Below are 57,394 nucleotides of genomic sequence, written 5' to 3'. Positions count from 1 at the left end.
AGACGATCGGACCGGCCGCGACCATGCCGACGCCACCGCCGGCGGCGATCACGGCGGACAGGTTGCTGATGCTGCCGGGCACCCGGGCCGGGGCGAACTCGTCCCGGATGATGCCGAAGGACAGCGGGACCAGGGCGCCGCCCACGCCCTGCACCACGCGGGCGACGATCAGGACGCCGATGTTCGGCGCGAGCGCGGCGAGCAGGCAGCCCGCCAGGACGGTGACGAGGACCGCGACGAGGGTGCGCTTCTTGCCGATCAGGTCGCCGACGCGGCCGAGGATCGGTGTGAAGACCGACGCGGACAGCAGATACGCGGTCATCACCCAGGTCGCCGTGGACTGCGAGGTGTGCAGGGCGTGCTGGAGGGTCGGCAGGGCCGGCGCTATCAGCGACTGAAGCATGGAGAACACGCCCGCACCGGTCGCGAGGACCGCGAACGTGAGGCGGGTGGACTTGCGGGGCATGGCGAAGCCTCTCGGCAAGAGGATCGGGAAAAGGATCAGGAAATGGATCGGCAAGACGCAGGATCGGGAAGACGATCGGGAAGACGCGAAGAGGGCCTCGGACTGTTAAAGTGGAGGCACCCCTCCACAATAGCGGAGGCCTACCTCCGGTTCAACCGAGTCCGCCCAGGAGGCAGCAGTGCCGGCCCAGCAGTTCCCCGTCAGCGAGGTCGTCGCGGCCCAGCGCCCCAGCCGTAAGGACGCCGCCCGCAACTACGACGCGCTGCTCGCCGCCGCGCGCGAGGCGTTCGCCGAGCACGGCTCGGAGGCCTCGCTGGAGGACGTCGCCCGGCGCGCGGGCGTCGGCATCGGCACGCTGTACCGGAACTTCCCGACCCGCCGGGCGCTCTTCGAGAGCGTCTACGCGGACGACGTCAACGCGTTGTGCCGGTCAGCCGTGGACTTCGCCGGGCTGCAGCCGTGGCAGGCGCTCACCGCCTGGCTCGAGCGGTTCACCGGCTACATGGTCACCAAGCGGGCGGTGCGCGAGGCGCTGGAGGGCGAGTCTGAGATCTTCCAGGCCTGCCGCGACTCGATGTACGCGGCGGGCGGCCCGCTGTTCGAGCGGGCGCAGCAGGCGGGGGTGGCCCGCACGGACATGGACTTCGGCGATCTGCTGCGGCTGGTCGCCGGCGTCACGGGGACGACCTTCGTGGACGACGCCCAGCGCGACCGCGTCCTGGCCATCGCCCTGGACGGGGTACGCGCCGGGCGCTGAGCCGCCCGCGGCCACCGACTACCGCTCCCTGCTCCCGGTCAGTCCGCGAGCGGGTGCTGCGGGTCCAGCAGTTCCGCGATCCGCTCGACGATCGGCTGCGCGGTGTTGGTGCCGGGCGCGTTCGGGCCGACGGTCGTCGACACCGCGATGGACAGCCGCTTGTGCGGCTCGTACGCCATCACGGCCGCGTAGCCGAAGAAGGACGGGTTCTGCACCACCCAGCCGTTCTTGACGACGACGCCGACGCCGAAGTGGAAGTCCTCGGTCATCGGCAGGCAGACGGTGGCGGGGCAGATGTCCGTCGGGTGTCCGAGGCCGACCGTGCCCGGGTTCAACTGGGTGCGGAAGGCGGCCCGCGAGAGCAGTTCGCCCGAGCCGATGGCCTGGCCGGAGCGGGCGAGGTCGCAGACGTCCTGGGTCAGGACGGCGCCGGGGGCGGTGGTCCAGGACGGGTTGAAGAAGGTGGACTCCTCGTACGTGCCGCGTTCGCTGTCGTAGGCGTGCAGGACGGGTGGCGGGATGAGCGCGGTGTCGTTGTTGCGCGTGTTGCGCAGATCGAGCGGGTCCATGATCCGCTCGCGCAGGAGGCGGTCGAGCGGGGTGCCGCTGATCTTCTCCAGGGCGCGGCCGAGGAGGACGAAGTTGGCGTGCGAGTAGCTCCAGTTGGTGCCGGGCTCGTACCAGAGGGGGTGACTCAGGGAGAACCCGACGACCTCCTCCGGCGTCCAGTGCTGCCACGGGTCGGCGTAGAGCTTCTTCAGGAAGGCCGGGTCGGTGACGTAGTCGTGCAGGCCCGAGGTGGAGTCGCCGAGCATGCGCAGGGTGATCTTGTCGCCGTGCGGCAGGTCGGGCAGCCAGCGGGAGACGGGGGCGTCGAGGTCCGCCTTCCCCTCGTCGACCAGTTGCAGCAGGACGGTGCCCATGAAGGCGATGCCGACGGACCCGGTGCGGAAGTGCATGGCGGGGGTCGCGGGGACGTCCGTCAGGGACTCGCCGACCGCGCCGGTGACGATCTCCCGCCCGTCGACGGTCACCTTGACGAGGGCCGCCTTGAGGTCCAGCTCCTTCTTGGCCTGGCGGACGATGTCCAGGACCTGGCGGGCCTGGCCCTTGGGCTGCCGGGTGGCGGTGCACGCCTGGTCATGGCGGTCGGGGAGGGCGCTCGCGACCGCCGTCTGGAGGGTGGAGGCGAGGAGCGCGGCGGCACACAGCAGCGCCGCACGGCTACGGGAGCGGGTACGGGTACGGGCACGAGTAGGGGTATGCGTCATATGCGCACTATGGGCTGATCTTCACACCGGCCCCGCCGCCAACACTCCGGACACCGCCGCCCGGGACCCGTACGGAGGAAGCAGGAGGAGCAGCAGAAGCACCCGGACGCGAGCCGGGACGGCCGTCAGCGGCTCGTCGGGCGCCCGTGGGCGCGCACGGGTGCCGTGGAGTCCCGTACCCGCAACTCGACTGCCAGGACGGTCGGTTCGGGTGGGGGTGGCTGGTTCTCGATGGTCGCGGTGAGGACGGCCACGGCGTGGGCGGTGACGGCGGCGAAGTCCTGCCGGAGGGTGGTGAGCGGCGGGGTGAGGTAGGCCGCGACGGGGATGTCGTCGAAGCCGACCACGCTGACGTCGTGCGGGACGGTCCGGCCGGCCTCGGCGAAGGCCCGGAGCAGGCCGATCGCCGTGTCGTCGTTGGCGGCGAACACGGCGGTGACGTCCGGGAGTCGGGCGAGTTCCCGGCCCGCCGCGAAGCCGGAGGCGGGGGTCCAGTCGCCCTCGGCGGGCAGCGCAGGCTCGGGCGCGTCGGCGGCGGCCAGCGCCTCGCGCCAGCCCTGTACGCGGTCGCGGGCGCCGAACCAGTTCTGCGGGCCGGGGACGTGCCACACCGTGCGGTGGCCGAGGGCGAGCAGGTGCTCGGTGGCCAGCCGGGCGCCGGCGACCCCGTCGGTCCGGACGACGGCGCTGCGGCCGCCCGCCGTGTCGACCGGGCCGCACAGGCCGACGACCGGCAGGTCGGTGTGCAGGCGGGTCGGCGTGCCGACGTCGACCGGCTCGACGAGGACGACGCCGTCGACGCCCTGCTCCAGGAGCGATTCGGCGGCGACGGCGCTCCCCCGCCCCTCCCGGGTGGTCGCCAGCGCGAACGCGTACCCGGCCCGTCGCACGGCCTGCTCCAGGCCGAGGAGCAGGGACGTCGGGCCGTGCAGCGCGGAGCCGGGGGAGACGACGCCGATCCTGCGGTAGCGGCCCAACAGGAGGGCGCGGGCAGCGGTGTTGGGGCGGTAGTCCAGTTCGCGGACGGCCCGCAGGACGCGGTCGCGGACCTCGGGGCTGACATGCGGCTCGCCGTTGACGACCCGCGACACCGTCTTCTGCGAGACACCGGCCGCGCGGGCGACCTCCGTCATCCCGGGCCCGTGCCGTGGCTTGCTCGACGGCGCATGGGCACGCTCCCGTCAAGGCTCCCGCCAGGACTCCCGTCGGGGCTCCCACTGGTGCTCCGCTTGGGGCGCCGGCCACGCAGCCAAGCCGGTCTACGACCTCCCGAGGACCGGCCTGACTACGTAGTCATTCCAGTCTTCGCGGCGGACCGGCCCACGTCAAGACCTGCCTCGCCCGCCTCACCTGTCTCATAGGGCGGCTGCACACACTCTTCCCGGTCACTCCAAGGCCGACACGCAGAATTTTCCCGCCGCTCCGCGCCACGCCGGGAATGTGCGTTCCGATGCGGACATGCGGTCCAAAGGAACCTATTTCTTACGGCCGTTCATGTTTCCACACTGTGAGTAAGGAGTGAACGCGGCGGCGCCCGAAAGGAATTCCACCGTTTTCCTACGCCCTGGTCATGCGCCCTCGACTGACCGAAAAGCTACGGCTGGATACCGGCCGCCCGATCGATCGTTGACCAGTGAGTAACAAGCGCACTAACTTTCAACGCGTTTCGAGCACGCGCTTTAGAACGGCGTTCCGGTGGACCTGAACCTGGTCCCGTCCGGAATCCGGTGAGCCGCCATTGCTGTCCCGAATCCCCCACCGTGCAGTCTCACCCTTGATTCGGAGAATCATGAAGTCCGCTGTGCGTTCCGAGGACATGATCATCGGCATCACTCCGTTCGGCGAACCCGACGCGGGTCTCGCTCTCGCCGTCGGCCGGGCCGGTGGTCTCGGCGTACTCGATCTGGGGTCCGGCGACCGAAGATCCCGCGAGGCCCTCGCCCGCCTGCGCCGCGCGTCCCCGGGCGGCTTCGGCGTCCGGGTCGGCGCACACTGCCGGCTCACCCCCGCCGACCTGGGATCCGACGGCCCGCACACGGTCGTCCTGACTGCCGAGGCAGTCACCGCGGCGGCCGCCGCCTCGTCGTGGCCGGTCGCCGACCTCGCCGCGCGCCACCGCGTGCTGGTGGAGGTCACCGACCTGGCGGGCGCGCGGGACGCGGTGCGCGCCGGGGCGCACGGTCTGATCGCTCGCGGTGCCGAGTGCGGTGGCCGGATCGGCGAGCTGAACACCTTCGTCCTGCTCCAACAGCTCCTGGCCGCACCCGAGTTGGACCTGCCGATGTGGGCGTGCGGCGGTATCGGTCCGCGTACGGCCGCCGCCGCGGTGGCCGGCGGGGCGGCCGGTGTCGTCCTGGACAGCCAGCTCGCGCTGCTCGCCGAGTCGGCGCTGCCCGAGCCTGCCGCGGCGGCGCTGCGCACTCTCGACGGCTCGGAGACCGTCGTCCTGGCCGGTCACCGGGTCCTGCTGCGGCGCGGCGCGGACGCCCCGCGGCTCGCGGCGGACGCCGGGCCGGAGGCGGTGGCGGCCCTGCTCGGCGCGCAGGACCCGCGCACCCAACTGCTCCCGGTGGGCCAGGACGGTTTCCTCGCCGCCCGGTTCGCCGAGCGCTGGGGCGACGTCCGGCGCACGGTGCGCGGGCTGCGCGACGCGGTCCTGGACGCCGTACGCGACGAGACTGCCGTACGGGCGCTGCGCGGCGGGTCGCCGATGAGCCGGGCGCTCGGGACTCAACTGCCCGTCGCGCAGGGGCCGATGACGCGGGTGAGCGACGGGGCCGCGTTCGCGGCGACGGTGGCGACGGACGGGGCGCTGCCGTTCCTCGCGCTGGCGCTGGCGGACGGCGCGCGGACCCGGGCGATGCTGGCCGAGACCAGGGACGCGGTGGCCGGCCGACCGTGGGGCGTGGGCGTGCTCGGCTTCGCGCCGGAGGACGTGCGCACCGCCCAGTTGGCGGCCGTACGGGAACTGCGGCCGACGCACGCGATCATCGCGGGCGGACGGCCGTCCCAGGCACAGGCGTTGGAGCAGGACGGCATCCGGACCTTCCTGCACGTGCCGTCGCCGGGGCTGCTGCGGCAGTTCCTGGAAGCCGGGGCACGCCGGTTCGTGTTCGAGGGCTCGGAGTGCGGCGGGCACGTCGGACCGCGCGGCAGCTTCCCGCTCTGGGAAGCCCAACTGGCCGTTCTCAACGACTACTTGGGCGGCGGTGACGCGTCGGACGTCGAGGTGTTCTTCGCGGGCGGGGTGCATGACGAGCGGTCGGCGGCGATGGTCGCCGCGCTCGCCTCGCCGCTGACCGCGCGCGGGGCGGCCGTCGGCCTGCTGATGGGCACCGCCTACCTGTTCACCGAGGAGGCGGTGGCGCACGGGGCGATCCGGCCGCTCTTCCAGCGGCAGGTGATGGCCGCCGAGCGCACCACGCTCCTGGAGTCGGCCCCGGGGCACGCCACGCGCTGTGTGCCGAGCCCGTTCGCCGCCGGCTATCGCGAGCAGGAGGCCCGGCTGCGCGCCGAGGGCGTCGGCGACCGGCGGATCTGGGAGGAGCTGGAGCGGCTCAACGTCGGCCGGCTGCGCATCGCCAGCAAGGGCGCGACCCGGGACGCCGACGGCTCCCTCACCCCGGTCGACGAGCAACGCCAGCTCGCCGAGGGGATGTTCATGGCCGGGGAGGTGGCCGTACTGCGCTCGGCGACCACCACGGTCGCGGCGCTGCACGCGTCGGTGACCACCGGTGCCGCCGAGCATCTCGCCCTGCGTGCCGCCGAGTTGGGCCTGTCGTGGGAGATGCGGGAGCCGGTGGCGGCGGCCCCGACACCGCTCGACATCGCTGTCGTAGGGATGGCCTGCATGTTCCCGCAGGCACCCGACCTGCCCACCTTCTGGGCGAACGTCGTCGGGGGCGTGGACGCGGTCGGCGAGGTCCCGGCCGACCGCTGGGACCCGGCCGTCCACCACGAGCGGTCGACGCCGTCCAAGTGGGGCGGCTTCCTGCCCCGCATCCCCTTCGACCCACTGCGCTACGGCATCCCGCCCGCCTCCCTCGGCAGCGTCGAGCCGGTGCAGTTACTGTCCCTGGAGGCCGCCCGGCGGGCCCTGGAGGACGCCGGATACGGCGACGGGGGACGGGAGTTCGACCGCTCGCGCACCTCCGTGGTGTTCGGCGCGGAGGCGGGCAGCGACCTGTCGAACGCGGCGACGCTGCGGGCGGTGCTGCCCTCGTACTACGGCGAGGTCCCGGCGGCGCTGGACGAGCAACTCCCGCAGCTCACCGAGGACTCCTTCCCCGGCATGCTCGCCAACGTCATCTCCGGGCGGATCGCCAACCGGCTCGACCTCGGCGGCGCGAACTACACCGTCGACGCCGCCTGCGCGTCCTCGCTGGCCGCCGTCGACGTCGCCTGCAAGGAGCTGGTCGGGGGCACCTCCGACGTGGTGCTGTGCGGCGGCGCGGACCTGCACAACGGCATCAACGACTTCGTCCTGTTCTCGTCCGTGCACGCGCTGTCCCCGACCGGCCGCTCCCGGGCCTTCGACGGTTCGGCGGACGGCATCGCGCTCGGCGAGGGCGTGGCCTGCGTCGTCCTCAAGCGGCTCGCCGACGCCGAACGCGACGGCGACCGGATCTACGGCGTCATCAAGGGCCTCGGCTCCTCCAGCGACGGCCGCTCCCTCGGCCTCACCGCCCCCAGGCCCGAGGGCCAGCGCTCGGCCCTGGAGCGGGCCTACCGCAACGCGGGCGTCTCCCCGGCCGACGTCGGGCTCGTCGAGGCGCACGGCACCGGGACGGTCGTCGGCGACCGCACCGAACTCCGCATCCTCAGCGAGGTGTTCGGCGAGGCCGGAGCCAAGCCGGGCGGCTGTGTGATCGGTTCGGTGAAGTCGCAGATCGGGCACACCAAGTGCGCCGCCGGACTCGCCGGGCTGATCAAGACCCTGCTGGCCCTGCACACCGGCATCCGGCCGCCCACCCTGCACGTCGACGCACCCAACCCGGCCTGGGACGCGGACAACAGCCCCTTCGCCTTCCACGCACAGGCCCGGCCCTGGGCGACGCCCCCGGCGGAACGGGTCGCCGGGGTCAGCGCGTTCGGCTTCGGCGGCACCAACTTCCATGTGGTGCTGGCCGCTTACGCCGACGGCGTGCCGCCGGTGCGCGGACTGGACGCCTGGCCGGCCGAACTGTTCGTCTTCCGTGGCCGCGACGAGGCCACGGCCCACCGCGCCATGACGGAACTCCTCAAGGCCGCGGAGGCGGAGGGCCGGCCGTGGCGGCTGCGCGACCTGGCGCTCAGCGCGGCGCGCCGCTCGGACGCGCTCGGTGATCCGGCACGGGTCGCGGTCGTCGCCACCGACGTGGACGACCTGATCGCGAAGCTGCGCGGCGCACTCACCGACGCCTCCGAACACCAACCGGCACCGGGGGTCCACCGGGCCGGACCGGACGCGCCCGGCGACGCCAAGGTCGCCTTCCTCTTCCCCGGCCAGGGAAGCCAGCGCACCGGCATGCTCGCCGACCTGTTCGTCGCCTTCCCCGAACTGCGCGCCTACCTGGAACTGGGCCGCGCCCACGCCGACACCCTGTACCCGCCGGCCGCCTTCGACGACGCCGTACGCCACCGGCAGCGGGCCGCGCTCACCGACACCCGCGTTGCACAGCCGGCCCTGGGCATCGCGGGCCTCGCCGCGCACGCCGTGCTCACCGCGGCCGGGGTACGGCCCGACATGGCCGCCGGACACAGCTACGGCGAACTGGTCGCCCTGTGCGCGGCCGGCGCCCTGACCCCGGAAACCCTGCTGGAGCTGAGCGCGGAGCGGGCGGCGGCGATCCTCGAAGCCGCCGGGTCCCGCACGGCCGGTGACGGTGATCCCGGGACCATGGCCGCCGTCTCGGCCGGTGCCGAGGAGGTGGCGCAGGCGCTGAAGACGACGGCCGCGCCGGACTCCGTCGTCGTCGCCAACCGCAACTCGCCCACGCAGACGGTGATTTCGGGGCCGTCCGACGCCGTCGCCGAGGCCGCACGGCTGCTTCGCGCGGCCGGTCTCGGGGCCAAGCGCATCCCGGTCGCGTGCGCCTTCCACAGCCCGCTGGTCGCCGGGGCCGGCGACCGGTTCGCCGGGGCGCTCGCGGCCCGCCCGGTGCACGCGCCCGAGTTCCCCGTGTGGTCCAACCGCACGGCCGCCCCGTACCCGCTCGACGCGGACGCGGTACGGACCGAACTCGCCGCCCAGATCGGCGCGCCGGTCGCGTTCGTCGAGCAGATCGAGGCGATGTACGAGGCGGGGGCGCGGGTCTTCGTCGAGGCCGGTCCTGGGTCGGTGCTGACCCGGCTGGTCGGGCAGATCCTCGGCGACCGTCCGCACCGCACGGTGGCCTGTGAGCCCCGGCCCGGCGGCGGACTGCGCGACTGGCTCGACGCGCTGGCCAGGCTCGCCGTCGCGGGGCAGCCGGTGCGCACCGGGTGGCTGCTGCGCGGCCGGGACGCGGTGGACGCCGTCCGCACCCCGGTGCCCAAGCGGCCCGGCTGGACGGTCGACGGGCAGTTGGTCCGCACCGCCGCCGGCGCCCTCCTGCCCGGTGCGCTCGCACCGGCCCGACGAGTCGTGGACCCCGCCGAAAGGACAGCGACGACTGTGACGACGAACCCTGCGCACGGAGTCCCGTCCGACGGGGACGCGCTGATCTCCGAATTCCTGCGCACCAGCCGGGAGATGATCGCCGCCCAACGGGACGTGCTGCTCACCTACTTGGGGTCCACCCCGAGCGCGCAGATCGCCTCGCCCGTGCTGGTGACCTCGCCGCAGGTCGTCCAGGTCGTACCGCAACTCCCCAGTCCGCAGCCCGAGATGGCGGCCCCGGCGGCGCACCCGGCCGCCGTGCCCGCCATCGAGGAGCCGGCCGGTACGACCGACGTCCAGCAGCTCGTCCTGGAGATCATCAGCGAACGCACCGGCTACCCCATCGACATGATCGAGCCCGACCTCGACCTCGAGGCGGACCTCAGCGTCGACTCCATCAAACGGGCCGAGATCGCGGGCGAGTTGGCCAAGCGGCTGGGCGGCGGGGCCGGCGCGGACCTCACCGCGATGGACGACGACGAGCTGGAGGAGCTGACGAAGGCGCGCACGGCCGCCGCGGTCACCGACTGGCTCACGGCCCGACTGGGGGCACCGGCGACCGAGTCCGGTGAATCCACCGTGGCCGGGAAGCCCGTACCGGCCGCGGAGGTCACGGAGGAGGCCACCTCGAAGGTGACCGGTGAGCCGCCCAGGCGGCTCGTGCTGACGCCGGTCCTGCTCGCCGACGCCCCCGCCGACCCGGCGAGCGTCCTCTCCGGCACCCGCTGGACCGTCCTCGGGGAGGACTCCGCCGAGGTCACCACGCGACTGGTGTCGCACGGGGCCGAGGTCGACGTCCGCGCCCGTGATCACGTCCTGTCGGAGGCGGACGGGCAGGTGGACGGCGTGCTGTACCTCGGGGCCCTCCCGGCCGCCGACGACACGCCCGTCCTGCCCGACGCGTTCCCCGTCCTCAAGGCGGCCCTGGCGCGCGGTCCGCGCTGGCTGCTGGCCGTCCGGGGCGTCGACGACGACGCGCCCGACGCCCGGACGGCGGGGCTGCGCGGCCTGTTCCGGACCGTGGCTCACGAGTACCCGCAGACCCTCGCCCGGGTCGTCGACCTCGCCGACGCCTCGCCGTCCGCCGTCGCGGACGCGGTGGTCGCCGAGGCCGTCGCGCCGGACCGCACCCCGGTGGTGCTGCGGACGGCGGCCGGCCGGCATGGCTTCGAACTGGTGGACGCGCCGCTCGGCGCGCTCGGCAGCACGGGCGCGGGACCGGCCGGGGACGGGGCGGCGGAGGCCGCCGCGCTCGGGCTGGACCGGGACTCGGTGGTGCTGCTGGCGGGCGGCGCGCGGGGCATCACCGCGCAGTTCGCCGCCGCGCTCGCCGGTGCCGCCCGCTGCCGTCTCGAACTGCTCGGCCGTACCCCCGCCCCGGAGGGTCCCGAGGCCGCGGACACCGTGGCCGCGCGCACCCCGGCCGAACTGCGCGCGGCGCTCGCCGCCCGCGGCGGCATGAAGCCGGTCGAGATCAACCGCGCCGCCGAACTCCTGCTGGCCCAGCGGGAGATCACCGCGACGCTGAGTGAACTCACCGCGCTGGGCAGCCGGGTGCGCTACCGCTCCGTCGACTTCCGGGAGCCCGCGGCGGTGCTCCAGGCGGTGAAGGAGATCCACGCCGAGCACGGCCGGCTCGACGGGGTGGTCCACGCGGCCGGGGTGATCGAGGACCGGCTCGTCGCCGAGAAGACCGCCGAGTCCTTCCAGCGGGTCTACGGCACGAAGGCGACCGGCGCGGACGCCCTGCTCACCGCGCTGGAGGAACTGCCCGCCGCACCCGCGTTCACCGTGCTGTTCGGCTCGATCTCCGCGGTCCTGGGCAACCGGGGCCAGGTGGACTACGCCGCCGCCAACGACGCGCTGGAGACCCTCGGCGCGGCCTTCGCCGCCCGCGGCGGGCATCGCGCGGTGACCGTGCACTGGGGTCCGTGGGCGCCCGCCGCCGGTCACGGCGGCATGGTCGGGGCGGAGTTGGCCCGTGAGTACGCCCGGCGCGGCATCCGGCTGATCGACCCCGAGGAGGGCACCGCCGCGCTGCTGCGGGAGCTCGCCTGGGGCGAGGAGTCGGCCACTGCCGTCGTCTACACCGCCTCGGGCTGGTGACGGCCCGTCAAGTCCCGGTAGCCATCGTCGGGATGGCGGTGCTGCTGCCGGGCGCGGGCGACCTGGACGCGTACTGGCGGAATCTGCGGGACGGCGTGGACGCGATCCGGGAGGTGCCGGACGGGCGCTGGGACGCCGAGTACTACCGTCCCGGCAGCGCGTCCGGCCCGGCCGTCGCGGACCGGGTGTACGCGCGGCGGGGCGGGTTCGTGGACGGACTGGCGGAGGTGGAGGTCACCCGGTTCGGGATCATGCCGAACTCGGTGGCCGGGACCGAGCCCGACCAGTTGATCGCCCTGCACGTGGCCTCGGCCGCCCTCGACGACGCGGGCGGTACGGACCGGCTGCCGGACCGGGGGCGCGTCGGCGTCGTCCTCGGCCGGGGCGGCTATCTCACCCCTGGCCTGGTCCGGCTCGACCAGCGGGTCCGGACGGCGGGCCAACTCGTGCGCACACTGGGCGAGTTGCTGCCCGATCTGACGGGCAATCAACTGGACCGGGTGCAAGCGGCGTTCACCGAGCGGCTCGGTCCGGACAGTCCCGAGTCGGCGATCGGGCTGGTGCCCAATCTCGCCGCGTCCCGCGTCGCCAACCGGCTGGACCTGCGCGGACCGGCGTACACAGTGGACGCGGCCTGCGCCTCGTCGCTGGTCGCCGTGGACCAGGCGGTGGGCGAACTCGCCTCCGGGCGCTGTGACCTGATGCTCGCCGGGGGCGTCCACCACTGCCACGACATCACCCTGTGGAGCGTCTTCTCGCAGCTTCGCGCGCTCTCCCCCAGCCAGCGCAGCCGCCCCTTCCACCGGGACGCCGACGGCATCCTGATCGGTGAGGGGACGGGCGTCGTCGTCCTCAAGCGGCTCGCGGACGCCGAGCGCGACGGCGACCGGATCTACGCCGTGATCCGGGGCACCGGAGTGGCGAGCGACGGCCGGGCGGCCGGGCTGGTCAACCCCGATCCGGGCGGTCAGGCGCAGGCGGTGCGGCAGGCCTGGCGGGCCGCCGGGCTCGACCCCGCCGCACCCGGCTCGATCGGCCTGCTGGAGGCGCACGGCACCGCGACCCCGGCGGGCGACAACGCCGAACTCACCACGCTGGCCGAGGTGTTCGGCCCCGCCGACGGTGAAGGCCAAGGGGCAGGTGAAGGGGAAGGTGAACGTGACGCGGTACTCGGGTCGGTCAAGTCGATGATCGGGCACACCATGCCCGCCGCCGGGGTCGCCGGCCTGGTCAAGGCCGCGCTCGCCGTCCACCACCGCACCCTGCTCCCGACGCTGCACTGCGACGATCCGCACCCGGCCCTGGCCCGCACCCGGTTCCGCACCCTGGAGAAGGCCGCCGACTGGGAGACCACCGCCGCACAGCCCGTACGCCGGGCCGCCGTCAACGCGTTCGGGTTCGGCGGGATCAACGCGCACGTGGTGCTGGAGGAGGCACCGGGTGCGCGCGGGCCCCGTCCCGTCGCCCCGGCCCGTCCGGCGCTTCACGTCACCGAACCCGAGCGAATCCTGTTGCTCGCCGCCGACTCCCCCACCCACCTCGCCGCCCTCCTGGACGCCGACGACAGCACCGTACGGGCCGCCGGACTCGACCCCGCCCACCCGCATCCGGACGCGGGCCCGGCCCGGCTCGGCATCGTCGACCCGACCGCCAAGCGCCTCGCCCTGGCCCGGCGCGCGATCGCCAAACAGCGGCCCTGGCACGGTCGCAGCGACGTCTGGTTCCGGCCGAGCCCGCTGCTGGGCGAAGGCCACGGCAGGCTGGCGTTCCTGTTCCCCGGCCTGGAGGGCGACTTCACCCCCCAAGTCGACGACGTGGCAGCCCACTTCGGGATATCGGCCCTCCCCGTCGACGAGGACCGGACCGGCGACGTCGGCCGGCACGGCTTCGGCGTCGTCGCCGTCGGCCGCCTCCTCGACGCGGCGCTGCGCCGCAGCGGGATCGTGCCGGACGCGGTCGCCGGGCACAGCGTCGGCGAGTGGACGGCGATGGCGGCGGCCGGACTGTACGCCGGGGACGAGGTCGACGCCTTCATGGCGGGCTTCGACCCGGACTCGGTGACGGTCCCCGGGCTCGCCTTCGGCGCGATCGGCGCGTCCGCCGAACAGGTCCTGACCGCCCTGCGCGAGGCGGGCGGGACGGCGGCGGGCCTCGTGCTGTCGCACGACAACGCGCCCGGCCAGTCCATGGTGTGCGGCCCGGAAGCGGCGGTCGACACCTTCGTACGGGCCTTCCGCGCCCGGGGTGTCCTCAGCCAGGTGCTGCCGTTCCGGTCGGGCTTCCACACGCCGATGCTCCGACCCCATCTCGGCCCGATCAAGGAGGCCGCCGACCGGTTCCGGCTGCATCCGCCGCACACCCCGGTCTGGTCGGGGACGACCGCCGCGCCGTTCCCCTCGGACGAGGCGGGGATCCGGTCCCTGTTCGTCCGGCACCTGCTGGAACCCGTCCGCTTCCGGCAGTTGGCCGAGTCCCTGTACGCGGCCGGGCACCGGGTGTACGTCCAGGTCGGCCCCGGCCAGCTCGGCTCCCTCGTCGGCGACACCCTGGGCGGCCACGACCACCTGGTCGTCGCCGCCAACTCACCCCACCGCACCGGCCTCGCCCAACTCCGCCGGGTTGCTACCGCGTTGTGGGCAGCCGGGGCGACGGTGGCACCCTCACTGAGGCCTGCGGCGGACACCGCCAAACCCCAACGTCCCTCGGTGCAGCTGGACTTGGGGGGCTCCCTGATCTCCCTCGCGCCCGAGAGACTCACCGAGCTACAGGCCGAGCTCCGTTCCGCAGCCGCCCCTGCCCGTACGGCAAGCGTCAGCGGACCATCACCGCTGGACGCCCTCGTCGCCCGCTCGCCGATGGCCGCCGAACTCAGCGCCCTGCTCCGCGAGACGGCGGACACGGCCGCGGCCCTCATGACCACCAGAACGAGCAGGGTCGCAACCCCCGCACCACAGCAGCCAGTTGGCCCGACGCACACCACCGCCCACGTCTCCCCCGACACCATGCCCTACCTCCTGGACCACTGCTTCTTCCCGCAGCGGCCCGGCTGGCCCGATGTCGCCGACCGGTGGCCGGTCGTCCCGGCGACGACGATCGTGCAGCACATCGTGGACGCGGCAGTGCACGCGGCTCAGGTATCGGCACCCGGCGCGGTGCCGGTCGCCGTGCACGGCGCGCGGTTCGAGGAGTGGCTCACCGCCACCCCCGCCGTCGACGTACCGGTGACCGTGACCCCCGAGGACCCACAGGCACCAGAGGACTCGCAGGTCCCGCAGGTCCCGGAGGCCCCGCACCGGCTCGCCGTCTCCTTCGGTCCCCGGGCCCGCGCCACGGTGGAACTGGCCCCGGCGTACCCCGCGCCCTCCCCCGCCCCCTGGCCCGTCGACCCCGGCACCGAGCGCGCCCCGGAGCACACCGCCGCCCAGCTCTACGACGAGCGCTGGATGTTCCACGGCCCGGCGTTCCAGGGCGTCACCGAACTCACCGCGATCGGCGACCGCCACGTGCGCGGAGTCATCACGACCCCGCCCGCGCCCGGCGCGCTGCTGGACAACGTCGGCCAGATCCTCGGCTACTGGATCATGGCGACCCGGACCGAGCGCACGGTCGTGTTCCCGGTCGGGATGCGCGAGACGCGGTTCCACGGGCCGCATCCGGTACCGGGGACCGAGGTGGGCTGCCTGGTGCGGATCACCGGCCTCACCGACACGTTCCTGGAGGCCGACGTCCAACTGACGGTCGGGGGCGCGGTGTGGGCGGAGCTGTACGGCTGGCAGGACCGCCGCTTCGACAACGACCCCACGACCAAACCCGTAGAGCGGTTCCCGGAGTTCAACACCCTGTCCGAGGCCCGGCCCGGCGGCTGGCAACTGCTGCACGAGCGGTGGCCGGACCTGGCGTCCCGCGAGCTGATCATGCGCAACTCCCTTGGCGGCGTGGAGCGTTCGCAGTACGCCGAGCATCCGCCGCGTGGACGTCGGCAGTGGCTGCTGGGCCGGATCGCGGTCAAGGACGCGGTCCGGCAGTGGCTGTGGGACCAGGGCGAGGGCCCGGTCTTCCCGGCGGAACTGCGGGTGCACAACGACGAGGCGGGCCGCCCGTACGTCACCGGCGTGCACGGTCGTGTCCTGCCCGCGCTGGACGTCTCGCTGGCCCACTGCGCGGAGGCGGGCGTCGCGATCGTCCGGCCGCACACACCGGGCCCCGGCCCCGGGATCGACATCGCCGAGGTCACCGACCGCACCCCGGAGACCCTCGCCGCAGCCCTCGGCACGGACGAACTGCGGCTGCTGCAAAGCCTGTCGACCGACACCGGCGACTCCGAGGCCCGATGGTTCGCCCGGTTCTGGGCGGCGAAGGAGGCCGTCGCCAAGGCGGAGGGCACCGGATTCGGCGGCCGGCCAAGGGACTTCACGGTCCTCGACACGACACCGTCCGGCGACCGGCTGACCGTCGCGGGCCGCCTGGAACGCGCCTACACCGTGCACTGCGCACCGGCCGCCAACCCGCCCCGGCTGCCGGACCGTTCGTACGTGGTCGCATGGACGACGGGACACCCGACCCCAGAGGAGTACGACGCCCGATGACTTCCCCCACTCCCCACACCCCCGCGCCCACAGCCGAGCCCACCGCCGAGGTCACCGCCGACGAGGCGTCCGTCCTCGCCGACCTCACCGGCATGCTCGCGCGGCTTCTGGAGGACGAGTACGGCGTCGACGACGTCGAGATCGGCATGCGGACGACGTTCAACCGCGATCTGGAGCTGGAGAGCATCGACCTGGTCACCCTGGCCGGACTGCTCCAGGAGCGGTACGGCGACCGGGTCAACTTCGCCGAGTTCCTGGCCGGCATGGAGTTCGACGAGATCATCGAGCTGACCGTGGGCCGGCTCGTCGAGTACGTCGTGACCAGCCTGAAGGGTGCGGGGGCGAGCTGAGCATGGCGATGGTCGACACCGGCGCCGTCCGGTTGCACGCACAGCGGCTCGGCCCCCCGGCGGGCCGGCCGGCCACCGCCACCGTGGTGCTGGTGCACGGTCTGCTCACCGACAGCCTGGCCAGCTACTACTTCACCGTCGCGCCCGCGTTCGCGGCGGCCGGCCTCGACGTCGTCATGTACGACCTGCGCGGCCACGGCCGCAGTGAACGGCCCCTCGACGGCTACACGTTGGACGACAACGTCGACGACCTGGCGGCGCTGCTCGACCGGCTCGCGGTGACCGGCCCGGTGCACCTGGTCGGCAACTCCTACGGCGGCACGATCGCGTTCGGCTTCGCGGCCCGGCACCCCGGGCGCGCGGCGAGCGTCAGCCTCATCGAGTCCGAACCGGCCACCGCCGCCTGGGCGGTGAAGCTCGGCGGGATCCTGGACCGGGTCGTGAACCAGCTCGCGCACAACGAGCCGGACGCGATCGCCTGGATCACCGCCCACCGCGGCCCCAACACCGCCCGGCTGGCCAAGGGCGCGGCCCGGCTCGCCCGCGAGACCAGCCTCGGCCGGGACATCCCGGCCAGCCGGGTCCTGACGGACGATCAGATAGCGGCGGTGCGCTGCCCGGTGCTGGGTCTGTACGGCGGCGACTCCGACCTCGCCGAACTCGCGCCCTGGCTGCGGGCGGTGCTGCCGGACTGCCGGACCGTGGTGATCCCCGGTCACGAACACTCGGTCCTCGTGGAGGCCTCCGGGACGGTCGGCGGGCACATCCTCTCGCTCGTCGGGGACGCGGCGGGGCGGGTGGCGGCGGAGGCGGCCGGGTGAGCCGATTCCTGTTCGTCGTACCGCCGTTGGTCGGGCACATCAACCCGACGGTTGGCGTCGCCGCCGAACTCACCGCGCGTGGGCACCTGGTGGCGTGGGCCTGTCCCGATCCGGAGCTGGTGGGCCGGCTGGCGGGCCCCGGGGCGGGGGCGGTCTTCGCGTGCGCCGGGGGCCCGCAGGGCGAGCGGCCCGCCGAACTGCGTGGTCCGGAGGCGCTGAAGTTCCTGTGGGAGTGGTACCTGCTGCCGCTGGCGGAGGCGATGGCGCCGGGCGTGCGGGCGGCCGTCCGGGAGTTCCGGCCGGACGTGGTCGTCGCCGACCAACAGGCTTTCGCCGGGGCGCTGGTGGCGGAGAAGCTGGGTCTGCCGTGGGCGACCTCGGCGACCACGTCGGCCGAGTTCACCGACCCGCTCTCCGGGCTGCCCAAGGTCAGGGAGTGGCTGGAGACACGGCTCGCCGGACTCCGGTCCGCCGTCGGGGATCCGGCGGGCACCGCCGACCCCCGCTTCTCCCCGCACCTCGTTCTCGCTTTCAGCACACCGGAGTTGGCGGGCGACTCGCATACGGGGGCGGTCCGCTGGGTCGGGCCGTCGATCGCGGCCCGCCCGTCCGCCGCCGGTTTCCCCTGGGAGTGGCTCGACCCCGGCCGTGCCACGGTACTGGTCACGCTCGGCACCGCGAACACCGACGTCGGCGGCCGGTTCCTCGACGAGTGCCGCAGCGCGCTGCGCGAACGGGCCGACCGCGCGCAGGGGGTGATCGTCGATCCGGGCAACACGCTGGCACCGAGCGACGCCGACGACAAGGACGTACTGATCGTGCCGTCCGTGCCTCAACTCGCCTTGCTGGAAAGGGGAGTCGGGGCCGTGGTCTGTCACGCGGGGCACAACAGCGTGTGCGAGGCGCTGTGGCACGGGGTTCCGCTCGTCGTGGCACCCATCCGCGACGACCAGCCGGTCGTGGCCGGCCAGGTCGCGGACGCGGGAGCCGGGGTACGGGTCCGGTTCGGCCGGGTCACCGCGCAGAAACTGGGCGCGGCGCTCGACTCCGTGCTGGACGACCCCGGATACCGCGCCGCGGCGGACCGGATCCGTACGGCGTTCCGCGCCGCGGGCGGCGCCCCCGCCGCCGCGGCCCATCTCGACGAGCTGGCCAGGGAGTTCAGATGAGCAGCGAGAAGAGCGAGTACGACCCCACCACAACCTCGGCATCGGACTCGGCCTCGACGTCAGCCGGCGAGCGGATCGCCGCGCTGCGTCCCGCCTACCAGGCGGACATCGCGGCCGGTCTGGAGCGCTTCTTCGAGCCCAGGAGCACCACCTGCCCCTGGTGCGGCTCGGGCGAACTGTCCACCCGGCTGCGCACCACCGACCTGCTCCAGCACAAGCCGGGCCGCTTCGTCCTGGACCGTTGCGGAACCTGCGGGCACACCTTCCAGAACCCCCGACTCAGCGCGGCGGGGCTGGAGTTCTACTACCGGGACTTCTACGACGGGCTGGGCGAGAAGAAGCTCGGCGACACCTTCGGGGGCCGTACGAAGATGTACCGGGGGCGGGCCGAGTCGATGCTGCCGCACGACCCCGGGCCGAAGACCTGGCTGGACGTCGGCACCGGGCACGGCCACTTCTGTGCCGCCGCCCAGGAGGTGCTGCCCGGGACGACGTTCGACGGGCTCGACTTCACCGACGGCGTCGAACTCGCCGAACGGGAGGGCCGGGTGGAGCACGGCTTCCGGGGCAGCTTCCCCGACCTCGCGCCCGAACTGACCGCCCGTTACGACGTGGTGAGCATGTTCCACTACCTGGAGCACAGCACCGACCCCGACCGCGAACTGCGCGCCGCCTGGCAGACGGTACGGCCCGGCGGGCATCTGCTGATCGAGGTCCCGGACCCCGAGAGCCGCTACGCCCGCCTGCTGGGCCGTTTCTGGCTGCCCTGGTTGCAGCCGCAGCACCTGCACTTCGTGCCGGTGGCCAATCTGCGCCGCCGCCTGACGGACCTGGGCTTCACGGTCGTGGCGGAGCAGCACGCCGAACCGCACGACCCGGTCGACCTGCTGGCCGCCGTCTGGCTGACCCTGGACCACACGGCACCGCGCGACGACGCGCCCTGGCTGCCCGAACCGCCGGGCGCGCTGCGCCGCACACTGCGCGCGGCGCTGCTCGTCGCCGGGATCCCGGCGCTGATCGCGGGCACCCTGCTCGACCGCTTCGCGGTACGTCCGCTGTCGCACCGGCTGGGCGTCTCCAACGCGTACCGGCTCGTGGCCCGCCGCGACTGACGGCGGCCACGCAATACCTATACCACGTGGGTGAGTTGACTGTCCGTCACCTCATAACGTTCAGCGCACCGACGCCGTGGCCGCCTCCGCGACGATCTCGGCGACCGCGGCCGGCTGGTCGACGAGGAGGAGGTGTCCCGCGTCCGCGACGGTGACGATGCGGATCTGCGGGCAGGCCCGGAGGTCGCGGCGCTCGCCGTCGGTCAGGCCGATCATGTCGCGGTCGCCGCGCACCACCCAGGCGGGCACCCCCGCCGCGCACAGCCTCGCGACCAGCGACGGATACCGGTCGAGGTAGGCGTAGTAGTCCCGCACGATCCGGCGGCAGGCCGCCGGATCGTTGTCGCCCATGACCGCCGCCAGCAACTCGGCGCGCCGCGGCGGCAGTTCGTGCTTCATGGCCCGGGGCATCAGTTTGAGCATGGCCCTCCAGGCCGCGCCGCCCAGCCCGGGCACCCGGCCGACCGTGTTCAGCACGGTCAGGAACGTCGCCTCGTCGCCCCGCGAGAAGGTCGGCGACAGCAGCACCAGGGGACCCTTGAACAGGCCCAGCGCGGCCATCTCGATCGCCACGTTCGCGCCCAGGCTGTGCCCGACGACCGAGTCGCAGCCCGACTCGGCGGCGAAGTCCGCCATCAGCCGGGCGTAGTGCTCCATGGACACGTCCTCGGGCGCTTCGGTACGACCGAAGCCCGGCTGGGTCACCGCGATCATCCCCAGCCCCGCCGCCGCCGGCTCGGCCATCACGTCCGCGTAGAACTCGGTCGTGCACAGCCCACCCGGAATCATCAGCACCCGGTGCGAGGCGTTCGTCGCGCCCGCCCGGCGGACATCCCAGTGCTCACCCATACCTCGAGCGTGCCCCCGGGCCCGCCCGACCGCACCCCGAGCGCCGGGTGCCGCCTCGCCGCTCCCGCTACTTGATGACCGCGTTCGCCACGACGACGATCACGCCGAGCAGCGCGTCCACCGCGCCGATCAGCACCGCGACCCGCCACGGGCGGCGCGACCAGCGGGCCGTGACCAGGCCCAGGGCGAACAGCAGGCTGATGTTGAGGGCGAACGCCGGGTACTCCACCCCGTTCGCCGGCCACCACCCCCAGCCCGCGCCCGCGAGCACCAGGACCGTCGGCAGCACGGCCGCGACCAGCGGCCACTCCTCGGCGAGGGTGCGCAGCGCGTCCCCGCGGCGGTGCGGGGCGCGCTCGGCGATGTAGTGCGCGTACCCGTGCGCGAGGGCGGAGGCGAGGGCCGTGACCAGCAGCCAGATGGCGTCGTAGCGGCGGCCGGCCTGCGAACTGTGCCCGTACTGGGTGAGCGCGGCGACCATCGAACTCGCCAGGACCGCGCCGTAGACACCGCCGAAGAGCAGAGTTTCACGTGTGTCGTGCCGGTGCGGCTGCTCCCCCGCCACGGTGTCGTCCGCCATGGGCTCCACGATCACCCGGCCCCACCCGGCCCGCCAGTCGTGCCGCGACACCACTAGGGGACTTAGGGGACCTAGGACACGTAGGGGATGTAGGGGATTTAGGGGACGTAGGGGATCAGTCCGTGGGCGGGGGTGCCGTCGTCCCCCGGACCTCCAGGGTCGGCGCGGCCAGGTGCACGCGCCCCTCGCCCCCGGGCCGTTCGAGACGGTCGAGGAGGCAGCGGGCGGCCCGCCGGCCGACCTCGCGGCCGGCGCCGTCGACGGTCGTCAGCCACACATGGCGCAGCCGGGAGATGCTGGTGTCGTCGTAGCCGACGACGGACAGGTCGCGCGGTACGCGCAGGCCCAGCTCCTCGGCCGCCGACAGCACCCCGACCGCCGTCATGTCGTTGACGGCGAACACGGCCGTGGGCCGGTCGGCGCGGGCGAGCAGCCGGACCGTGGCCCGGTAGCCGCCCTCCTCGGTCATGTCACCCGGCTCGACCAACGCCCCGTCGGCCGTCGCCTCGAAGCCGCGTCGGCGCAGGTCGGCGGCGGCGCCGTAGCCCGCGAGGTGGGCGATGCGGCGGTGGCCGAGTGCGAGGAGGTGCTCGGTGGCCAGGCGGGCGCCGTGCTCGTCGTCGTTGGCGACCAGGTCCACCCCGGCCGGCACCGGCTCGCGGGCCCCCGCGACGACGACCGGCATCCGGGCGGCGACGGTCTCCAGGGCCGCCGGGTCGGGCAGCGTGCCGACCACGACGAGCCCGTCCGCGCCCAGGTCGAGGAAGGGGCCGGCCGGGTCCTGGCCGACGCGGCGGTGGAGGCGGGCGTCGGCGAGCAGCATGTGCAGGCCGCTCGCGTGCAGCAGGGAGTTGAGGCCGTCGAGGAGGTCGACGTACCAGGGGTTGCGCAGGTCGTGCAGCAGGACGCCGATCGTGCGAGTGCGCTGCTCGCTGAGGCTGCGGGCGGCGGCGTTGGGCCGGTAGCCCAGCTCGCGCACGGCCCGCAGGACGGCGTCCCGCTTCTCGGCGCGCACCTGCTCGGAGCCGCGCAGCACGAGGGAGACCAGCGACTTGGACACACCGGCCCGGTCGGCGACGTCACGGATGGTCGGCGGTCTCATGGTGTGGACCGTTCCACGGGACGCAGGGGTTGTCAAAGGGGGACGGAGGGCTTGACACCCTCGGGAAACGGCCTTCAGGGTGGCCTGGACAGAGCGTGGACGGGTTCTGGACCGGTCCAAGAAGAGTTGTAGTGATGAAGACCTGTAGCGATGAAGAGCTGTAGCGAAGGGGGCTGTGGTGGTGGATGCGCTGGGTGTCGCCGTCGTCGGGTTCGGCTGGATGGGCCGGGTGCACACTCAGGCGTACGCCCGCGTCCGGCACCACTACCCGCGACTGGCGCTGCGCCCGCAGCTCGTGACCGTCGCCGAGGAGGTGCCCGGCCGGGCGGAGGAGGCCGCCGACCAGTTCGGTTTCGCCGCCGTCACCCGGGACTGGCGTGAGGTGGTCGCCGACCCGCGCGTGCGGGCCGTCAGCATCACCGCGCCGAACTTCCTGCACCGCGAGATCGGCGTCGCGATGGCCGAGGCCGGCAAGCACATCTGGATCGAGAAGCCGGTCGGCCTCACCCCGCAGGACGCCCGGGCGGTGGCGGACGCGGTCGCCGAGGCGGGCGTCCAGGGCACCGTCGGCTTCAACTACCGCAACGCGCCCGCCGTGGAGACGGCCCGCGACCTGATCGCCGCCGGGGAGATCGGCGCTGTCACGCACGTCCGCATCCGCCTGTTCAGCGACTACGCGGCGCACCCGGACGGCGCCCTGAGCTGGCGGTTCGAGCGGGAGCGGGGCGGCAGCGGCGTGTTGGGCGACCTGGCCTCACACGGCGCGGACCTGGCGCGTTTCCTGCTCGGCGACATCGCCTCGCTGACGGCCGACACGGCGGTCTTCGTGCCCGAGCGGGCCCGCCCGTCCGGGGCGACGGCGGGCCACAGCCGCGCCGCCGGCGGTGCGCTCGGCCCGGTCGAGAACGAGGACTACGTCAACTGCCTGCTGCGCTTCGCGTCCGGCGCGCGGGGTGTGCTGGAGGCCTGCCGGGTGTCGGTCGGCGAGCAGAACAACTACGGCTTCGAGGTGCACGGCACCAAGGGCGCGGTGTTCTGGGACTTCCGGAGGATGAACGAGCTGCGCGTCAGCCGCGGTACGACGTACCAGGACCAGCCGGTCGGCACGGTGTACGTCGGCCCGGGCGACGGCGAGTTCGGCGCGTTCCAGCCGGGCGCGGCGAACGCGATGGGCTACGACGACCTGAAGGTGGTGGAGGCGTACCGCTTCCTGCGCTCGGTCGCCGAGGGCATCCCGTACGGGGCGACCCTCACGGACGCGGTGCACAGCGCGACCGTACTGGAGGCCATGACCCGGTCCGCGCAAAGCGGCTCCTGGGTGGACGTGCACCCGTAAGTCCGTCGGGCCGGTGCCGCACCCGATAGTCCGTCGGGCCGGTGCCGCACCCGATAGTCCGTCGGGCCGGTGCCGCACCCGTAGGGGTGGTGCTGGGGACACCCCCGACTCGGTCCTCAGGCCCAGGGACGGCGAGCCCCGGGACCGGCAGGCTTCAAGGGTCGGCGAACGAGAGCACGAGCGCTCGGACGCCGGCACCGGAACCGCCACACCGAGAACCCGGGGGACACCCATGTCCGAATTCCTCGCCCGGCGACTGACCGGCCTCGCCGGCATCGTCGCCGCGGTCGCCCTCATCGTCCAGGTGCCGCTGTACTTCGTCTACGCGGGACCGCCGCCGGACGCGAACGTGCTGGCCAGGCTGCTGATCGGGATCGTCGCGCTGGCCTCGCTGGTCGTGTTCGTGACCGCCTTCCGGGAGCTGGTCGGGCGGGTGCGCCCGGACCACGCGTGGGCGGGCTCGATCGCGTTCGCCGCCGGGATGGTCTACGCGACGGTCACCCTCGTCTCCATGGGTCTGGAGGCCGGCGCGGTCATCGCCGCGGACCGTCCGATCGACCCGACCATCGACGTCAGTGGCACCTACATCCTCTACGGGTCGATCTCCCGCCTGATGCTGGCGCTCTTCCTGACCGCGCTCGGGTACGCCGTCTCCCGGACCCGGCTGCTGCCGCGCTGGACCGGCCGCTCGGCGTACGTCCTGGCGGCGCTCAACCTGGCCTTCGTGCCGTCGCTGTTCTTCGGCAACGACCCGGCGTTCTTTTACGCGGCCAACGGCTGGGGCACGACCGCGCTGATGGGCGCCGTCCTCAGCTACTGGCTGCTGGCCCTGGGCGTCTCGACGTACCGCAGCGCGGCCCGCGTCACCCCGCAGACCACGTCCATGTCCACGTCAGCGGCACTCCAGCACTGACCACCGCCGAACTGAGCACGGCGCGGCCCGCACCTCAGCCCGCACCCCAGTCCGTGCCCCCGTCCGTGCCCCAGCCCGCGCCCCAGGTGGCGGCCCGCGTCAGCCGGCCGGTGTCTGGGGCGGCATGTTGTACGGGGTGACCACCTGGATCGGCGACGGCAGCATCGGCCCGGCCGGCGGCAGCGCGCCGTGCGCCCGCATCACGGTGTGGCAGGCCTCGCGCACGTCGTGGCGCAGGTCGTGGTGGAGGACGGCGGACAGCCGGTGCTCGCTCAGCAGCCGCGTGTTGTCCTGGTCGAGGTCGTGCGCGACGAACACGGCGCACTCCCGGCCGAGGTCGGCGAAGGCGCGCAGGGTGGCGATGTTGCCGCCGCCGATCGAGTAGACGGCGCGGATGTCCGGGTCGCGTTCCAGCGCGGCCCGGACCAGGTCGTACTGGGTGGCGTCCAGCCCCTGCCCCTCGGCGATCTCGACGAGCGCGCGCTCGGGATGGCGGGCCCGCATCACGCTGCGGAAGCCCATCTCGCGCTCCTCCTCGTTGCGGAAGAACCCGCTGCTCAGGCTGGTGAGGACATTGCCGGGGCGGTCGCCGAGCCACTGGCCCATGAGGTAGGCGGCGGTGGCGCCGGCGGCCCGGTCGTCGATGCCGACGTAGCCGAGGCGGGCGCTGGCGGGCAGGTCCGTGACCAGGGTGACCACCGGGATGCCGGCGGCCACCAGCCGGCCGACGGCGGCGGTGACCTCGGGGACGTCCGGCGCCTTGAGGATCACCCCTTGCGAACCGCGCCGCGCTATCCGGTCCAGGGTCGCGGCCAGCTCCCGCACCGGCCCGGTCTCCCGGAAGTGGAAGCGCGAGCGCAGCACGGCCGGGTGCAGGGACGGCAGCTCGGCCTCCAGGGCGGCCCGGACGGCGGTGCTGAACCGTTCCGGCGACTGCATCACGATGTCGATCATGAAGGTGCGGCCGACGAGTCTGACCTGCGTGCGCTGGCGGTCCAGGTCGGCGATGGCCCGCTGGACCTCCTGCGCGGTGGACTCGCGCACCCCTCCCCTGCCGTTGAGGACCCGGTCGACGGTGGCCTCGCTGAGACCCGCCTGACGTGCGATCTCACGGATGGGGAAGGGGTGACCCACGGAAAGCTCCCACGTTTTCTCTCTGAGGGGTTTTTGATGGCTGCCTGCTGGTTGTTCGACGGGTTTGTCATGACAACAATGGCAGCGCTGAGCCACCATGTCAGCGCCGAGCCGCCCTTGTCATCGAAGTCATCGAAGGGACGACGATGTCCTTCCCTCCCGCGCCAGGCCGTGCCGGGGACCGCTCCTGGCTGTCCGAGCAGGACTGCGACCTCGACGCCTTCCGCTCCCTCGTCGAGCGCGAGACCGACCTCGCCGACTTCCCGCACGCCGCCGCGGTGGAGGGGAACGTCCTCGTCTACGACAGCGAGCGGCTGCGCGCCGCCGGAGCGGACCGTGCGGACTCGCCCGTCCCCGCCGAGCTGGTGCGGGCCCTGACCGACGGTCCCGGCGTCGTCGTCTTCCGGGGCGCCTTCCCCGCTGCGGCGGTCGTCGACCGGGCCACCGCCGTCTTCGACGCGCTCATCGCCGAGCAGCACGCCTCGGGTGCGACCGCCGGCGACCACTTCGCGAAGCCGGGCGCCAACGACCGCGTCTGGAACGCCCTCGAGAAGGCCGCCCTGTACGACCCGGAGGCGTTCGCCGACTACTACGCCAACGACGTCCTGGCGCTGGTCTCGCGGGCCTGGCTGGGCCCCGGCTACCAGGTGACCTCGCAGGTCAACGTGGTCAACCCGGGCGGCGCGGCGCAGAGTCCGCACCGCGACTACCACCTCGGGTTCCTCTCCAACGACGCGGCCGCCGCCTATCCGGCGCACGTTCACCGCCTCTCCCCGGTGCTCACGCTCCAGGGCGCGGTGGCGCACTGCGACATGCCGGTGGAGTCCGGCCCCACGCTGTACCTGCCGTACTCGCAAGGGTACGAGCCCGGCTATCTGGCGTGGCGACTGCCGCAGTTCCGGGCGTACTTCGAGCAGCACCACGTCCAACTCGCCTTGGCGAAGGGCGACGCGGCCTTCTTCAACCCGGCCGTCTTCCACGCCGCCGGCACCAACCGCACCGCCGACGTACGCCGCACGGCCAACCTGCTCCAGGTGTCCTCGGCCTTCGGGCGCGCGATGGAGACCGTGGACCGCGAGGCGGTCGCGAACGCGGTCTTCCCCGTGCTGCTGAAGCGGCGGGCGCAGGGCGTGGGCCAGGAGTGGCTGGAGCGGGTCGTGGCCGCGAGCGCCGAGGGCTACCCCTTCCCCACCAACCTCGACAACGACCCGCCGGTCGGCGGTCTGGCCCCGGCCACCCAGGCGGACGTCGTACGGCGGGCGCTGCACGAGGAGTGGACCCCGCAGGCACTCCGGGACGAGCTGCGGGTCGGCGCCGAGCGGCGCATGAGCTGAAAGGATCCACCGCACATGGGACTTCTCGACGACAAGGTCGTCCTCGTCAACGGCGGCAGCCAGGGGGTGGGCGCGGCCATCGCGCGGGCGGCGGTCCGTGAGGGCGCGCTCGTCGCCGTCACCGGACGGCGGCCGGAGCCGGGCGAGGCGCTGGTGGCGGAGCTGACGGCGGCGGGCGGCAAGGCGCTCTTCGTCCGGGCCGACCTCTCGGACGCCGCGCAGGCGAAGGCGTCGGTGGCCGAGACGGTCGCCGCGTACGGGCGGGTCGACTGCCTGGTCAACTCGGCGGGGCTGACGTCCCGGGGCACGCTCCTGGACACCACGCCCGAGCTGTTCGACGAGCACATCGCGATCAACCTCAAGGCCCCGTTCTTCGCCATGCAGGCGGCGGTGGCGGACATGCTGGCCCGCGAGGCGCCCGGCACGATCGTCAACATCATCACCACCTCGGCGCACGGCGGTCAGCCGTTCCTCGCGCCGTACGTCGCGTCGAAGGCCGGCCTGGTCGGGCTGACCCGCAACGCGGCGCACGCCCACCGCTTCGACCGGGTGCGGATCAACGGCCTGAACATCGGCTGGACGGCCACCGAGGGCGAGGACGCGACGCAGAAGACGTTCCACGACGCCGGGGACGACTGGCGCGAGCAGGCGGCGGCCCGACTGCCGATGGGCAAGCTGGGCCAGCCGGACGAGATCGCCGACTTCGTGGTCTTCCTGCTGTCCGAGCGCTCGGGCGTGGTCACCGGTTCGGTGATCGACTGGGACCAGAACGTGCTGGGCGGGATGGACTGAGGCCTCCTCAGCCCGACCCGTCCGGCGATCGGGGCCCGGGGCCGAGCCCCGACGACGGACCACACACCACTCTCATCTCAGGGAAGCAGCCAAGCACATGCGCATCGGAATCCTCGGCCTCGGCCGCATCGGCGCGTTCCACGCCGAGACCCTCTCCGGACTCGACGCCGTCGAGTCGCTCGTCCTGGCCGACCCGTTCGCGGAGGCCGCCAAGAAGGCGGCCGAGCGGTTCGGCGCCGAGGTCGCGGACTCCCCCGAAGCCGTACTGGACGCCGGTGTGGACGGGGTCGTGGTCGCCGCCGCGACCGACGCCCACCCGGGTCTGATCCTGGCCGCCGTCGAGGCGGGCATCCCCGTCTTCTGCGAGAAGCCCGTCGCGAAGACGATGGCCGAGGGCGTCGCGGTGCTCAAGGCCGTCCAGGGCAGCGCGGTCCCCATCCAGATCGGCTACAACCGGCGCTTCGACGCGGGTTTCGTGGCCGCGCGGGCCGCCGTCCAGGCCGGTGAGCTGGGCAAGCTGCACACGGTCCGCTCGACCACGCTGGACCCGGCCCCGCCGCCGGCCGGGTACATCGCCGCCTCCGGGGGCATCTTCCGGGACTGTTCCGTGCACGACTTCGACATCATCCGCTGGGTGACGGGCCGCGAGGTGACCGAGGTGTACGCGGTCGGCGGCAACCGGGGCGCCGACTACATCAAGGACGCGGGCGACGCCGACACCACCGGCGCGATCCTCACCCTCGACGACGGCACGATCGCGGTGGTCTCCAACTCCCGCCACAACGCCCGGGGTTACGACGTCCGCATGGAGATCCACGGCTTCACGGACTCGATCGCCGTGGGCCTGGAGGACAAGCTGCCGCTGCGCTCGGTGGAGCCCGGGGTGACCTTCCCGGCCGGCACCCCGCACGACTTCTTCATGGACCGCTTCGCCGCCGCCTACCGCGCCGAACTCACCGCGTTCACCGAGGTCGTGGCCGGCAGCCGGCCCTCGCCCTGCACGGTCGAGGACGCCCTGGAGGCGGGCTGGATCGCGGACGCCTGCACGGTGTCCCTGCACGAGCACCGGCCGGTGACGATCGCCGAGGTCCGCGTCTCCTGAGGGGAGGCCGAGGCCGAGGACGCGGGAAGGGCGACCGGGAACATGGTCCCGGTCGCCCTTCTCCGCTCGCACCGGCCCTCCGCTCGCACCGGCCCTCCGCGCTCACTCGCCGTGGCTCACCGCGCCGCCGGTTCCGCCGGCAGGTTGAAGACGTGGTTCGGGGAGATGATCGTCGTGATCGCGTCGCCGAACAGGGTGCTCGGCTCCTGGTTCTTGTAGTTGATGTCGGTGTTGAGCACCACGACGAGCGTCGCCCGCGCCGACGGCAGGTAGATGGTCAGCGACTCGTAGCCCGGCAGCGAGCCGTTGTGGCCGATCCAGCCCTGCACGTTGAAGATGCCGAGCCCGTACCCGGCGCCCGGTATCGGAGTCGGCGGAGTGATCAGCCGCTGCCTCTGCGTGGCCGGGCTGATCAGCCTCTCACCGTTGGGCAGGACACCCGTGGCCACCGTGCGCGCCCAGGTCCGCAGATCCTGGAGCTGCGAGATCATCGCGCCGGCCGCCCAGCCCCAGGAGGGGTTCCAGTCGGCCGAGTCCTCGACCTTCCCGGTGGCGGTCTGGTCGGTGTAGCCCTGGGAGTGCGGCGTCGGGAACTCGTTGCCGGTCGGGAAGAGGGTGTGCGCCATGCCGGCCCGGTCCAGGATGTGCTGCTGGATGAACTCCCCGAGCTTCTGGCCGCTGATCTTCTCCACCACCAGACCGAGCAGGATCAGGTTGGTGTTGCAGTAGTAGAACTTCTCGCCCGGCGGGAACAGCACGGGATGCTTGAAGGAGTAGCCGAGCAGTTCCTGCGGGGTGAACGGCCGCTGCGGGTCGGAGGTCAGCGCCTTGTAGAAGTCCTCGTCCGCCGAGTAGTTGAACAACCCGCTGCGCATACCGGCCAGTTGCCGCAGGGTGATCTTGTCGCCGTTCGGTACGCCGTCGATGTACTTGCCGATGGTGTCGTCAAGGCCGATCTTTCCCTGGTCGACGAGTTCCAGCAGCGCGGTGACGGTGAACGTCTTGGTCTCGCTGCCGATCCGCATGTAGAGGCCGGGGTCCATCGGCTGGCCGGTGCTCTTGTCGCGGACGCCGAAGGACTTCACGTACTGGCCCTGGTCGGGCGTCCAGATGCCGACGGTCACACCGGGGATGCTCGCCTGCTTCATGACCCGTTGTACGGCCGCGTCGACCTGCTGCTGCACGGCGGGGGTGAGTTCGACGACGCCGCCCGCGGCCGAGGACGACGAGGACGGCGGGGAGGGTGGTTCGGTGGCGGTGGGGGTGGGGGCGGCGGCCGAGGACGGCAGCGCCGTCGCCGCGCCGCCCGCGATCGGCACCACCAGCGCCCCCACCGCGGTGGCGACGACGATCGCCCTGCGCACGCGCGTGTACGGGTGTGTCATGGGCCTTCTCCCGCATGAGGAGGTTGACGCCGCAGTGCCACAGCCGCACCAGTGGGCACGGGCCGCATGCGGCCCATCAGCACCAGGATAGAAGTGCCCGCACGCCCCCGCCTGTCGGCACGAACGGCACGAACGGCCCGTATGACATGCGCGGGCGTTGCCGGACCTGCCCCGTGCCGTGGTCCGCTCGCGTCACGCCCCGCAGGAGCGCAGGAACTTCCGGGTGCGGATCGCGATGGCCAGCGGCGCGTCCGGCTCGCACGGGTACATGTCCTGCTCGACGATCGCGAACAGTTCGACGCCCAGCCGCTGCGCCGCGACGAGGACGGGCTCCAACTCCGGTACACCGGACGGTGGTTCGCACATCACCCCGCGCTCGACGGCGGGACCGAACGGCACTTCGTCCCGCAGGACGTCGGCGAGGATCTCCGGGTCGACCTGTTTGAGGTGGAGGTAGCCGATGCGTTCGCCGTAGGTCTCGATCAACTGGACGCTGTCGCCGCCACAGTAGGCGTAATGGCCGGTGTCCAGGCAGAGGTTGACCAGTTCGCTGTCGGTGGAGTCGAGGAAGCGCTCGACGTGCTGCTCGGTGTCGAGGTGCGTGTCGGCGTGCGGATGGACGACGAGATCCAGGCCGTACGTCTCCTGCACCTCGTGGCCGAGCCGCTCCATCCCCTTGGTGAGATGGGCCCACTGACTGCCCGTCAGCTCCGGCGGCTCCAGGAGCTCGGCCGTCTTGTCGTCCCGCCAGAAGGCCGGGATGACGACGAGGTGCCGGGCGCCCATCGCCTGGGTGAGCGCGGCCACTTCACTGACGTGCGCCCAGGTGGACTCCCAGACGGACGGGCCGCGGTGCAGTCCGGTGAAGACCGTGCCCGCCGAGACGCTCAGCCCCCGTCTGGCGACCTCGTCGGTGAGCCGGGCCGGGTCGGTCGGCAGATAGCCGTAGGGGCCGAGTTCGATCCAGGAGTAGCCGGCCTCGGCGACCTCGTCCAGGAAGCGTCCCCAGGGCACCTGCCGGGGGTCGTCCGGGAACCACACGCCCCAGGAGTCGGGGGCCGAGCCGACGCGGATGCGGTCGAGGGCGTTCGCCATGTCAGGGCGTCCCCTCGGTCGGGTCCGCCACCGGGGCGGTGAGGTCCTTCTCCTCCGGGAGCTCCTCGACGTCCACGCCCCGCACCTGGGCCAACTCGTGCTTGAGGGCCGCGAGTTCGGTACCGCCGGCCATGTGGTTGGTGAGTTCCTCGAGGGTGACCTCGCTGCGGTCGGCGCTCAACTCCATGGTGCCGAGGCGCAGGACGCTGAAGTGGTCGCCGACCATGTAGGCGTGGTGGGGGTTGTGGGTGATGAAGATGACGCCGAGGCCGCGGTCGCGGGCGGCGGCAATGTACTTCAGGACCACGCCGGACTGCTTGACGCCGAGGGCGGCGGTGGGCTCGTCCAGGATGAGGACGCGGGCGCCGAAGTGGACGGCGCGGGCGATGGCCACACACTGGCGCTGGCCGCCCGACAGCGTGCCGATGGGCTGGTCGAGGTCGTCGAGGATGATGCCCATGTTGCGCAGCTCGTCGTCGGCCGTCTTCTTCATCTTCTCGATGTCGAGACGGTGCACGGGCCAGGGGCCCTTGGTGAGCTCGGAGCCGAGGAAGAAGTTCCGCCAGACGGGCATCAGTGGGACGGTCGCCAGGTCCTGGTAGACGGTGGCGATGCCCTTGTCGAGGGCCTGGCGCGGGGTGGTGAAGTGCACCGGTTCGCCGTCGACGAGGAACTCGCCCTCGGTGTGCTGGTGCAGCCCGGAGATGATCTTGATCAGGGTGGACTTGCCCGCGCCGTTGTCGCCGAGGACGCAGGTCACCTTGCCGGGGTGGACCGCGAGGGTCACACCGTGCAGGGCGCGGATGTTGCCGTAGGACTTTCCGGCGTTGCGCAGTTCGACGAGGACCCGGCCGCCGCCCTCGGGGACGGTGTCGGTGAGGATCGCGCCGTGCGTTCCGCTTCCACTTCCGTTGCTGGTGGTCATGCGAGGTCACCTCCGGGTGGCCGTGCGGCCGACCCACAGATTGATCAGGACGGCCCCGAGCAGCATCACGCCGAGGAACGCCTTGAACCAGTCGGGGTTCCAGCCGGCGTAGACGATGCCCTGCTGCACCATGCCGAACATGAACGCGCCGAAGACCGGGCCGATCGCGGAACCGGCGCCGCCGGTGAGCAGACAGCCGCCGATGACGGCCGCCGCGATGTAGATCAGCTCCTGGCCGACGCCCTCACCGGACTGCACGGTGTTGAACGTGAAGAGCTGGTGCATGCCGACGAACCAGGCGCCGAAGCCGACCAGCATGAACAGTGAGATCTTGGTGAACGTCACGGGCACACCGACGGCCCGCGCGGACTCCTTGTTGCCGCCGACCGCGAAGATCCAGTTGCCGAACTTCGTGCGGATCAGGACCCAGGTGGCGATGGCGGCGAAGACCAGCCAGTACACGATGGTGATCTTCACCTGGACGCCGCCGACGCCGAAGGACGAGGCGAAGACCTTCCTGGCCTGGCCGAAGCCGTCCATGTCGCTGATGTCGTCGGTCGCCACGTTGCCGGTGATCAGCTTGGTCACCGCGAGGTTGACGCCTTGCAGGATCAGGAAGGTGCCCAGGGTGACCAGGAAGCTCGGCAGCCCGGTCTTGACCACCATCCAGCCGTTGAAGAAGCCGATGGCGAGGGACACCAGGAGCGCGACGAGCACACCGACCCAGACGTTCGTGGTCAGTTGGTAGCTGAGCATGCTCGCGGTGAGCGCCGAGGTGATGACGGCGACACCGGCCGAGAGGTCGAACTCGCCGCCGATCATCAGCAGCGCCACCGGCAGGGCCATGATCCCGATCGTCGACGACTGATACAGGACGTTGGCCATCGAGCTGCCGTCCCGCACCGGCGGCGCGGCGATCAGGAAGAACACGTACACCGCGACGGCGCCCAGGAACACCCCCACCTCGGGGCGCGCCAACAACCGTAGAGCCAGGGGGCGTTCCGTGGTCCGGCCGTCACTCTCCTCGCGGCGCGGCGCCGGTGGCGGGGTCACCGCCGGCTCGGCAGGGTGGGTCATGATCATCACCTGGTGCCCTTCGGGGCGGACGATTCTTGCCGTCGCGGCCATGGCCGAGACGGGGGCCGTTTCTACTCAGATTGGGGCCACGGAGCCAGCTCCGCGACTTTCCTGAACGAGACCACCACCTCCATCACCACGCCTACCAGCGCCCACACCAGCGCCCACGCTTTGTTAAGACATCCTCTCGCAAGTAGGTCAGAATGTAAGAACAAAGCCTTGACATCGGAGCCCCCGGGACCTACACCTGGGAGACGATCAACCCTCTGCTACCCCAGACGACCGGGTGTACCCCACCCCAACCCACCGAGGAGGTGCCCCGATGGCGAAGACCGGCGACCGTTCCCGTGCCGTGCCCGGCTCCGCGCTCGACGCGCTGCATTTCGCGCTGGACCGCACCAGCCCGGTGCCGCTCTACTACCAGCTCGCCCAGCAACTGGAGGCGGCGATCGAACACGGCGCGCTCGCCCCGGGCAACCTGCTGGGCAACGAGATCGACCTGTCGACCCGCCTGGGCCTGTCCCGCCCGACGGTCCGCCAGGCCATCCAGTCCCTGGTCGACAAGGGCCTGCTGGTACGACGCCGGGGAGTCGGCACCCAGGTCGTGCACAGCCAGGTGAAGCGGCCGCTGGAACTCTCCAGCCTCTACGACGACCTGGAGGCGGCCGGACAGGGGCCCACCACCCACGTCGTACGCAACGAACGCGTCCCGGCGACCGCCGACGTGGCCGCCGCGCTCGGCATCGCGGAGGGCAGCGAGGTCACGCTCCTGGAGCGGCTGCGCGCCACCCACGGACAGCCGGTGGCGTTCCTGTGCAACTACCTGCCGCCGGCCCTCCTGGACCTCGACACGGACCGCCTGGAGTCGACCGGCCTGTACCGGCTGCTGCGCTCGGCGGGCATCACCCTGCACAGCGCCCGCCAGACCATCGGCGCCCGCTCCGCCACCGCCGACGAGGCCGCCCTCCTCACCGAGCGGGAGGGGGCGGCCCTGCTGACCATGCAGCGCACGGCCTACGACGACACCGGCCGCCCGGTCGAGTACGGGACGCACATCTACCGCGCGTCCCGCTACGCCTTCGACTTCCAGCTCCTGGTCAGACCGTAGACGGAGCCGTACTGCTCTAGCGCGGGGCCATCCGCAGCGCGCCGTCCATGCGGATGGTCTCGCCGTTGAGGTAGTCGTGGTCGACGATCGCCAGGGCGAGCTTCGCGTACTCCTCGGGGCGGGCCAGGCGGCGCGGGAAGGGCACGCCCGCCGCGAGGCCGGCCCGGAACTCCTCCGACACCGTGGCCAGCATCGGCGTCTCCACGACGCCCGGGGCGATGGTGCACACCCGGATGCCGTACTGGGCCAGGTCGCGGGCGGCGGGCAGGGTCAGGCCGACGACACCGCCCTTGGACGACGCGTAGGCGGCCTGGCCGATCTGGCCGTCGTAGGCGGCGATGGAGGCGGTGTTGACGATGACGCCCCGCTGGCCCTCCGCGTCGGCCTCCGTCTCGGCGATGGCCTCGGCGGCGAGCGCGAGCACGTTGAAGGTGCCGATCAGGTTGATCTGGACGACCTTGGCGTACAGCGCCAGGTCGTGCACGCCCTTCTTGCCGAGGATCCGCGCGGAGGGGCCGATGCCGGCGCAGTTGACGGCCGTGCGCAGCGGGACACCGGAGCCCGCCGCGACGGCGACGGCCGCGCCCACCTGCTCGGGGTCGGTGACGTCGGCGGGCACGTAGGTCACGCCGGGGACCTCGGGGGCCTTGCCGATGCCGTCCTCGAGGTCGAGGGCGAAGACCCGGGCGCCGCGCTCCGCGAGGGCCTTGGCGGTGGCCGCGCCGAGGCCGGACGCACCGCCGGTGACAAGGGCGGCGGTGTTCTCGAGCTGCATCATCACTCCTTGCCGAGGACGGTGAGCACACCACCCTCGTCACGGTCCAGCGCACGGGAGATGACCATGCGCTGGATCTGGTTGGTTCCTTCGAAGATCTGCATGACCTTGGCCTCGCGCATATAGCGTTCCACGGGGAAGTCACGGGTGTATCCGTACCCCCCGAGGACCTGCACGGCGTCCGTCGTCACCTTCATGGCATTGTCCGTGGCCACGAGCTTGGCGATCGACGCCTCCCGGGTAAACGGCAGGCCCAGGTCGCTGCGCCGGGCGGCGGCCAGCGCGGTGGCCCGCGCCGACTCGATGGCGGCGCTCATGTCGGCGAGCACGAAGGCCAGACCCTGGTGCTCGATGATCGGCTTGCCGAACGTCTCCCGCTCGCGGGCGTAGCGCACCGCGTGGTCCAAAGCGCCCTGGGCGAGGCCGGTGGCGACGGCCGCGATGCCGAGCCGGCCGCGGTCGAGGGAGGCGAGCGCGATCCTCAGCCCCTGCCCCTCCTCCCCTATCCGGCGCTCGACGGGCACCCGGACGTCCTCCAGCCGCATCGTGGCGGTCGCCGAGCCCGTCAGGCCCATCTTCCGCTCCGGCGGGTCGGCGCTGAGGCCCGGGGCGTCGGCCGGCACCAGGAAGCAGGAGATGCCGTGGGTGCGGTCGTCGGAGGTGCGGGCCATGACGGTGTAGAAGTCGGCGTAACCGCCGTGCGTGGTCCACGCCTTGGTGCCGTTGAGCACGTACTCGTCGCCGTCGCGGACCGCGCGGGTCAGCATGGCCGCCGGGTCGGAGCCGGCGTGCGGCTCGGACAGGCAGTACGCGCCGAGCAGCTCACCGGCCAGCATGTCCGGCAGCCACCTGCGCCGCTGCTCCTCGGTGCCGAAGCGGGCCAGCGGGAAGCAGGACAGGGCGTGCACGGAGATGCCCACGGCGACGCTCGACCAGACCGCGGCGACCTCCTCCAGCACCTGGAGGTAGACCTCGTACGGCTGGTCCGCCCCGCCGTCCTCCTCGGCGAAGGGCAGCCCGAGCAGGCCGCTGCGCCCGAAGGTGCGGAAGACGTCCCGGGGGAACGCCCCGTCGGCCTCGGCGACGGCGACCCGGGGTGCGAGTTCCTTGCCGGCGAGGGTGCGGGTGAGCTGGATCAGCTCGACGGCTTCCTCGGTGGGAAGGGCGCGAGTGGCGGGCATGGCGACCTCCACGTAGGTGTACGGGCGAGTATCGGAGCGATACCGGCAATGATACTGAAGTACGTACGAACGTATCATTCACAGTACGGTAAGAGGGCGCACGGCAGCACCTCGACCCCTGCCCGGATGTCAGGTCAGCTCAGGGGGAGACGGCGTGCACGATGAGCGAGGCGAGCTGTTCGTACGCCTCCGCGTCGGTCAGCCCGGTGCGCGCCTGGAGCTCGCCCTGCTGGATCTGCCGCATGGTCGCGGCGGCCACCTCGCCGACGAACGCGGTGTGCACCTCGCGGAAAGCGCCGTGCGAGACGCCCTCCGCGATCAGCCGGCGCACCCGCTCCGCGGCCATCCGCGTGTTCGCCTCGTACACCTCGCGGGCGGGCGGGAAGTCCGCCACGTCGTCGAGGAACCGGCGTGAGAGCGGGCGCAGTTGTTCGGCGACGGCGGTCAGGTACACCCGGACCCGGTCCGAGGGCTCGACCGTCTGCGCCACCCGCTTCTCGACGGCCTCGGTGGCCCCCCGGAAGTAGTGCTTGACCGCCTCCACCACCAACCCCTGCTTGCTGCGGGCGAGTTGGTACAGGGTCGTCTTCGAGCAGCGCAGCCGCACCGCGAGATCGTCCAGCGTGAGGTCCGAGAACCCCTCCGCCGTCAGCAGCGCGACGAGGCGTTCCAGCAGGTCGGCCTGTCTGGCGGTGCGGCGGGGGGACGGCAGCGGCATGATCCAAGCGTAGCTGCCCGCGAACGCACCGAAGCCGCCTTCCCAAGGTTGGGAAAGCGGCTTCCGACCTGCGATGAAGCTGGTCGGGACGACAGGATTTGAACCTGCGACCCCTTGACCCCCAGTCAAGTGCGCTACCAAGCTGCGCCACGTCCCGGTGCGCTGTCCACGGCGTGCCGTGTGATCGCGCGAACAGCACTTTACCCCACGCGGGGCGATGGCCCGACGAGAGCCCGGAGCGCGGCCGGGCGCGGGACAATCGGCGTATGGAGCGTTTGGGCAGTACAGGAGGTACGCGGGACCGGGACGGCGCGGGGCGGGCGCGCAGCGCACGGCCGCGGGACGGGCTCGGCCGGCCGCTGCCGTACGGCACGGCCGGGGTGGAGCGGCAGCCCGAGGGCGTCGTGCGTACGCCGGCGGAGACCGTCGTCGAGGCGCAGGCTCTGCTGGACGCCGGGAAGCCGTTCCACGCGCACGAGGTGTTCGAGGACGCCTGGAAGTCGGGTCCCGAGTCGGAGCGCGCGCTGTGGCGCGGGCTCGCCCAGCTCGCGGTGGGCCTGACACACGCGGCCCGGGGGAACGTCACCGGCGGGGCGCGGCTGCTGCGGCGCGGGGCCGGGGCCGTGGCGGAGTGGGCGGAGAAGGCCGAGAGGGCTGCGGGCGAGCCGTACGGGATGGACCTGGCCGGGCTGGCCGGCTGGGCGCGCGAGCTGGCGGACACGGTGGAACGGACGGGCGCGGCGGTCGACGCACGGGCGCGGGCACCACGACTGCGCTGACACCGTGCACCAATCACCAACCACCCCGCACCCGGCCACGCGCCGCCAGGCACCCGGCACCGTCACTGTCAGTGGTGTACGGCAGACTCGTGGCGTGCGAGAGATTCATGTCATCGGTATCGGCGCGGGCGACCCCGACCAGCTCACCCTGCAAGCGGTCAGGGTGCTGCGGAGCACGGACGTGTTCTTCGTCCTGGACAAGGGCGAGGTGAAGAGCGACCTGACGCGGCTGCGCCACGACATGCTGGAGACGCACATACCGCAGGGCGGGTACCGGGTGGTCGAGGCCCGGGATCCGGAGCGGGACCGCAGGGCGGGCGGCGCGGCCTACTCGCCGGCCGTCGGCGACTGGCGCAGCGCCCGCGCCGACATCTACGAGCGGCTGATCACCGAGGAGCTCGGCGAGGACGAGAGCGGCGCGTTCCTGGTGTGGGGCGACCCCGCGCTGTACGACAGCACGCTGGGCATCCTGGAGGAGGTGCTGGCGCGGGGCGCGGTGGCCTTCGAGTACGACGTCGTCCCGGGGATCAGCAGTGTCTCCGCGCTGGTCGCCCGGCACCGCACGGGCCTCAACCGGGTGGCGCGGCCCGTGCAGATCACCACCGGCCGCCGGCTCGCCGAGGGCTTCCCGGAGGGGGTGGACGACGTGGTGGTGATGCTGGACGCCCAGCAGACGTTCAGACGGTACGCCGGGGAGGACGTCGACATCTACTGGGGCGCCTACATAGGCACTGCGGACGAGATCCTGGTCTCCGGTCCGATCGCCGAGGCCGGGCCGCGCATCGAGCGGCTGCGCGCCGAGGCCCGTGAGCGCAAGGGCTGGATCATGGACACGTATCTGCTGCGCCGCAACCCGGACACGGAGTAGCCCCCGAGCGGGCCAACCCCGCGTGCGGGGGCGGTGCGGCGGTGTGATCGTGACGTCGTGACAGTGACCGAGGAGTCCGCGGGCGCCGCCGGGCCGCCGGGATCCGCGCCTGCCGTCGCGCAGCCGCCTTTCCTGGACCCGCGCCGCCGCAACATCGTCGTCGCGACGATCGTGCTGGGCATGCTGCTGGCGGCCCTGGACCAGACGATCGTGGGCACGGCGCTGCCGACGATCGTGTCGGACCTCGGTGGCGCGGCGCACATGTCGTGGGTGGTCACGTCCTACCTCCTCGCGGAGACCGTCGCGACGGTCCTGGTCGGCAAGTTCGGCGACCTGTTCGGGCGCAAGGTGGTCTTCCAGGTCTCGGCGATCGTCTTCATCACGGGGTCGTTCCTGTGCGGTCTGGCGACGAACATGCCGCTGCTGATCTCCTGGCGGGCGTTGCAGGGCATCGGCGCGGGCGGGCTGATGGTGACGGCGATGGCGCTGATCGCCGACGTCATCCCGTTGCGGGAGCGGGGCAAGTACCAGGGCGCGATCGGGGCCGTGTTCGGCGTGGCCACCGTCATCGGGCCGCTGCTGGGCGGGCTGTTCACCGACCATCTGTCCTGGCGGTGGGCGTTCTACGTCAACGTGCCGCTCGCGATCCTCGTCGTCTTCGCCGCCGCCCGCACCATCCCGGTGGTGAAGTCGGTGGTCCGGCCGGTCATCGACTATCTGGGGATCGCGCTGGTCGCGGTCGGCGCGAGCGCGCTGATCCTGGCGACGAGTTGGGGCGGCACCGAGTACGCGTGGGGTTCGGGCGTCGTCATCGGACTCTTCGTGGCGGGTGTGGTCGCGCTCGGTCTGTTCTGCTGGATCGAGACGCGGGCCGAGCAACCCATGCTCCCCATGCGGCTGTTCGCCAACCCGGTCTTCACCGTCTGCTCGATCCTCAGCTTCATCGTCGGTTTCGCGATGCTCGGCGCGATGACGTACCTGCCGACGTATCTCCAGTACGTGGACGGCGACTCGGCGACCGTCTCCGGGGTGCGGACGCTGCCCATGGTGTTCGGGCTGCTCATCGCGTCGATCTTCAGCGGCACCGTGGTCAGCAGGACCGGGCAGTACCGCTTCTTCCCGATCGTCGGCTCCCTGGTGATGGGGGTCGGGCTGTACCTGATGTCCCTCATGGGGCCCGGCACCGGCGTGTTGCTGGAGTCGCTGTACATGTTCGTGCTCGGCACCGGCATCGGCCTGTGCATGCAGGTGCTGACGATCGCCGTGCAGAACACCGTCGAGTACGCCGACCTGGGCACCGCCACCTCCGGCGTCACCTTCTTCCGCACCCTGGGCAGTTCCTTCGGCACGGCCGTCTTCGGCACCCTCTACACCAATTCCCTCACGCCGAACCTGAAGGACGGCATCGCGTCGGCGGCCGCCGCGGGCAACGTGCCCCCGGCCGTCGTCACCAGGGCGGCGACCAGCCCGGAGGGCCTGCACCGGCTGCCCTCCGACGTCGCCGCCCCGATCATCCGGGCGTACGCGGACACCATCCAGACGGTCTTCATGTGGACGGTGCCGGTCGCGGCCGTCGGTTTCGTCGTCGCCCTGTTCCTCAAGCAGGTGCAACTGCGCGACAGTGCGCGGATGGGCTCCACCGACATGGGCGAGGGGTTCGGCCAGCCGACCGGCGCGGACTCGCGCCGGGTCCTGGAGGCGTCCGTCGCGAAGATCATCGGCGGTACGGACATGGACACCGCGCGCCGGATCGTCGAGGAGTCCGACACCCGCCTCGACGCGGCCGGCGCGTGGGCGGTGATGCAGGTCGAGCTGTACACCCGCATGGTCGGCCACGCCGGCCTCGGACTGATCGCCGCCCGCCGCAGCCTGCCGCCGGAGGTGCTGCTCCCGGTGTTCGACCGGATGGTCGACGAGGGCTACGTGACCCGCGACGGCTCCCTCCTCTCCCACACGCCGTCCGGCGCCCGCGAGGCCCGCGTCATCACCGAGGCCTGGGCCACCTGGCTGGAGGAACGGGTGGCCCAGGACATCGGCCGCCGCCCCGGCAGCGACCTCCGGGCAGCGGTGGACACCATCTCCAAACGCCTCCTGGTCGAAGACCTCAACGCCGGCCTGTCCAGCAACCCCCGAAACCCGAACCCAAAGCAGGCTGCCCCGGTACCCGCCGCCCCCTGAAATCCGGCTGCCCGACGGCACGTACGGCCCGCAAGACGTGTTCGCGCCTCCCCGTCACGGCGAGTTGAGGCCCAGGCGGTTCAGTGCGGAAAGGACGTCCGGGACGGGGGTCACGTCCGGGGGGAGGGGTGGGCGGCGTATCAGGACAACTGGGAGGGTGAGTTGGCGGGCGGCTGTCAGTTTGGCGGCTGTTGCTGTTCCTCCGCTGTCCTTCGTGACCAGTACGTCGATGCGGTGCTCGCGCAGCAGGGCCAGTTCGTCGGCGACGGTGAACGGGCCCCGGGCCAGGATCAGTTCGACGTCGGGGGGCATCGGGGGCGTCGGGCGTTCCACGGAGCGCACGACGAAGTGCTGGCCGTCCAGGTGGGCGAAGGCGGCTAGGCCCAGGCGGCCTGTCGTCAGCAGGATCCTCCGGCCCAGGGTCGGCAGGAGTTCGGCCGCCGCCGTCAGGGACGCCACCTCGTGCCAGCGGTCGCCGGCCGCCGCCTGCCAGCCCGGGCGGCGCAGTACCACCAGCGGCAGGCCGGTCGCCGCCGTGGCGCTCGCCGCGTTCGCGGTGATGCCGGTGGCGAAGGGATGCGTGGCGTCGACGACGGCGTCCGCCCGCTGTGCGCGCAGCCAGTCGGCGAGCCCCGCCGCCCCGCCGAACCCGCCGATCCGTACGTCCCCCTCGAGCGCCCCCGGCCGCGACACCCGGCCCGCGAGCGACGACGTCACCCGGACTCCGGGGCGGGCCGCGAGGACGGCGGCCAGTTCACGCGCCTCGGTGGTGCCGCCCAGCACCAGGACGTGGCGGGTCACGCCGACTCCCGTACGACGACCCGGCCCGACGCCGTCGCCGGGCCCACGGCGTCGAGGCCGAGGGCCGTACGGGCGGCGCGGCGGCCACAGGGCTCGGCGTCGAGGTGGACGGTGGTGAGCGCGGGGGCGACGAGTTCGCCGTACCCGGTGTCGTCGTAGCCGATGACGGCGAGGTCGGCGGGGGCGGTGAGGCCGAGGTCGTGGACGGCGGTGAGGGTGCGCAGGGCCACCGGGTCGTCGAAGGCGGCGACCGCCGTCACCTCGGGGTGCCCGGCGCGCAGCGCGCGGACCGCGTCGGTGCCCGCCGCCCTCGGCCGGGGCACCACGAAGGAGATCAGCGGCGCCAGGCCCAGTTGCCGGGCGGCCTCGCGGGCGACGCGCAACCGGGCCTCGGCGGGCGGGAGGTCGTGGGCGGGCAGCGCCAGGGCGATGTGGCGGTGGCCGCGGTCGGCGAGGTGGCGGAGCTGCGTCCGGACCGGGTCCGCGTGGGCTGCGCAGCCGCTCTCCCCGACGCCGGAGCCGTCGCCGGAGCCGTCGCCGTCCCCGTCTCCCCCGCAGGCTGCCGCCTCGTCGAGTCGCAGCACTGCGCGGGGCGCGATCGCGTCCAGGGCCTGGCGGTCGGAGCGGGGGGTGGCGGGGCGGACCAGCAGGAGGTGGTCGTGGGCGGCGAGTTCGGCGTCGAGGCCGCGGACGTAGCTGCGGGCGAAGCTGCCGTCCGTCCGCCCGGGCCCGATGTCGAGGACGACGATCCGGGAGGAGCCCTCGCGCAGGGCGCGGGCGATGCCGTGCGGGACGTAGCCGAGGGTGCGGGCGGCCGTCAGGACGCGCTCGCGGGTGGCCGTGGAGATCGTCTGCCGCGGGTCGTCGTTGAGCACGAAGCTCACCGTGGCGCGGGAGACCCCGCTCGCCGCGGCGACGTCGTTCAACGTCACCCGGCGTCCGACAGCAGCCATCTCCCCGTACCCCGATCGACTCGTCACCCGGCGGCTCCGCCACCGCCCGCCGGTCAGTCTAGGCAGCCCCCACGGGCCCCCTCCCGGGACCTCCGCGCCCGCTCGGGCCGCTGTTACCCTGCCCACTAGATCGATTCAGCGGCTCCCGTACGCGCCCGCCGTTCCCCAGGCTTCATCCGTGAGCGAAACACCCGTGAGCGAAACGCGTACGACGGCACCCCCCGGCCTCATCGACGGCCCCCTCGAAGGCCTTCTCGACGGCTTCTCCCTGGAGATGACCGGCAAGGACGTGCCCGGTCTGGAGCAGGCCAGGGCGACCATCCCGCCCGGCACCCGGATCAACGTCACCTTCCTCGGCAACGAGGAGCCGCAGGCACGGCTCGCCGCCGCCCGCGCGGTCCGGCGGTCCGGCTTCGTGCCCGTGCCGCACATCTCCGCCCGCCGGCTGCGCTCCCGGGCCGAGCTGGCGGAGTTCCTCGGCGCGCTGCGGGCGGTGGACGCCGTCGAGGACATCTTCGTCGTCGGCGGTGACCCGGCCGTCCCGCACGGCCCGTACGACGACGCGGCGGCCGTGCTGCGGTCCGGGCTGCTCCAGGAGTACGGCGTCCGGCACGTCGGCGTCAGCGGCTACCCCGAGGGCCACCCGGCCATCGCCGACGGGGTGCTGTGGTCGGCGCTCGAGGACAAGGTCCGGCTGCTGCGCGAGCAGGGCCTGCGGGGCAGTGTCATCACCCAGTTCGGGTTCGACGCCGGGCCGGTCCTCACCTGGGTGGAGGCGCTGCGCGAGCGGGGCGTCGACCTGCCGGTGCGGGTCGGGGTGCCCGGTCCGGCCGGGGTCAGGCGGCTGCTGACGTACGCGACCCGGTTCGGTGTGGGCACCAGCGCCGGGATCGCGAAGAAGTACGGGTTCTCGCTCACCAACCTGATGGGCACGGCAGGGCCCGACCGGTTCCTGCACACCCTGGCCGAGCGCCACGACCCCGCCCGGCACGGTGAACTCGGCGTGCACTTCTACACGTTCGGCGGCCTCGCGGCCACCTCGGACTGGGTGGCCGCCCGCCGCCACGGCGACGACGGCGACCCCGGCAACCATGGCGGCCACGGCAGCGCATAATTACCGACCGGTAGCCGATCTTCGTCCAGCGCCCGCCGTCCCGCTGCCGTCCCCCTCCCTGAAGGAGCCGCCATGCCCACGCTCGACCGCCAGGACGCCGTCTTCGTCCTCGATCTCGGCGACGGGGAGAACCGTTTCCACCCCGACTGGATAGCCGCCGTGAACGGCGCGCTGGACGAGGTGGAGAAGGCGGACGGGCCGCGCGCGCTGGTGACCGCCGCCACGGGGAAGTTCTACTCCAACGGCCTCGACCTGGACTGGGTGTTCGCCCACGTCGACCAGCATGTGGACTACGTCGTCTCGGTCCACGAGCTGTTCGCCCGGCTGCTGACCCTGCCCGTGGTGACCGTGGCCGCGCTCCAGGGGCACACCTTCGCGGCGGGCGCGATGCTCTCGCTGGCCCACGACTTCCGGGTGATGCGCGCCGACCGCGGCTTCTGGTGCCTGCCCGAGGCCGACATCAACATCCCCTTCTCCCGTGGCATGTCCGCCCTCATCCAGGCCAGGCTGGCCCCGCGGGCCGCGCACGAGGCCATGGTCACGGCCCGGCGCTACGGCGGCCACGACGCGCTGGCCGCCGGGATCGTCGACCACGCCGTCGACGAGGACGCCGTACGCGCGACCGCCGTCGAGCTGGCCGCTGCACAGGCCGGCCGGGCGGGCGACACGCTGCGCACCATCAAGTCCCGCATGTACGCGCCCGCCCTGGCGGCGCTGCGGGACGCGACGGACCCGCTGGGCGGCTGAACGCACCGAGCCTGATCGAACCGAACCGAACTCCCGTACCGGGCCGGTCAGTTCAGGAGCAGTTGGAGGCCGCCCACGACCGTCGCCGCGATCACCAGTTGCTCGAACAGCCGCTGGTTGATGCGGTGCACCGCCCACTTGCCGAGCAGTGCGCCGGGGACGACGAACGCGACGAGGGCGGCGTCCAGCAGCAGCGAGCGGCCGTCGATGAGGCCGAGGCTCGCGCTGAAGGGCACCTTCGCGAGGTTGACGATCAGGAAGAAGAACGCGGAGGTGCCGAGGAAGCCGAGCTTGCGGAAGCCGGCCGAGAGCAGGTACATCGACATCACCGGGCCGCCCGCGTTGGCGACCATCGTGGTGAAGCCGCCGAGGACGCCGTAGGAGCGGGCCTTGATCCGGCCGGCCCGGGTGACGACCGCGTCGGGATCGTCCGCCGCGCCCGGTTCGTCGGCCGCCTCGGCCGCGCGGCGGCGCCACAGCGTGACGCCCACCATCAGCAGCAGGATCGCGCCGATCGACGTCCGGACGACGCCGTCGTCGGCCCAGACCAGGAAGAGCGTGCCGAAGACCACGCCGGCCGCGACCGCCGGGAACAGCCGCCACAGGGTGGGCCAGTGGGCGTGCCGCCGGTAGGTGAGGACGGCCAGGACGTCGCCGGCGATCAGCAGCGGCAGCAGGACGCCCGTGGAGGCCTTGGCGGGCAGCACCGCCGCGAAGATCGCGAGGCTGACCGTGTTGGCCCCGCTGACGGCCGTCTTGGAGAAGCCGACCAGCAGGGCCGCGAGGGCGAGGGCGGCGAACTCCCAGCCGGTTATGTGCCACAAGGTCATCGTGTTCATGGAGATCATGGTGTTCATGCGGGGGCCGATGCTACGCACATCCAACGGCCGCCCACAGGGCCGTCTCGCCTGGTGGCCTGCGCCGATGGTGGCCGGCGCCGACGGCTCAGCGCCGCTCCACGAGTACCGCGCTGCCCTGGCCGACGCCCACGCACATCGTGGCCAGTGCGCGGTGCGCTCCCGTGCGGCGCATGCGGTGCAGGAGGGTGGTGAGGATCCGCGCGCCCGAGCAGCCCAGCGGGTGGCCGAGGGCGATCGCGCCGCCGCTGGGGTTGACCCGGTCGGGGTCGATGCCGAGCTGGTCGACGCAGGCGAGGACCTGGGCGGCGAACGCCTCGTTGAACTCGGCCTCCTGGACGTCCTCGACGCTCCACCCGGCCCGGGCGAGGGCCTTGCGGGTGGCGGGCACCGGGCCGATGCCCATCACGTCGGGGTGGACGCCCGCCGACGCGCCGGCGACATAGCGGCCCAGGGACTCCAGCCCCAGTTCGTCGAGCACCTCCTCGCTGACCAGGAGGAGTCCCGCAGCGCCGTCGTTCATGGGCGAGGCGTTGCCGGCGGTGACCGTGCCGCCCTCGCGGAAGACGGGCTTGAGGCTCGCCAGCTTCTCCGGCGAGGTGTCCTCGCGGATGCCTTCGTCGGCGTCGACGACCACGCCGTCCGCGCGCCGCACGGGCAGGAGTTCGTCGTCGAAGTGGCCGTTCTTGCGGGCCAGGGCGGCCAGCCGGTGGCTGCGCAGGGCGAACGCGTCCTGGCGCTCGCGCGAGACGCCGTGGCGCGCGGCGACCTCCTCGGCCGTCTCCCCCATGGCGAGCAGCCCGTGCAGGTCCTTCATCGCGGGGTTGACCAGCCGCCAGCCGAGCCGGGTGTCGACGGTCTCCACCCGGTGCGGGAGGGCCTCGTCGGGGCGGGCCAGCACGAAGGGGGCGCGGCTCATCGACTCGGAGCCGCCCGCGAGCACGATGTCGGCCTCGCCCGCGGCGATGGTGCGGGCCGCCATCGTGACGGCCTCCAGCCCGGAGGCGCACAGCCGGTTCACGGTGGCGCCGGGCACGCTCTCGGGGAGGCCGGCGAGCAGGGCGGCCATCCGGGCGACGTTGCGGTTGTCCTCGCCCGCCTGGTTGGCCGCGCCCCAGTAGACGTCGTCGACGCGGGCCGGGTCGAGCGCGGGCACATCGGCGACGAGGCCGCGGATCACGGCGGCGGCGAGATCGTCGGGCCGTACGCCGGAGAGGGCTCCGCGCAGTCTGCCGACGGGGGTGCGGCGGGCTGCCGCGAAGTGGACGGGGCGCACGACGGGACTCCTTGGTTAGCACTGCTAGTTTTTGACTATAGACCCGGGCCCGGTCCCCTGGGAAGATCGGCGGATCCTCGAAGGGCCGCGACGACGCGGTGGGACCCGACGCAGCAGTGGGAGAAGCGATGACCGAACACGTCCTCAGCGGGACCCGCGGCACGGTCGCCGTGCGCGAGTGGCCCGGGCCGCGGCCCCGCTACGTCGCCCTCGTCGTGCACGGCTACGGTGAGCACGTCGGCCGCTACGAGGGGCTGGCCGACGTGCTCACCGGGCACGGCGCGACCGTGTTCGCGCCCGACCACGTCGGCCATGGCGGGTCGGCGGGCGAGCGGGTGGTGATCGAGGACTTCGAGGACGTGGTCACCGATGTGCACGCCGTGGCGGAACTCGCCCGCGCCGCGCACCCCGGCCTCCCGCTGGTCGTCATCGGCCACTCGATGGGCGGGCTGATCGCGGCCCGGTATGCCCAGCGGCACGGCGACACGCTCGCCGCTCTGGTGCTGTCCGGCCCGGTGATCGGCGTCTGGGAGACGCCGACCCGGCTACTGGCGTACGACGAGATCCCCGACGTCCCCGTCAACCCCGCCGCGCTCTCCCGCGACCCGGCGGTCGGCGCGGCGTACGCGGCGGATCCGCTGGTCTGGCACGGGCCGATGAAACGCCCGACGCTGGAGGCGTTCGTACAAACCCTGGAGACGGTCGCGAAGGACGGCGACGTCGGCCCGCTGCCGCTGCTGTGGCTGCACGGCGACGCCGACCGGCTGGTCCCGCTGCCCGGCAGCCGGATCGGCGTCGAGCGGCTGAGCGGGGGCACGCCGACCGAGCGGATCTACCCCGGGGCCCGGCACGAGGTCTTCCACGAGACCAACAAGGCGGACGTGTACGCGGACGTGACGCGCTTCCTGGACACGGTCCTGGACGGAGCACCGGACAGGGTGCCGGACGGCGCACTCGTTGGGAACCGAACCCGCTCCTGACGGTGCGTCAGACAGCGAGCCGGGACAGCGCCGCCGACACGAGTGTGCGGACGCCCGGCACCAGTACCGACAGGTCCGGCGCGAACAACGGGCTGTGGTTTCCCGGCACTTCGTCGAACTTCTCCCGCAACTCCACCCCCGGCGCCGCCTCCCACACGGCCGCCGGGGTCGAGGTCACGTACCAGTAGTCGTACGGCACGCCCGGCGGGGCGAGGAGCGAGAAGTCCTCGCTGCCCATCGCCTGGCCGAAGTCGAACACCGTGTGCTCGCCGAAGAGTTCACGGTGCACGGCGGCGATCTCCCCGTCCAGGACAGGGTCGTTGACGGTGTTCGGATAGCCGGGGACGACCGTGACCTCCGGCGGCACCGGGCAGCCGGCGGCGGCGCACTCCCCCTCGACGACCCGCCGGATCGCGGTGAGGACGCGCTCGCGCACCCGGGTGTCCTGGGTGCGCACGTTCAGCGCGAGCCGGGCCTCGGCGGGGATGATGTTGGCCTTGACGCCGGCGTGGAACCGCCCCACCGTCAGCACCGCCGACTCGCTCGCCGCGACCTCGCGCGCGACGACGCTCTGCAGCCTGGTCACGATGTACGCGCCCGTCACCACCGGGTCGACGGTCGACTCGGGCCGCGATCCGTGGCCGCCCACGCCGTGCACGACGACGTCGACGTCGTCCGAGGCCGACAGGGTCAGGCCGGGGGTGTGCGGGTAGAACCCGGCGAGGCCGGGCGCGGCGTGCTGGCCGAACAGCGCGTCGGGGCGCGGGAAGCGGGTGTGGATGCCGTCCGCGACCATCGCCGCCGCGCCGCCGTCGGCCTCCTCGGCGGGCTGCCCGACCACGACGAGCGTCCCGGACCACGTCTCACGGGCGGCGGCGAGCGCCTCGGCGGCGGCCGCCAGCCAGGTGACGTGCAGGTCGTGGCCGCAGGCGTGCATCAGACCGTCGACGGTGGAGGCGTACGAAAGGCCGGTCTCCTCCCGGACGGGCAGCGCGTCCATGTCACCGCGCAGCCACACCACGGGCCCGTCCCCGTTGGCGAGCACCCCCACCACGCCGGTACGGGCCACCCCCTCCGTCACCTGGTACCCGGCCGTGCGCAGCCGCAGCGCGAGCTTGGCGGCGGTGCGGTGTTCCTGGAAGGAGAGCTCGGGGTGCCGGTGCAGATCCTGGTAGAAGTCCGCCAGGTCCCCGGTCTCCAGCCCCGACGTGATCTCCCGGGTCAGGCGGGCGACGACGACCGCTTCACGCATACCGATTCCCTTCCCGGCACGGGCAGCCCCGGTCATGACCGGAGGTCCAGGGCGTGCGCGATCGTGCGCAGTACCCCGTTGTCGTTGTTGGAGGGGGCGAGGTGGCGGGCCCTGCGGACGACCTCCGGGTGGGCGCCCGCCATGGCGAACGACCAGTCGGCGGCGTCCAGCATCTCCAGGTCGTTGAGGTAGTCGCCGAACACCATGGTCTGCGCGGGGGTGATGCCCAGTTCCCGCTGGAGCCGGCGCAGCGCCGCGCCCTTGTTGGCGGTGCGGCTCATGAGGTCGACCCAGTGCTCACCGGAGACGACGACCTGGTGGGTGCCGGCGAAGGGCGCGAGCGCCGGGGCGGTGGTCCGCTCGGCGGACCCGAAGTCGAACAGGGCGACCTTGAGGATGTCGTCGTCGACGGCGGTGACGTCCTCGACGACCCGGTGGCGGACGTAGTACCTGGCGACCTCGGCCAGGAAGGCGTCGTCGGTCCGCTCCACGTACGCGGACCGCTTCCCGCAGACGACGGCGCCCACGTCGACGCCGGCGGCGGTGAGCCCGCGCACGGTCTCCTTCACCCGCGCGACCGCGCCCGGGTCCAGCGGGTCGGAGCTCAGCTCCGCGTCGTCGCGCACCACGTACGCGCCGTTCTCCGCGATGAACACCATCCCGTCGGCGACCTCGGCGAACTCCGCCGCCAGCGTGGCGTACTGGCGTCCGCTCGCCGGGCTGAACAGCACCCCGCGCGCCCGCAGCCGCGCCAGCGTCTCCCACAGACCCGCGGGTACCTGCTTGTCGTCGTCGAGCAGCGTGCCGTCCATGTCGGTGACGATCAGGCGGATGTCGGCCAGGCGTATGTCGGCGGAGTCGGAACCTGAACCCGAGTCGGCCGACGGCTCGGCGGGAGTCGGGCCGGGGGTGTGGGAGTAGGGCATGTCCTGCTTCCTGCGACGGGATCACCGGATTTTCACCCTACCGGGGACAACGGTGATCATCCGGCGGCACAATGGCGGGCACAGGCCCGGGCCGCGGGCCGGACGCGGGAAGGGGCGGTCACGTGAGCGGGCCGACACGGCTGGACACCAGCGTGGCGCACAACGCACGGGTGTGGAACTACTGGATCGGCGGCAAGGACAACTACGCCGTCGACCAGCGGGTCGGCGAGCACGTCGCCGGGATGTTCCCGCTCATCCGCGACATCGCCCGCGCGGACCGCTGGTTCCTGGGGCAGGCGGTGCGGTTCCTGGCCGAGGAGCGCGGGGTGCGGCAGTTCCTCGACATCGGCACTGGGCTGCCCACGGCCGACAACACGCACGAGATCGCGCAGCGCGTCGCGCCCGAGGCGCGGATCGTGTACGTCGACAACGACCCCATCGTGCTGGCGCACGCCCGCACGCTGCTGACCGGCACCGCCGAAGGCGCCACCGACTACGTCGACGCCGATGTGCACGACCCGGCCGCGATCCTCGAACGGGCGGCGGCCACCCTGGACTTCACACGCCCGGTCGCGGTGATGATGCTGGGCATCCTGAACTTCGTCCTGGACGTCGAGGCGGCCCGGGAGATCGTGCGGAAGGTCATGGCCGAGGTTCCCGCCGGCAGCTTCCTGGTCCTGACGCACCCCACCCACGACGCGGCGGTGGGCGGCGAGGGCCAGCTCCCGGCGATGAAGTTCTGGAACGAGAACGCCAAGCCCCCGATCACCGCCCGCGGCGGCGCGGAGATCAGCACGTTCTTCGACGGTCTGGAGCTGCTGGAACCGGGCCTGGTGTCGTGTTCGCGCTGGCGCGGCGAGGCCGGCTCCCTCGCCGTGGTGCCGCAGTACGGCGCGGTGGCCGTGAAACCCTGACGGGCGTACGGCACACACCGGATGACCCCGGCGTAACGGACGCGCCAGATGGGCCGTACGCCTCGGACGTGACCGATCGTGGAGGACGCATGACCCCCCTTGCCGATCCCGTCACCGGCGGGCACCCGGGAGACGTCGAGCGGGCGACCGCGCTGGGCGGCGAGCTGTCCGGCCGGGGCGTGCACGGCATCGTCCTCGCCTATGTCGACACGGCGGGCGTCGGCCGGGTGAAGTCGATCCCCACGGCGGGGCTGGCCTCGGCGGTGGCCCGGGGCGTCGGGATGTCCCCGGTGTTCGACACGTTCCTCGCCGACGACCGCATCGTCACGACCGATGTGCTGGGCTCCCCGGACGGCGACCTGCGGCTGTACCCGGACCTCGACCGGCTCGTGGCCCTGGCGGGGCAGCCCGGCTGGGCGTGGGCGCCGGTCGACCGCGTCACCCAGGACGGCGGCCGGCACCCGGGCTGCTCGCGCACCTTCCTGCGCCGCGTCGTCGCGGACGCGGCCGACGCGCACGGTCTCGCCTTCAAGGCGGCCATCGAGATCGAGTGGGCGGTCGGCCTGGACTCGGCGCCCCCCGGCGAGTTCGTCCCGGCGACGACCGGACCGGCGTACAGCGCGACGCGCCAGGTCGAGCTGAGCGCGTACACCGCCGACCTGCTGGCCGCGTGCGCGGCGCAGGGCGTGGACGTCGACCAGATCCATCCCGAGTACGCGCCCGGCCAGTTCGAGATCTCCGTCGGGGCCCTGGACCCGGTCGCGGCGGCCGACCGCAGCGTCCTCGTCCGCCAGACGATCCGCGCGGTGGCCCTGCGCCACGGTCTGCGCGTCTCCTTCTCCCCCGCGGTCGTCGCGGAGGGCGTCGGCAACGGCGGGCACGTCCACCTCTCCGCCTGGCGCGACGGCGTCAACCTGCACGCGGGCGGTGCGCGGCGGCACGGCATGACGGCCGACGCCGAGGCGTTCGCGGCCGGTGTGCTGGCCCGGCTGCCGGCCCTCACGGCGGTGACCGCGCCGAGCCCGGCGAGCTATCTGCGGCTCAAACCCTCCCAGTGGGCGGGGGTGTTCACCGCCTGGGGCCTGGAGACCCGCGAGTGCGCGCTGCGTCTGGTACGGGGTACGGCCGGGCATCGCGCGGCGCAGGCGAACCTCGAGGTCAAGCCGGTCGACCTGGCCGCCAACCCGTATCTCGCCCTCGGCTGCCTGATCGCCGCCGGGCTGGACGGGCTGGCGGCGGGGGCCGTCCTGCCGGCGGAGACGGACGGCGATCCGGTGCGGCTCGGCGCGGCCGAGGCCGCCGCCCGGGGCGTACGCCGGCTGCCGGCCTCGCTCGCCGAGGCCGTCGCCGCGTTCCGGGCGGACGAGGTGCTGCGGGCCGCGCTCGGCCCGGTCCTCGCCGACGCGGTGAGCGCCGTACGGCAGGGCGAGATCGACGCCGTCGACGGGTTCGACGACGAGCGGGTGGCCGCGGCGTACCGCTGGACGTACTGAGATGGCTGGTACCGGGGTGCCCGGCGGCCCGGTCCACGAGGCGCTCGCCGCGCTGGAGCTGGTGGACCACCACTGCCACGGCGTCGTCACCGGCCCCCTGGACCGGCCGGGCTTCGAGGCGCTGCTCACCGAGGGCGACCCGTGGCCCGGCGTCTCGACCTTCGACACCCCGGTCGGCGTCGCCGTACGCCGCCACTGCGCGCCTCTGCTGGACCTGGAGCGGCACGCGCCGCCCGACGTCTATCTGGCCCGGCGCGCCGAGCTGGGCCCGGCGGAGGTCAACCGGCGGTTCCTCGCCGCCGCGCGGACCGGCGTGTTCTGCGTCGACACCGGGTTCGCCCCGCAGCGCCTCACCACGCCCGCCGAACTGGCCGGAGCCGCCGGTGGGGCGGCCGGTGGGGCGGTGGCCCACGAGGTCGTGCGGCTGGAGTCCGTCGCCGAGGCGGTGGCCGCGCGGGGCGTGGAGGCCGACGGGTACGCCGACGCGTTCCGGGCGGCGGCGCTGGACGCGGTACGGCGGCCGGGCGTGGTCGCGGTGAAGTCGGTGGCCGCGTACCGCACGGGCTTCGACCTCGACCCGGCCCGCCCCCCGGACGCCGACGTCACGCGGGCCGCACGGCGCTGGCTGGCACGCGGCGGACGGCTGGCGGACCCGGTGCTGGTCCGGCACCTGCTGTGGACCGCCGTCGATCTGGGGCTGCCGCTGCAACTGCACACCGGCTTCGGCGACGCCGACATCCGGCTCCACCGGGTGGATCCGACCCTTCTGACGGACTGGTTGCACCTGACGGCGGGCACGATCCCGGTGCTGTTCCTGCACTGCTGGCCCTACCAGCGGCAGGCCGCCTATCTGGCGGCGGTGTTCGAGCAGGTGTACCTGGATGTGGGGCTCACCCTGCATCATGTGGGTCCGACGCGAGCGCGGGCGGTCCTGGAGGAGGCGCTGGAGATCACACCGTTCCGCAAACTGCTGTACAGCTCCGACGCCTATGGTGTGGCCGAGTTCTACGGGCTCGGCGCGCTGGCGTTCCGCCGGGGCCTTGGGGATCTCCTCCAGGACCGGGTGGACGCCGACGAACTGGGCCTGCCCGACGCGCTGCGCCTGGCACGCTGGGCCGGAGCGGACAACGCCCGCCGGGTCTACCGGCTTCCCGACGGACACTGAAAGTATGATCAAAGAATGTCTGACTTGACCGAAACCACGCCGGGTTGGCTGAGCTCCGACGAGCTCGAGATGGCGCGCGCCCGTATGCCGATCCTGTACGTCGAGGCCGTGCCCGTGCGCGTCGACGACAGCGGCGAAGTCACCAGCATCGGCCTCCTGCTGCGGATCGGACCGGACGGCAATGTCAGCCGCACGCTGGTCTCCGGCCGGGTCCTGCACCACGAGCGCGTCCGGGACGCCCTGCTGCGCCACCTGGAGAAGGACCTCGGCCCGGTGGCGCTGCCCAGGGTGCCGACCTCGCTCCAGCCGTTCACGGTGGCCGAGTACTTCCCGACGCACGGCATGACCCCCTACCACGACCCCCGTCAGCACGCGGTGTCGCTGGCCTACATCGTGCCGGTGACCGGCGACTGCCGCCCCCGGCAGGACGCGCTGGACCTGGTGTGGTTCAGCCCGGAGGAGGCCGCGTCGCCGGCGGTGCAGAGCGAGATGCCGGGCGGGCACGGGTTCCTGCTCCGGCAGGCCCTGGCCCACGTGGGCCTCTCGGCCTCCTGACCGGCGTGGTTCCCGCTCAGCGAGCGCCCGCGCCCCGCGCGCCCGTCCAGCGCGCACTGATCGGAGCCGCGGCGAGCCGCCCCTGCACCCTGGTGGTGTGCAGGGGCTGCTGCTGCGGCGACGCCCGCAAACACCCCGGCTTCGACCACGGCTGGCAACTGGACCGGCTGCGCGCCGCCGCGGCCGCTTCGGGCGGCGGCTTCCAGGTCCGTACGACGGACTGCCTCGGCCCCTGCGACCAGGCGAACGTGATCGTCGTCCAGCCCTCGGCCACCGGCCGCCGGGCCGGCGGCCGGGCCACCTGGGTCGGCTTCGCCATGGACGACGACTGCACCGAGGAGATCCTGGCCTGGGCGACGGCGGGCGGCCCCGGCCTCGCCGCACCCCCGGTGACCCTGGAACTCCAGTTCATCAAGCCGCCGACTCCCGCCCGCAAGAAGCGGATTGGGAACCGCCGATCTTGATGTCGTAGGTTGGCCCGATGGGGGCGACAGCAGAAGAGCGGGTAGCGAAACGTTCCGGCGGGGCGGCGCGGTCGTCGGTGCTGATGGCGCTGGGCACGGTGGTGTCCCGGGCCACGGGCCTGATCCGGCAGGTGCTCCAGGCGGCGGCCCTGGGCACCGGCCTGCTGGCCACCACGTACAACACGGCGAACACCGTGCCGACCAGCCTGTACACGCTGCTGATCGGCGGCGCGCTGAACGCCGTGCTGGTGCCGCAGTTGGTGCGGGCGCGGGCCACCCACCCGGACGGCGGCCGGGCGTACGAGCAGCGGCTCGTCACCCTGGTCGTGTCCGTCCTCGCCGTGGGGACCGCGCTGGCGGTGTGGGCGGCCCCGCAGATCGTCTCGGTGTACCTGCGCGACACCCCCGACCACCACGACGCGTACCGGCTCACCGTGGTCTTCGCGCGCTTCCTGCTCCCGCAGATCTTCTTCTACGGCCTGTTCAACATCTACGGTCAAGTCCTCAACGCCCGCGAGCGGTTCGGCGCGATGATGTGGACGCCGGTCCTCAACAACGTAATCCTGCTGGGCATGTTCGGCGGCTATCTCGGCCTGCTGACCGGGCCGGCGCGGGTCGCGGACATCACCGACGCCCAGGTGCGGCTGCTGGGCGTCGGGACGACCGCCGGCATCGCGGTGCAGGCCCTCGCGCTGGTCCCGTTCGCGCGGGCCGCCGGGTTCCGTTTCCGGCCGCGGTTCGACTGGCGCGGCTCGGGCCTGGGTTCCGGTGTGCACGCCGCCAAGTGGACCCTGCTGCTGGTGCTGACGAACCTCGTGTCGCTGACCGTGGTCACCAACTACGCCAACGCCGTCGACCAGAAACTGCCGGAGGCCGGCGCGGGCTACACGGCGTACATGTACGCGCAGACCATCTGGATGCTGCCGCAGTCGGTGGTCACCGTCTCGCTGGTGACGGCGCTGCTGCCCCGGATGAGCCGGGCCGTGGCCGAGGGGCGGATCGCGGACGTGCGCGCGGACCTGTCGCGCGGGCTGCGCGTGAGCGGCGCGGTGATCGTCCCGGCCGCGTTCCTGTTCCTGGCCCTCGGCCCACGCCTGTCGACGCTGCTGTTCGCGCACGGCGCGGCCGACGCGGCCTCGGCGCAGCCGCTCGGGCACATGCTCCAGGCGTTCGGCCTCGGCCTGATCCCGTTCTCCGCGCAGTACCTGCTGCTGCGCGGCTTCTACGCCTTCGAGGACACCCGTACCCCGTTCTTCATGGCGGTCTGGATCGCGGCGGTCAACATCGCCCTGGCCACCGCCTGCCACCTGCTGCTGCCCGACCGCTGGGCGGTGACCGGCATGGCCGGCGCCTACACCGTGTCCTACCTGGCCGGACTCGCCCTCACCGCACGACTCCTGCGCCGCCGGACCGGCGGCCGGCTGGACGACGGCACACTGCGACGCACGTACACCAAGCTCACCGCCGCGGCAGCCCCGGCCGCGCTCGCGGGCTGGGCGGCCGACCGGGCCTGCGCGGCCACACTCGGCGACGGCACCCTGCCGACGGCGACAGCACTGACGGCCGGCGTCCTCACCCTCACCCTGGTCTACCTGGCCCTGGCCCACCTGCTGAAGATCGACGAGCTACGAGGCCTACGGCGACTGCGCTGACGGCTCCGCTCCCGCCTCGGCGATCAGGGCGGCCAGCGTGGTGCGGGCGCGGGCCACGCGGGAGCGGACGGTGCCGACCGGGACGCCGGTCACGGCGGCGGCCTCCGCGTAGGGCAGGCCCAGCACCTGGGTAAGCACGAACGCCTCCCGCCGCTCCTCGGGCAGCGCGGCCAGCAGCTCCCGCAGGACGACGCCGTCGTCGAAGCCGGGCAGCCCGCGCGGCTGGGCCCGTTCGACGGCGGTCTGCCAGTCGGCCGCGTCCGACAGACGCGGCCGGGCGGCGGCGGACCGGTGGCTGTCCATCACCGCCCGACGCGCGATGGCCAGCAACCACGCCCGCGCCGAGGAACGCCCCTCGAACCGGTGCAGCCCACTGAGCGCCCGCAGGAACGTGTCCTGCGCGAGATCGTCCGCCGCCTGCGGATCGGCGCTCAGATGGGCGACGTACCGCACCACGTCCCGATGCAGGGCACGCACGAACCCGTCGACGGCCACCGCGTCCCCGCCCCGCGCGGCCAACGCCAGCGCGGTGGCCGCAGCGTCGACCGTCGCCGTGTGGCCGACCCGCTTCCCCCGCCCCGCACCGTACGACGCCCGATGCTTGCCACCCTTGTCGTGCCCGGGATGCCCTGCGTGCCCTGCGTGCCCTGCGTGCCCTGCGTGCCCTGCGGTCATGCGGCCTGATCCTGGCAGCGGGGTCGAGCACGTCTCACGGGGTTGGGCGAATCCACAGGCTGCGGGGCCGACTCACAGCGGGGCACCGTCGTGAGATGGACGATCAACGTCGTATCACAAATTCACCAGGTTGCGAGTTGTGCGACTCGTTCGCGGTTTTCATCTCTGGCCCGGCAGGGCGCGGCGGTGCTGAACTGGCTTTTCGCCGCGGTGTGTTGGCGTGAGTCCGGCCCAGTGATGGATTGCTTCGCCGTGCCCTGCCGTATCTCTTGCCGCTTCGTCGTTTGCCGCTTCATCAGGCGGAAGGACCAGCCGAATGACGCCTGTGTCGGCCACACCGGTTCGGGCCCCGAATCTGGGCGCGGTGGAACTGACCCTCGCCCCGCACCGGGTCTTCGACTCGCCCCGCCACAGCCGGATCTTCAACACCGGCCACCAGGCATACGTGCACAAACGGCTGACCGGCGGCATGGCCTGGGAAGCCTCGAACGACCGTCTGCACGTGGTGGGCACCGTCGATCCGTCTACGGGCCGTCGGACTGCGAGCACCTCTGGCCTGCAACGGTCAGGCGGCTTCCGGCGTACGCCGTGATGCGGCGGGCGGCCGCGGACCATCTGGGCCTGGTCAATGATCTGTACTCGGCAGGCATCGAAGACCCCGGCGAGCGCTACCACAACCTGGTTTTCGTGCTGGCCCGTCAGGAACATCTCGCCCTCGAGGACGCGACCCGGCAGGCGGTGCGCCTCGCCAACGGCTTCGTGCACAGCTACCTCGCCGCACGTGACGACCTGGCCGCACAGCTCGAGGCGGTCCCGGACGCCGCTGTGCGGGCAACCGCAACGGAGGTAGCCACGGCCTACGGCACGTTGATGCGCGGAAACCTCGACTACCACACCCGTGCCGAACGCTATCGACGACGTCGGACCGCCCATATCCCCTGACCACCATGGGAGTTCGTGTGGACAGCACCCTTTCGACCACGACCACCGGTGAACCGCCGGGCGTGGCCGCCGTCAGGGAAGCGTGCGTGCGGCGGCTGGCCGGACGCGTCGAAGCCGACGGCGCCATCCGCGAACCCTGC

The 57,394-nt window shown here is 72.9% G+C and carries 48 protein-coding genes, 1 tRNA gene and 1 pseudogene (2 of these 50 only partly in view); 28 read left to right on the top strand and 22 right to left on the bottom strand.

Features of this window, described 5'->3' with window-relative positions:
• On the bottom strand, positions 1–466 hold the beginning of the coding sequence (locus tag BMZ82_RS00490; RefSeq protein WP_093770408.1) for an MFS transporter. 965 nt of this gene lie to the left of the window's left edge; 466 of the gene's 1,431 nt are visible here — the first part of the coding sequence; the start codon lies at positions 464–466; its stop codon lies off the left edge, out of view.
• 178 nt (positions 467–644) lie between these two features.
• Here BMZ82_RS00490 and BMZ82_RS00485 point away from each other — a divergent pair, with 178 nt between their 5' ends.
• Entirely contained in the window at positions 645–1,223 is a 579-nt protein-coding gene (locus BMZ82_RS00485; protein WP_093770406.1) for a TetR/AcrR family transcriptional regulator, read from the top strand.
• A 38-nt stretch (positions 1,224–1,261) separates the two neighbouring features.
• Here BMZ82_RS00485 and BMZ82_RS00480 read toward each other — a convergent pair whose 3' ends face one another.
• Positions 1,262–2,494, bottom strand: coding sequence for a serine hydrolase domain-containing protein (locus tag BMZ82_RS00480; protein ID WP_093770404.1), 1,233 nt, complete (start codon positions 2,492–2,494; stop codon positions 1,262–1,264).
• A gap of 125 nt (positions 2,495–2,619) precedes the next feature.
• On the bottom strand, positions 2,620–3,627 hold the full coding sequence (locus BMZ82_RS00475) for a LacI family DNA-binding transcriptional regulator (protein WP_093770402.1): 1,008 nt from the start codon (positions 3,625–3,627) through the stop codon (positions 2,620–2,622).
• A 656-nt stretch (positions 3,628–4,283) separates the two neighbouring features.
• On the opposite strand from BMZ82_RS00475, the gene BMZ82_RS00470 reads away from it, so the two are divergent.
• From BMZ82_RS00470 to BMZ82_RS00445, 6 genes are all read left to right on the top strand, one after another.
• A complete protein-coding gene (locus tag BMZ82_RS00470) occupies positions 4,284–11,219 on the top strand; it encodes a type I polyketide synthase (protein WP_093770400.1) in 6,936 nt (2,311 codons plus the stop codon).
• The gene (locus tag BMZ82_RS00465; protein ID WP_093770398.1) at positions 11,216–15,805 is read left to right on the top strand and encodes a type I polyketide synthase; all 4,590 of its coding nucleotides are present in this window, start codon (positions 11,216–11,218) and stop codon (positions 15,803–15,805) included. The genes BMZ82_RS00470 and BMZ82_RS00465 overlap by 4 nt, the downstream gene beginning before the upstream one ends.
• Entirely contained in the window at positions 15,802–16,155 is a 354-nt protein-coding gene (locus BMZ82_RS00460; protein ID WP_371270787.1) for an acyl carrier protein, read from the top strand. The genes BMZ82_RS00465 and BMZ82_RS00460 overlap by 4 nt, the downstream gene beginning before the upstream one ends.
• Before the next feature lie 2 nt (positions 16,156–16,157).
• Positions 16,158–16,976 carry an alpha/beta fold hydrolase gene (locus BMZ82_RS00455; RefSeq protein ID WP_093770396.1) on the top strand — a complete coding sequence of 273 codons (819 nt, stop codon included), beginning with the start codon at positions 16,158–16,160 and terminating at the stop codon, positions 16,974–16,976.
• A complete protein-coding gene (locus tag BMZ82_RS00450) occupies positions 16,973–18,145 on the top strand; it encodes a glycosyltransferase (RefSeq protein WP_093770394.1) in 1,173 nt (390 codons plus the stop codon). The genes BMZ82_RS00455 and BMZ82_RS00450 overlap by 4 nt, the downstream gene beginning before the upstream one ends.
• A gap of 74 nt (positions 18,146–18,219) precedes the next feature.
• Positions 18,220–19,257 (top strand): class I SAM-dependent methyltransferase, encoded by a 1,038-nt coding sequence (locus BMZ82_RS00445; protein ID WP_093771061.1) that lies wholly within the window; start codon positions 18,220–18,222, stop codon positions 19,255–19,257.
• 60 nt (positions 19,258–19,317) lie between these two features.
• On the opposite strand, the gene BMZ82_RS00440 is transcribed toward BMZ82_RS00445, so the two are convergent.
• From BMZ82_RS00440 to BMZ82_RS00430, 3 genes are all read right to left on the bottom strand, one after another.
• Positions 19,318–20,106 carry an alpha/beta fold hydrolase gene (locus BMZ82_RS00440; protein ID WP_093770392.1) on the bottom strand — a complete coding sequence of 263 codons (789 nt, stop codon included), beginning with the start codon at positions 20,104–20,106 and terminating at the stop codon, positions 19,318–19,320.
• 67 nt (positions 20,107–20,173) lie between these two features.
• Positions 20,174–20,686, bottom strand: coding sequence for a hypothetical protein (locus BMZ82_RS00435; protein WP_093770391.1), 513 nt, complete (start codon positions 20,684–20,686; stop codon positions 20,174–20,176).
• Between the two features lie 115 nt (positions 20,687–20,801).
• Entirely contained in the window at positions 20,802–21,788 is a 987-nt protein-coding gene (locus BMZ82_RS00430; protein WP_093770390.1) for a LacI family DNA-binding transcriptional regulator, read from the bottom strand.
• A 178-nt stretch (positions 21,789–21,966) separates the two neighbouring features.
• On the opposite strand from BMZ82_RS00430, the gene BMZ82_RS00425 reads away from it, so the two are divergent.
• Together BMZ82_RS00425 and BMZ82_RS00420 are read left to right on the top strand one after the other, a co-directional pair.
• Complete coding sequence (locus BMZ82_RS00425) at positions 21,967–23,124, top strand: Gfo/Idh/MocA family protein (RefSeq protein WP_093771059.1); 1,158 nt, start codon at positions 21,967–21,969, stop codon at positions 23,122–23,124.
• 232 nt (positions 23,125–23,356) lie between these two features.
• Complete coding sequence (locus tag BMZ82_RS00420; protein WP_093770389.1) at positions 23,357–24,037, top strand: hypothetical protein; 681 nt, start codon at positions 23,357–23,359, stop codon at positions 24,035–24,037.
• Between the two features lie 99 nt (positions 24,038–24,136).
• On the opposite strand, the gene BMZ82_RS00415 is transcribed toward BMZ82_RS00420, so the two are convergent.
• Entirely contained in the window at positions 24,137–25,171 is a 1,035-nt protein-coding gene (locus tag BMZ82_RS00415; protein WP_093770387.1) for a LacI family DNA-binding transcriptional regulator, read from the bottom strand.
• Between the two features lie 146 nt (positions 25,172–25,317).
• Here BMZ82_RS00415 and BMZ82_RS00410 point away from each other — a divergent pair, with 146 nt between their 5' ends.
• The 3 genes from BMZ82_RS00410 (at position 25,318) to BMZ82_RS00400 (ending at position 28,399) form a co-directional block, all read left to right on the top strand.
• Complete coding sequence (locus tag BMZ82_RS00410; protein WP_093770385.1) at positions 25,318–26,505, top strand: phytanoyl-CoA dioxygenase family protein; 1,188 nt, start codon at positions 25,318–25,320, stop codon at positions 26,503–26,505.
• 15 nt (positions 26,506–26,520) lie between these two features.
• On the top strand, positions 26,521–27,297 hold the full coding sequence (locus BMZ82_RS00405) for an SDR family oxidoreductase (RefSeq protein WP_093770383.1): 777 nt from the start codon (positions 26,521–26,523) through the stop codon (positions 27,295–27,297).
• A gap of 97 nt (positions 27,298–27,394) precedes the next feature.
• Positions 27,395–28,399: a Gfo/Idh/MocA family protein gene (locus BMZ82_RS00400; protein ID WP_093770381.1), complete on the top strand. Its 1,005-nt coding sequence runs from the start codon at positions 27,395–27,397 to the stop codon at positions 28,397–28,399.
• A gap of 116 nt (positions 28,400–28,515) precedes the next feature.
• Here the strand turns inward: BMZ82_RS00400 and BMZ82_RS00395 are convergent, their stop codons facing one another.
• The 4 genes from BMZ82_RS00395 to BMZ82_RS00380 form a co-directional block, all read right to left on the bottom strand.
• Positions 28,516–29,784 carry a serine hydrolase domain-containing protein gene (locus BMZ82_RS00395; RefSeq protein WP_177244314.1) on the bottom strand — a complete coding sequence of 423 codons (1,269 nt, stop codon included), beginning with the start codon at positions 29,782–29,784 and terminating at the stop codon, positions 28,516–28,518.
• 192 nt (positions 29,785–29,976) lie between these two features.
• Entirely contained in the window at positions 29,977–30,879 is a 903-nt protein-coding gene (locus BMZ82_RS00390; RefSeq protein WP_093770379.1) for a sugar phosphate isomerase/epimerase family protein, read from the bottom strand.
• Position 30,880: 1 nt separating this feature from the next.
• Positions 30,881–31,804, bottom strand: coding sequence for an ATP-binding cassette domain-containing protein (locus BMZ82_RS00385; RefSeq protein ID WP_093770377.1), 924 nt, complete (start codon positions 31,802–31,804; stop codon positions 30,881–30,883).
• Positions 31,805–31,810: 6 nt separating this feature from the next.
• Positions 31,811–32,887 (bottom strand): ABC transporter permease, encoded by a 1,077-nt coding sequence (locus BMZ82_RS00380; protein WP_093770367.1) that lies wholly within the window; start codon positions 32,885–32,887, stop codon positions 31,811–31,813.
• A 316-nt stretch (positions 32,888–33,203) separates the two neighbouring features.
• Between BMZ82_RS00380 and BMZ82_RS00375 the strand changes: the two genes are divergently transcribed.
• Positions 33,204–33,989: a GntR family transcriptional regulator gene (locus BMZ82_RS00375; RefSeq protein ID WP_093770365.1), complete on the top strand. Its 786-nt coding sequence runs from the start codon at positions 33,204–33,206 to the stop codon at positions 33,987–33,989.
• A gap of 16 nt (positions 33,990–34,005) precedes the next feature.
• Here the strand turns inward: BMZ82_RS00375 and BMZ82_RS00370 are convergent, their stop codons facing one another.
• From BMZ82_RS00370 to BMZ82_RS00355, 4 genes are all read right to left on the bottom strand, one after another.
• A complete protein-coding gene (locus tag BMZ82_RS00370) occupies positions 34,006–34,764 on the bottom strand; it encodes an SDR family NAD(P)-dependent oxidoreductase (protein WP_093770363.1) in 759 nt (252 codons plus the stop codon).
• 2 nt (positions 34,765–34,766) lie between these two features.
• A complete protein-coding gene (locus BMZ82_RS00365; protein WP_093770361.1) occupies positions 34,767–35,945 on the bottom strand; it encodes an acyl-CoA dehydrogenase family protein in 1,179 nt (392 codons plus the stop codon).
• Positions 35,946–36,084: 139 nt separating this feature from the next.
• Complete coding sequence (locus BMZ82_RS00360; protein WP_093770359.1) at positions 36,085–36,663, bottom strand: TetR/AcrR family transcriptional regulator; 579 nt, start codon at positions 36,661–36,663, stop codon at positions 36,085–36,087.
• An 80-nt stretch (positions 36,664–36,743) separates the two neighbouring features.
• Positions 36,744–36,820, bottom strand: a tRNA-Pro gene (locus tag BMZ82_RS00355).
• Positions 36,821–36,929: 109 nt separating this feature from the next.
• Here BMZ82_RS00355 and BMZ82_RS00350 point away from each other — a divergent pair.
• The 3 genes from BMZ82_RS00350 (at position 36,930) to BMZ82_RS00340 (ending at position 40,488) form a co-directional block, all read left to right on the top strand.
• Complete coding sequence (locus BMZ82_RS00350; protein ID WP_093770354.1) at positions 36,930–37,442, top strand: DUF309 domain-containing protein; 513 nt, start codon at positions 36,930–36,932, stop codon at positions 37,440–37,442.
• A 94-nt stretch (positions 37,443–37,536) separates the two neighbouring features.
• The gene (gene cobF / locus BMZ82_RS00345) at positions 37,537–38,310 is read left to right on the top strand and encodes a precorrin-6A synthase (deacetylating) (RefSeq protein WP_093770352.1); all 774 of its coding nucleotides are present in this window, start codon (positions 37,537–37,539) and stop codon (positions 38,308–38,310) included.
• Between the two features lie 57 nt (positions 38,311–38,367).
• A complete protein-coding gene (locus BMZ82_RS00340) occupies positions 38,368–40,488 on the top strand; it encodes an MDR family MFS transporter (RefSeq protein ID WP_177244313.1) in 2,121 nt (706 codons plus the stop codon).
• Positions 40,489–40,542: 54 nt separating this feature from the next.
• On the opposite strand, the gene BMZ82_RS00335 is transcribed toward BMZ82_RS00340, so the two are convergent.
• Together BMZ82_RS00335 and BMZ82_RS00330 are read right to left on the bottom strand one after the other, a co-directional pair.
• Positions 40,543–41,289 carry a cobalt-precorrin-6A reductase gene (locus BMZ82_RS00335; protein ID WP_093770348.1) on the bottom strand — a complete coding sequence of 249 codons (747 nt, stop codon included), beginning with the start codon at positions 41,287–41,289 and terminating at the stop codon, positions 40,543–40,545.
• On the bottom strand, positions 41,286–42,242 hold the full coding sequence (locus BMZ82_RS00330; protein ID WP_093770346.1) for a LacI family DNA-binding transcriptional regulator: 957 nt from the start codon (positions 42,240–42,242) through the stop codon (positions 41,286–41,288). Before BMZ82_RS00330 ends, BMZ82_RS00335 begins: the two co-directional genes overlap by 4 nt.
• 274 nt (positions 42,243–42,516) lie before the next feature.
• Between BMZ82_RS00330 and BMZ82_RS00325 the strand changes: the two genes are divergently transcribed.
• Complete coding sequence (locus tag BMZ82_RS00325; protein ID WP_093771055.1) at positions 42,517–43,356, top strand: methylenetetrahydrofolate reductase; 840 nt, start codon at positions 42,517–42,519, stop codon at positions 43,354–43,356.
• Between the two features lie 72 nt (positions 43,357–43,428).
• A complete protein-coding gene (locus BMZ82_RS00320) occupies positions 43,429–44,103 on the top strand; it encodes an enoyl-CoA hydratase-related protein (RefSeq protein WP_093770344.1) in 675 nt (224 codons plus the stop codon).
• Positions 44,104–44,150: 47 nt separating this feature from the next.
• Here BMZ82_RS00320 and BMZ82_RS00315 read toward each other — a convergent pair whose 3' ends face one another.
• Both BMZ82_RS00315 and BMZ82_RS00310 read right to left on the bottom strand, forming a co-directional pair.
• Positions 44,151–44,942 (bottom strand): sulfite exporter TauE/SafE family protein, encoded by a 792-nt coding sequence (locus BMZ82_RS00315; protein ID WP_093771053.1) that lies wholly within the window; start codon positions 44,940–44,942, stop codon positions 44,151–44,153.
• 106 nt (positions 44,943–45,048) lie between these two features.
• Complete coding sequence (locus BMZ82_RS00310) at positions 45,049–46,236, bottom strand: thiolase family protein (RefSeq protein WP_093770334.1); 1,188 nt, start codon at positions 46,234–46,236, stop codon at positions 45,049–45,051.
• 128 nt (positions 46,237–46,364) lie between these two features.
• Between BMZ82_RS00310 and BMZ82_RS00305 the strand changes: the two genes are divergently transcribed.
• Positions 46,365–47,216, top strand: coding sequence for an alpha/beta hydrolase (locus BMZ82_RS00305; RefSeq protein WP_177244312.1), 852 nt, complete (start codon positions 46,365–46,367; stop codon positions 47,214–47,216).
• Positions 47,217–47,223: 7 nt separating this feature from the next.
• Here the strand turns inward: BMZ82_RS00305 and BMZ82_RS00300 are convergent, their stop codons facing one another.
• Together BMZ82_RS00300 and BMZ82_RS00295 are read right to left on the bottom strand one after the other, a co-directional pair.
• Entirely contained in the window at positions 47,224–48,468 is a 1,245-nt protein-coding gene (locus tag BMZ82_RS00300) for an amidohydrolase (protein ID WP_093770330.1), read from the bottom strand.
• 32 nt (positions 48,469–48,500) lie between these two features.
• Positions 48,501–49,394, bottom strand: coding sequence for a Cof-type HAD-IIB family hydrolase (locus BMZ82_RS00295; RefSeq protein ID WP_093770328.1), 894 nt, complete (start codon positions 49,392–49,394; stop codon positions 48,501–48,503).
• Between the two features lie 71 nt (positions 49,395–49,465).
• Here BMZ82_RS00295 and BMZ82_RS00290 point away from each other — a divergent pair, with 71 nt between their 5' ends.
• The 6 genes from BMZ82_RS00290 (at position 49,466) to murJ (ending at position 55,637) form a co-directional block, all read left to right on the top strand.
• A complete protein-coding gene (locus BMZ82_RS00290; RefSeq protein ID WP_371270775.1) occupies positions 49,466–50,308 on the top strand; it encodes an SAM-dependent methyltransferase in 843 nt (280 codons plus the stop codon).
• An 89-nt stretch (positions 50,309–50,397) separates the two neighbouring features.
• Positions 50,398–51,801, top strand: coding sequence for a type I glutamate--ammonia ligase (locus tag BMZ82_RS00285; protein WP_093770324.1), 1,404 nt, complete (start codon positions 50,398–50,400; stop codon positions 51,799–51,801).
• A 1-nt stretch (position 51,802) separates the two neighbouring features.
• A complete protein-coding gene (locus BMZ82_RS00280) occupies positions 51,803–52,966 on the top strand; it encodes an amidohydrolase family protein (RefSeq protein ID WP_256251693.1) in 1,164 nt (387 codons plus the stop codon).
• A 15-nt stretch (positions 52,967–52,981) separates the two neighbouring features.
• The gene (locus tag BMZ82_RS00275) at positions 52,982–53,521 is read left to right on the top strand and encodes an NUDIX hydrolase family protein (RefSeq protein WP_093770322.1); all 540 of its coding nucleotides are present in this window, start codon (positions 52,982–52,984) and stop codon (positions 53,519–53,521) included.
• A 5-nt stretch (positions 53,522–53,526) separates the two neighbouring features.
• Entirely contained in the window at positions 53,527–53,985 is a 459-nt protein-coding gene (locus BMZ82_RS00270) for a (2Fe-2S) ferredoxin domain-containing protein (RefSeq protein WP_371270772.1), read from the top strand.
• Positions 53,986–54,002: 17 nt separating this feature from the next.
• Positions 54,003–55,637 carry a murein biosynthesis integral membrane protein MurJ gene (murJ, locus tag BMZ82_RS00265; RefSeq protein WP_093770320.1) on the top strand — a complete coding sequence of 545 codons (1,635 nt, stop codon included), beginning with the start codon at positions 54,003–54,005 and terminating at the stop codon, positions 55,635–55,637.
• Here the strand turns inward: murJ and BMZ82_RS00260 are convergent.
• Positions 55,620–56,312, bottom strand: coding sequence for a sigma-70 family RNA polymerase sigma factor (locus BMZ82_RS00260; RefSeq protein WP_093770318.1), 693 nt, complete (start codon positions 56,310–56,312; stop codon positions 55,620–55,622). The two genes, murJ and BMZ82_RS00260, sit on opposite strands and share 18 nt — an antisense overlap.
• Before the next feature lie 349 nt (positions 56,313–56,661).
• On the opposite strand from BMZ82_RS00260, the pseudogene BMZ82_RS41470 reads away from it, so the two are divergent.
• The 3 genes and pseudogenes from BMZ82_RS41470 to BMZ82_RS00245 form a co-directional block, all read left to right on the top strand.
• Positions 56,662–56,778: pseudogene (locus BMZ82_RS41470) on the top strand (1-deoxy-D-xylulose-5-phosphate synthase N-terminal domain-containing protein); the annotation flags it as partial.
• A gap of 125 nt (positions 56,779–56,903) precedes the next feature.
• Positions 56,904–57,254 (top strand): terpene synthase family protein, encoded by a 351-nt coding sequence (locus tag BMZ82_RS00250; protein ID WP_093770316.1) that lies wholly within the window; start codon positions 56,904–56,906, stop codon positions 57,252–57,254.
• Between the two features lie 17 nt (positions 57,255–57,271).
• Positions 57,272–57,394, top strand: partial view of a prenyltransferase/squalene oxidase repeat-containing protein gene (locus tag BMZ82_RS00245; protein WP_177244311.1) — the start only. It continues 1,440 nt past the right edge of the window; only the first 123 of its 1,563 coding nucleotides appear in the window; the start codon lies at positions 57,272–57,274; the stop codon falls past the right edge of the window.

Origin of the sequence: Streptomyces sp. yr375, from assembly GCF_900110755.1 — a bacterium.
In the GTDB taxonomy this organism is placed as follows: domain Bacteria; phylum Actinomycetota; class Actinomycetes; order Streptomycetales; family Streptomycetaceae; genus Streptomyces.
Note: the sequence above shows the minus strand (reverse complement) of the source record. Positions and strands in the feature narration are given on the sequence as shown.

Coding starts and splice junctions, on each gene's coding strand:
- BMZ82_RS00480 (WP_093770404.1), bottom strand. CDS start 2,494: ATGACGCATACCCCTACTCGTGCCCGTACCCGTACCCGCTCCCGTAGC.
- BMZ82_RS00475 (WP_093770402.1), bottom strand. CDS start 3,627: ATGACGGAGGTCGCCCGCGCGGCCGGTGTCTCGCAGAAGACGGTGTCG.
- BMZ82_RS00470 (WP_093770400.1), top strand. CDS start 4,284: ATGAAGTCCGCTGTGCGTTCCGAGGACATGATCATCGGCATCACTCCG.
- BMZ82_RS00460 (WP_371270787.1), top strand. CDS start 15,802: ATGACTTCCCCCACTCCCCACACCCCCGCGCCCACAGCCGAGCCCACC.
- BMZ82_RS00455 (WP_093770396.1), top strand. CDS start 16,158: ATGGCGATGGTCGACACCGGCGCCGTCCGGTTGCACGCACAGCGGCTC.
- BMZ82_RS00440 (WP_093770392.1), bottom strand. CDS start 20,106: ATGGGTGAGCACTGGGATGTCCGCCGGGCGGGCGCGACGAACGCCTCG.
- BMZ82_RS00435 (WP_093770391.1), bottom strand. CDS start 20,686: ATGGCGGACGACACCGTGGCGGGGGAGCAGCCGCACCGGCACGACACA.
- BMZ82_RS00430 (WP_093770390.1), bottom strand. CDS start 21,788: ATGAGACCGCCGACCATCCGTGACGTCGCCGACCGGGCCGGTGTGTCC.
- BMZ82_RS00420 (WP_093770389.1), top strand. CDS start 23,357: ATGTCCGAATTCCTCGCCCGGCGACTGACCGGCCTCGCCGGCATCGTC.
- BMZ82_RS00410 (WP_093770385.1), top strand. CDS start 25,318: ATGTCCTTCCCTCCCGCGCCAGGCCGTGCCGGGGACCGCTCCTGGCTG.
- BMZ82_RS00405 (WP_093770383.1), top strand. CDS start 26,521: ATGGGACTTCTCGACGACAAGGTCGTCCTCGTCAACGGCGGCAGCCAG.
- BMZ82_RS00400 (WP_093770381.1), top strand. CDS start 27,395: ATGCGCATCGGAATCCTCGGCCTCGGCCGCATCGGCGCGTTCCACGCC.
- BMZ82_RS00395 (WP_177244314.1), bottom strand. CDS start 29,784: ATGACACACCCGTACACGCGCGTGCGCAGGGCGATCGTCGTCGCCACC.
- BMZ82_RS00390 (WP_093770379.1), bottom strand. CDS start 30,879: ATGGCGAACGCCCTCGACCGCATCCGCGTCGGCTCGGCCCCCGACTCC.
- BMZ82_RS00385 (WP_093770377.1), bottom strand. CDS start 31,804: ATGACCACCAGCAACGGAAGTGGAAGCGGAACGCACGGCGCGATCCTC.
- BMZ82_RS00380 (WP_093770367.1), bottom strand. CDS start 32,887: ATGATCATGACCCACCCTGCCGAGCCGGCGGTGACCCCGCCACCGGCG.
- BMZ82_RS00375 (WP_093770365.1), top strand. CDS start 33,204: ATGGCGAAGACCGGCGACCGTTCCCGTGCCGTGCCCGGCTCCGCGCTC.
- BMZ82_RS00370 (WP_093770363.1), bottom strand. CDS start 34,764: ATGCAGCTCGAGAACACCGCCGCCCTTGTCACCGGCGGTGCGTCCGGC.
- BMZ82_RS00365 (WP_093770361.1), bottom strand. CDS start 35,945: ATGCCCGCCACTCGCGCCCTTCCCACCGAGGAAGCCGTCGAGCTGATC.
- BMZ82_RS00360 (WP_093770359.1), bottom strand. CDS start 36,663: ATGCCGCTGCCGTCCCCCCGCCGCACCGCCAGACAGGCCGACCTGCTG.
- BMZ82_RS00350 (WP_093770354.1), top strand. CDS start 36,930: ATGGAGCGTTTGGGCAGTACAGGAGGTACGCGGGACCGGGACGGCGCG.
- BMZ82_RS00330 (WP_093770346.1), bottom strand. CDS start 42,242: ATGGCTGCTGTCGGACGCCGGGTGACGTTGAACGACGTCGCCGCGGCG.
- BMZ82_RS00325 (WP_093771055.1), top strand. CDS start 42,517: ATGACCGGCAAGGACGTGCCCGGTCTGGAGCAGGCCAGGGCGACCATC.
- BMZ82_RS00320 (WP_093770344.1), top strand. CDS start 43,429: ATGCCCACGCTCGACCGCCAGGACGCCGTCTTCGTCCTCGATCTCGGC.
- BMZ82_RS00315 (WP_093771053.1), bottom strand. CDS start 44,942: ATGAACACGATGACCTTGTGGCACATAACCGGCTGGGAGTTCGCCGCC.
- BMZ82_RS00305 (WP_177244312.1), top strand. CDS start 46,365: ATGACCGAACACGTCCTCAGCGGGACCCGCGGCACGGTCGCCGTGCGC.
- BMZ82_RS00300 (WP_093770330.1), bottom strand. CDS start 48,468: ATGCGTGAAGCGGTCGTCGTCGCCCGCCTGACCCGGGAGATCACGTCG.
- BMZ82_RS00295 (WP_093770328.1), bottom strand. CDS start 49,394: ATGCCCTACTCCCACACCCCCGGCCCGACTCCCGCCGAGCCGTCGGCC.
- BMZ82_RS00290 (WP_371270775.1), top strand. CDS start 49,466: ATGGCGGGCACAGGCCCGGGCCGCGGGCCGGACGCGGGAAGGGGCGGT.
- BMZ82_RS00285 (WP_093770324.1), top strand. CDS start 50,398: ATGACCCCCCTTGCCGATCCCGTCACCGGCGGGCACCCGGGAGACGTC.
- BMZ82_RS00280 (WP_256251693.1), top strand. CDS start 51,803: ATGGCTGGTACCGGGGTGCCCGGCGGCCCGGTCCACGAGGCGCTCGCC.
- BMZ82_RS00275 (WP_093770322.1), top strand. CDS start 52,982: ATGTCTGACTTGACCGAAACCACGCCGGGTTGGCTGAGCTCCGACGAG.
- murJ (WP_093770320.1), top strand. CDS start 54,003: ATGGGGGCGACAGCAGAAGAGCGGGTAGCGAAACGTTCCGGCGGGGCG.
- BMZ82_RS00260 (WP_093770318.1), bottom strand. CDS start 56,312: ATGACCGCAGGGCACGCAGGGCACGCAGGGCACGCAGGGCACGCAGGG.
- BMZ82_RS00250 (WP_093770316.1), top strand. CDS start 56,904: ATGCGGCGGGCGGCCGCGGACCATCTGGGCCTGGTCAATGATCTGTAC.